General features: G+C 57.8%; 55 protein-coding genes and 1 tRNA gene (2 of these 56 running past the window's edge). 23 read left to right on the top strand and 33 right to left on the bottom strand.

Features of this window, described 5'->3' with window-relative positions; genetic code table 11:
• Positions 1–815: the 5' portion of an XrtA/PEP-CTERM system TPR-repeat protein PrsT gene (gene prsT / locus GBEM_RS08870; RefSeq protein WP_012530201.1), read on the bottom strand. 1,834 nt of this gene lie to the left of the window's left edge; the window shows 815 of its 2,649 coding nt (coding positions 1–815); it begins with the start codon at positions 813–815; the stop codon falls past the left edge of the window.
• 720 nt (positions 816–1,535) lie between these two features.
• On the opposite strand from prsT, the gene GBEM_RS08865 reads away from it, so the two are divergent.
• On the top strand, positions 1,536–2,234 hold the full coding sequence (locus GBEM_RS08865) for a PEP-CTERM sorting domain-containing protein (RefSeq protein WP_012530200.1): 699 nt from the start codon (positions 1,536–1,538) through the stop codon (positions 2,232–2,234).
• A 203-nt stretch (positions 2,235–2,437) separates the two neighbouring features.
• Positions 2,438–3,151: a CAAX prenyl protease-related protein gene (locus tag GBEM_RS08860; protein WP_012530199.1), complete on the top strand. Its 714-nt coding sequence runs from the start codon at positions 2,438–2,440 to the stop codon at positions 3,149–3,151.
• A gap of 337 nt (positions 3,152–3,488) precedes the next feature.
• Here the strand turns inward: GBEM_RS08860 and GBEM_RS22085 are convergent, their stop codons facing one another.
• From GBEM_RS22085 to GBEM_RS08845, 4 genes are all read right to left on the bottom strand, one after another.
• Complete coding sequence (locus tag GBEM_RS22085; RefSeq protein ID WP_012530198.1) at positions 3,489–3,698, bottom strand: GSU3473 family protein; 210 nt, start codon at positions 3,696–3,698, stop codon at positions 3,489–3,491.
• Between the two features lie 137 nt (positions 3,699–3,835).
• Positions 3,836–4,111, bottom strand: coding sequence for a hypothetical protein (locus GBEM_RS08855; protein WP_012530197.1), 276 nt, complete (start codon positions 4,109–4,111; stop codon positions 3,836–3,838).
• A 62-nt stretch (positions 4,112–4,173) separates the two neighbouring features.
• Positions 4,174–4,992 carry a flagellin N-terminal helical domain-containing protein gene (locus GBEM_RS08850; RefSeq protein WP_012530196.1) on the bottom strand — a complete coding sequence of 273 codons (819 nt, stop codon included), beginning with the start codon at positions 4,990–4,992 and terminating at the stop codon, positions 4,174–4,176.
• A gap of 282 nt (positions 4,993–5,274) precedes the next feature.
• Positions 5,275–7,212 carry a M1 family metallopeptidase gene (locus GBEM_RS08845; RefSeq protein WP_226373946.1) on the bottom strand — a complete coding sequence of 646 codons (1,938 nt, stop codon included), beginning with the start codon at positions 7,210–7,212 and terminating at the stop codon, positions 5,275–5,277.
• 320 nt (positions 7,213–7,532) lie between these two features.
• Here GBEM_RS08845 and GBEM_RS08840 point away from each other — a divergent pair, with 320 nt between their 5' ends.
• The gene (locus tag GBEM_RS08840; protein WP_012530194.1) at positions 7,533–8,321 is read left to right on the top strand and encodes a ChaN family lipoprotein; all 789 of its coding nucleotides are present in this window, start codon (positions 7,533–7,535) and stop codon (positions 8,319–8,321) included.
• Between the two features lie 125 nt (positions 8,322–8,446).
• Here GBEM_RS08840 and GBEM_RS08835 read toward each other — a convergent pair whose 3' ends face one another.
• Positions 8,447–9,568 carry a porin gene (locus GBEM_RS08835; RefSeq protein ID WP_226373945.1) on the bottom strand — a complete coding sequence of 374 codons (1,122 nt, stop codon included), beginning with the start codon at positions 9,566–9,568 and terminating at the stop codon, positions 8,447–8,449.
• Positions 9,569–10,009: 441 nt separating this feature from the next.
• Between GBEM_RS08835 and lexA the strand changes: the two genes are divergently transcribed.
• The 3 genes from lexA to dinB are packed head-to-tail and all read left to right on the top strand — an operon-like array spanning position 10,010 to position 12,107.
• Positions 10,010–10,615, top strand: a complete 606-nt coding sequence (gene lexA, locus GBEM_RS08830; RefSeq protein ID WP_012530192.1) for a transcriptional repressor LexA — start codon at positions 10,010–10,012, stop codon at positions 10,613–10,615.
• A 4-nt stretch (positions 10,616–10,619) separates the two neighbouring features.
• Entirely contained in the window at positions 10,620–10,856 is a 237-nt protein-coding gene (locus GBEM_RS08825) for a hypothetical protein (RefSeq protein ID WP_012530191.1), read from the top strand.
• Positions 10,857–10,877: 21 nt separating this feature from the next.
• The gene (gene dinB, locus GBEM_RS08820) at positions 10,878–12,107 is read left to right on the top strand and encodes a DNA polymerase IV (protein WP_012530190.1); all 1,230 of its coding nucleotides are present in this window, start codon (positions 10,878–10,880) and stop codon (positions 12,105–12,107) included.
• A 6-nt stretch (positions 12,108–12,113) separates the two neighbouring features.
• Here the strand turns inward: dinB and GBEM_RS08815 are convergent, their stop codons facing one another.
• Positions 12,114–13,484 carry a putative sensor domain DACNV-containing protein gene (locus GBEM_RS08815; protein WP_012530189.1) on the bottom strand — a complete coding sequence of 457 codons (1,371 nt, stop codon included), beginning with the start codon at positions 13,482–13,484 and terminating at the stop codon, positions 12,114–12,116.
• A 27-nt stretch (positions 13,485–13,511) separates the two neighbouring features.
• A complete protein-coding gene (locus GBEM_RS08810) occupies positions 13,512–14,798 on the bottom strand; it encodes a nucleotide sugar dehydrogenase (RefSeq protein WP_012530188.1) in 1,287 nt (428 codons plus the stop codon).
• A gap of 306 nt (positions 14,799–15,104) precedes the next feature.
• Here GBEM_RS08810 and mutS point away from each other — a divergent pair, with 306 nt between their 5' ends.
• The gene (gene mutS / locus GBEM_RS08805; RefSeq protein ID WP_012530187.1) at positions 15,105–17,618 is read left to right on the top strand and encodes a DNA mismatch repair protein MutS; all 2,514 of its coding nucleotides are present in this window, start codon (positions 15,105–15,107) and stop codon (positions 17,616–17,618) included.
• A gap of 3 nt (positions 17,619–17,621) precedes the next feature.
• Entirely contained in the window at positions 17,622–18,881 is a 1,260-nt protein-coding gene (locus tag GBEM_RS08800) for an N-acetylmuramoyl-L-alanine amidase (RefSeq protein ID WP_012530186.1), read from the top strand.
• Positions 18,882–18,979: 98 nt separating this feature from the next.
• On the opposite strand, the gene GBEM_RS08795 is transcribed toward GBEM_RS08800, so the two are convergent.
• Positions 18,980–21,064 (bottom strand): DUF3426 domain-containing protein, encoded by a 2,085-nt coding sequence (locus tag GBEM_RS08795; RefSeq protein WP_012530185.1) that lies wholly within the window; start codon positions 21,062–21,064, stop codon positions 18,980–18,982.
• A 249-nt stretch (positions 21,065–21,313) separates the two neighbouring features.
• Here GBEM_RS08795 and GBEM_RS08790 point away from each other — a divergent pair, with 249 nt between their 5' ends.
• The 5 genes from GBEM_RS08790 (at position 21,314) to GBEM_RS21205 (ending at position 24,225) form a co-directional block, all read left to right on the top strand.
• Positions 21,314–22,009 carry a DUF1573 domain-containing protein gene (locus tag GBEM_RS08790; protein ID WP_012530184.1) on the top strand — a complete coding sequence of 232 codons (696 nt, stop codon included), beginning with the start codon at positions 21,314–21,316 and terminating at the stop codon, positions 22,007–22,009.
• A 68-nt stretch (positions 22,010–22,077) separates the two neighbouring features.
• Positions 22,078–22,154 (top strand) — tRNA-Arg (locus GBEM_RS08785).
• A gap of 75 nt (positions 22,155–22,229) precedes the next feature.
• The gene (locus GBEM_RS08780) at positions 22,230–23,534 is read left to right on the top strand and encodes a site-specific integrase (RefSeq protein WP_012530183.1); all 1,305 of its coding nucleotides are present in this window, start codon (positions 22,230–22,232) and stop codon (positions 23,532–23,534) included.
• Between the two features lie 15 nt (positions 23,535–23,549).
• The gene (locus tag GBEM_RS21210) at positions 23,550–23,750 is read left to right on the top strand and encodes a hypothetical protein (RefSeq protein ID WP_012530182.1); all 201 of its coding nucleotides are present in this window, start codon (positions 23,550–23,552) and stop codon (positions 23,748–23,750) included.
• Between the two features lie 154 nt (positions 23,751–23,904).
• Positions 23,905–24,225, top strand: a complete 321-nt coding sequence (locus GBEM_RS21205) for a hypothetical protein (RefSeq protein WP_012530181.1) — start codon at positions 23,905–23,907, stop codon at positions 24,223–24,225.
• A gap of 64 nt (positions 24,226–24,289) precedes the next feature.
• Here GBEM_RS21205 and GBEM_RS08775 read toward each other — a convergent pair whose 3' ends face one another.
• From GBEM_RS08775 to GBEM_RS08740, 8 genes are all read right to left on the bottom strand, one after another.
• Positions 24,290–24,688: a hypothetical protein gene (locus GBEM_RS08775; RefSeq protein ID WP_012530180.1), complete on the bottom strand. Its 399-nt coding sequence runs from the start codon at positions 24,686–24,688 to the stop codon at positions 24,290–24,292.
• Between the two features lie 90 nt (positions 24,689–24,778).
• A complete protein-coding gene (locus GBEM_RS08770) occupies positions 24,779–26,485 on the bottom strand; it encodes a hypothetical protein (RefSeq protein WP_012530179.1) in 1,707 nt (568 codons plus the stop codon).
• Between the two features lie 298 nt (positions 26,486–26,783).
• Entirely contained in the window at positions 26,784–28,568 is a 1,785-nt protein-coding gene (locus GBEM_RS08765) for a hypothetical protein (RefSeq protein ID WP_012530178.1), read from the bottom strand.
• Between the two features lies 1 nt (position 28,569).
• Positions 28,570–28,818, bottom strand: a complete 249-nt coding sequence (locus tag GBEM_RS08760) for a hypothetical protein (protein ID WP_012530177.1) — start codon at positions 28,816–28,818, stop codon at positions 28,570–28,572.
• 301 nt (positions 28,819–29,119) lie between these two features.
• Positions 29,120–29,467, bottom strand: a complete 348-nt coding sequence (locus GBEM_RS08755; protein ID WP_012530176.1) for an antA/AntB antirepressor family protein — start codon at positions 29,465–29,467, stop codon at positions 29,120–29,122.
• A gap of 9 nt (positions 29,468–29,476) precedes the next feature.
• Complete coding sequence (locus GBEM_RS20675; protein ID WP_012530175.1) at positions 29,477–29,626, bottom strand: Thoeris anti-defense Tad2 family protein; 150 nt, start codon at positions 29,624–29,626, stop codon at positions 29,477–29,479.
• A 51-nt stretch (positions 29,627–29,677) separates the two neighbouring features.
• Positions 29,678–30,364: a recombinase family protein gene (locus GBEM_RS08750; RefSeq protein WP_012530174.1), complete on the bottom strand. Its 687-nt coding sequence runs from the start codon at positions 30,362–30,364 to the stop codon at positions 29,678–29,680.
• 319 nt (positions 30,365–30,683) lie between these two features.
• Positions 30,684–30,902 carry a hypothetical protein gene (locus GBEM_RS08740; RefSeq protein ID WP_012530173.1) on the bottom strand — a complete coding sequence of 73 codons (219 nt, stop codon included), beginning with the start codon at positions 30,900–30,902 and terminating at the stop codon, positions 30,684–30,686.
• 224 nt (positions 30,903–31,126) lie between these two features.
• Between GBEM_RS08740 and GBEM_RS08735 the strand changes: the two genes are divergently transcribed.
• Positions 31,127–31,777 carry a hypothetical protein gene (locus GBEM_RS08735; protein ID WP_012530172.1) on the top strand — a complete coding sequence of 217 codons (651 nt, stop codon included), beginning with the start codon at positions 31,127–31,129 and terminating at the stop codon, positions 31,775–31,777.
• A gap of 529 nt (positions 31,778–32,306) precedes the next feature.
• On the opposite strand, the gene GBEM_RS08730 is transcribed toward GBEM_RS08735, so the two are convergent.
• The 3 genes from GBEM_RS08730 to cysT are packed head-to-tail and all read right to left on the bottom strand — an operon-like array spanning position 32,307 to position 35,117.
• A complete protein-coding gene (locus GBEM_RS08730; RefSeq protein WP_012530171.1) occupies positions 32,307–33,374 on the bottom strand; it encodes a sulfate/molybdate ABC transporter ATP-binding protein in 1,068 nt (355 codons plus the stop codon).
• Between the two features lie 4 nt (positions 33,375–33,378).
• Positions 33,379–34,260: a sulfate ABC transporter permease subunit CysW gene (cysW, locus tag GBEM_RS08725; RefSeq protein ID WP_012530170.1), complete on the bottom strand. Its 882-nt coding sequence runs from the start codon at positions 34,258–34,260 to the stop codon at positions 33,379–33,381.
• 26 nt (positions 34,261–34,286) lie between these two features.
• Positions 34,287–35,117 carry a sulfate ABC transporter permease subunit CysT gene (gene cysT / locus GBEM_RS08720; RefSeq protein ID WP_012530169.1) on the bottom strand — a complete coding sequence of 277 codons (831 nt, stop codon included), beginning with the start codon at positions 35,115–35,117 and terminating at the stop codon, positions 34,287–34,289.
• A 629-nt stretch (positions 35,118–35,746) separates the two neighbouring features.
• Here cysT and cooS point away from each other — a divergent pair.
• The 4 genes from cooS to GBEM_RS08700 are packed head-to-tail and all read left to right on the top strand — an operon-like array spanning position 35,747 to position 40,276.
• Positions 35,747–37,747 carry an anaerobic carbon-monoxide dehydrogenase catalytic subunit gene (gene cooS, locus GBEM_RS08715; protein WP_012530168.1) on the top strand — a complete coding sequence of 667 codons (2,001 nt, stop codon included), beginning with the start codon at positions 35,747–35,749 and terminating at the stop codon, positions 37,745–37,747.
• 14 nt (positions 37,748–37,761) lie between these two features.
• Entirely contained in the window at positions 37,762–38,721 is a 960-nt protein-coding gene (locus GBEM_RS08710; protein ID WP_012530167.1) for an ABC transporter substrate-binding protein, read from the top strand.
• Positions 38,722–38,747: 26 nt separating this feature from the next.
• Positions 38,748–39,482 (top strand): ABC transporter permease, encoded by a 735-nt coding sequence (locus GBEM_RS08705; protein WP_226373944.1) that lies wholly within the window; start codon positions 38,748–38,750, stop codon positions 39,480–39,482.
• A complete protein-coding gene (locus tag GBEM_RS08700) occupies positions 39,479–40,276 on the top strand; it encodes an ABC transporter ATP-binding protein (RefSeq protein ID WP_012530165.1) in 798 nt (265 codons plus the stop codon). Before GBEM_RS08705 ends, GBEM_RS08700 begins: the two co-directional genes overlap by 4 nt.
• Positions 40,277–40,426: 150 nt before the next feature.
• Here GBEM_RS08700 and GBEM_RS08695 read toward each other — a convergent pair whose 3' ends face one another.
• The 10 genes from GBEM_RS08695 to GBEM_RS08655 all read right to left on the bottom strand — a co-directional run bounded on the left by GBEM_RS08695 (position 40,427) and on the right by GBEM_RS08655 (position 49,285).
• Complete coding sequence (locus tag GBEM_RS08695) at positions 40,427–40,891, bottom strand: GNAT family N-acetyltransferase (RefSeq protein ID WP_012530164.1); 465 nt, start codon at positions 40,889–40,891, stop codon at positions 40,427–40,429.
• 92 nt (positions 40,892–40,983) lie between these two features.
• The gene (locus GBEM_RS08690; protein WP_012530163.1) at positions 40,984–41,808 is read right to left on the bottom strand and encodes a nucleotide-binding protein; all 825 of its coding nucleotides are present in this window, start codon (positions 41,806–41,808) and stop codon (positions 40,984–40,986) included.
• Positions 41,809–41,821: 13 nt separating this feature from the next.
• A complete protein-coding gene (locus GBEM_RS08685; RefSeq protein ID WP_012530162.1) occupies positions 41,822–42,709 on the bottom strand; it encodes an ABC transporter permease in 888 nt (295 codons plus the stop codon).
• 9 nt (positions 42,710–42,718) lie between these two features.
• A complete protein-coding gene (locus tag GBEM_RS08680) occupies positions 42,719–43,516 on the bottom strand; it encodes an ABC transporter ATP-binding protein (RefSeq protein ID WP_012530161.1) in 798 nt (265 codons plus the stop codon).
• Positions 43,517–43,518: 2 nt separating this feature from the next.
• On the bottom strand, positions 43,519–44,520 hold the full coding sequence (locus GBEM_RS08675; RefSeq protein WP_012530160.1) for an ABC transporter substrate-binding protein: 1,002 nt from the start codon (positions 44,518–44,520) through the stop codon (positions 43,519–43,521).
• A 20-nt stretch (positions 44,521–44,540) separates the two neighbouring features.
• A complete protein-coding gene (locus GBEM_RS08670; RefSeq protein ID WP_012530159.1) occupies positions 44,541–45,806 on the bottom strand; it encodes a radical SAM protein in 1,266 nt (421 codons plus the stop codon).
• Between the two features lie 256 nt (positions 45,807–46,062).
• Complete coding sequence (locus GBEM_RS08665; RefSeq protein ID WP_012530158.1) at positions 46,063–46,545, bottom strand: hypothetical protein; 483 nt, start codon at positions 46,543–46,545, stop codon at positions 46,063–46,065.
• A gap of 25 nt (positions 46,546–46,570) precedes the next feature.
• Positions 46,571–47,779, bottom strand: a complete 1,209-nt coding sequence (gene metK, locus GBEM_RS08660; RefSeq protein ID WP_012530157.1) for a methionine adenosyltransferase — start codon at positions 47,777–47,779, stop codon at positions 46,571–46,573.
• A gap of 320 nt (positions 47,780–48,099) precedes the next feature.
• Positions 48,100–48,255 carry a YezD family protein gene (locus tag GBEM_RS20670; protein ID WP_012530156.1) on the bottom strand — a complete coding sequence of 52 codons (156 nt, stop codon included), beginning with the start codon at positions 48,253–48,255 and terminating at the stop codon, positions 48,100–48,102.
• A gap of 40 nt (positions 48,256–48,295) precedes the next feature.
• Positions 48,296–49,285 (bottom strand): sulfate ABC transporter substrate-binding protein, encoded by a 990-nt coding sequence (locus GBEM_RS08655; protein WP_012530155.1) that lies wholly within the window; start codon positions 49,283–49,285, stop codon positions 48,296–48,298.
• Between the two features lie 995 nt (positions 49,286–50,280).
• Here GBEM_RS08655 and pstC point away from each other — a divergent pair.
• The 5 genes from pstC to pstS all read left to right on the top strand — a co-directional run bounded on the left by pstC (position 50,281) and on the right by pstS (position 55,074).
• On the top strand, positions 50,281–51,291 hold the full coding sequence (gene pstC / locus GBEM_RS08645) for a phosphate ABC transporter permease subunit PstC (protein WP_012530152.1): 1,011 nt from the start codon (positions 50,281–50,283) through the stop codon (positions 51,289–51,291).
• A complete protein-coding gene (pstA, locus tag GBEM_RS21030) occupies positions 51,288–52,130 on the top strand; it encodes a phosphate ABC transporter permease PstA (protein ID WP_012530151.1) in 843 nt (280 codons plus the stop codon). The genes pstC and pstA overlap by 4 nt, the downstream gene beginning before the upstream one ends.
• A gap of 42 nt (positions 52,131–52,172) precedes the next feature.
• Positions 52,173–52,931, top strand: coding sequence for a phosphate ABC transporter ATP-binding protein PstB (pstB, locus tag GBEM_RS21025; RefSeq protein WP_012530150.1), 759 nt, complete (start codon positions 52,173–52,175; stop codon positions 52,929–52,931).
• 193 nt (positions 52,932–53,124) lie between these two features.
• A complete protein-coding gene (gene phoU / locus GBEM_RS08630; RefSeq protein WP_012530149.1) occupies positions 53,125–53,796 on the top strand; it encodes a phosphate signaling complex protein PhoU in 672 nt (223 codons plus the stop codon).
• A 225-nt stretch (positions 53,797–54,021) separates the two neighbouring features.
• On the top strand, positions 54,022–55,074 hold the full coding sequence (gene pstS / locus GBEM_RS08625) for a phosphate ABC transporter substrate-binding protein PstS (RefSeq protein WP_012530148.1): 1,053 nt from the start codon (positions 54,022–54,024) through the stop codon (positions 55,072–55,074).
• 65 nt (positions 55,075–55,139) lie between these two features.
• Here the strand turns inward: pstS and GBEM_RS08620 are convergent, their stop codons facing one another.
• From GBEM_RS08620 to GBEM_RS08610, 3 genes are all read right to left on the bottom strand, one after another.
• Positions 55,140–55,445, bottom strand: a complete 306-nt coding sequence (locus GBEM_RS08620; protein WP_012530147.1) for a DUF167 domain-containing protein — start codon at positions 55,443–55,445, stop codon at positions 55,140–55,142.
• A gap of 82 nt (positions 55,446–55,527) precedes the next feature.
• Entirely contained in the window at positions 55,528–56,019 is a 492-nt protein-coding gene (locus GBEM_RS08615; RefSeq protein WP_012530146.1) for a GDYXXLXY domain-containing protein, read from the bottom strand.
• Positions 56,012–56,141: the 3' portion of a DUF4401 domain-containing protein gene (locus GBEM_RS08610; RefSeq protein WP_012530145.1), read on the bottom strand. It continues 944 nt past the right edge of the window; 130 of the gene's 1,074 nt are visible here — the last part of the coding sequence; its start codon lies off the right edge, out of view; it ends in the stop codon at positions 56,012–56,014. Before GBEM_RS08610 ends, GBEM_RS08615 begins: the two co-directional genes overlap by 8 nt.

Here is a 56,141-nt window from a genome sequence, read left to right as displayed (position 1 = left end):
AAGGCGGCCAGCCCTTTAAGACGGTAACCATCACCTTTTTTTGGGAAGGCCTTGATCATTTGGTCGGCTCTTTGATCGGCCTTGTCCACTTCACCCCTTTCCAAATACAGCAGCCCTAGTTTATACAGAGCAAGAACCTGATTCTGATCCAGTTGCAATATTTTTTGATACAGAACGGCAGCCTTATCGCCGTGGCCCGAATTGTTCTCTATGGCTGCCAGCATATAGAGCGCCTTGAAATTTTTCTGTTCCGCCAGGATCACTTCATTGAGCAGAGCCTTGGCCCTCTCAGTATCACCTGTGGCCATATCTAACGACGCAAGCTCCAGCTTTGTGGCGCTGCGGGAAGGATCGACTTTGAGAGCCTGAGTAAAGTATTCACGCGCTTCCTGGTGCTTTTTACTGACAAGACAGGAAATCCCCGCAGCCTCGAGACCATCAACCGCCCCTGGATGTTTTGCGAGGTATTGCGTGGCATAGCTGAAACCTTGGGCACCTTTCCCACTAGCATTATTCAGCTTAGCCAGTTCCAGCAGTACCTCGTCCCTAGTCGGATTCTGGGTCAGGACTTTGGTGAATTCCTTTTCCGCCTGCTCGTTCTTTCCAAGGGCCGCATATGCCTTGGCTAACTGGAAACGTGCCTCCAGATAATTCCCATCCTTTTCCAGCGCGTTCTTGAAGAAGACGACGGCAGCGCCAGGATTAGAAGCCTCCAACTGTTGCTTTCCCTCGTTATAGAGAGACTCTTTCGTCTTACTGCTGCATCCAGCACAGGTGAGCAGGATGACCAACACGAGACAAAACTTCTTCATCATAACCGCACCTCGAAGATAGCCGAAAGTTGAGAGCATCTGCTAGAGAAAGAAGATTAAAGGTTGCTGTCGGATTTCTTAACAGAAGGGGCTCTAATTATCAAGTGAATTTTTTGACTATAGCAGGTGGAGTACCCCATTTTAACGACCACGAAACAGAGGGTTGCCAAGGACGACTCAATACAAAAAACACGGCCCTCATATTGAGAAGCAGTAGATTACAATGCAGAAGAAAAGCAACAGAGTCTATAAAATAAATAATTAACAACTGTAAATATAATTTTCACGTCAATCTTTATGAGATTAATCTTGCATAGAAGTCGTTTCAGTAAGCATCTCGCGTGCCAGCAAAGTTGTCAAAGTAGACCTCCGGTTGTTACCCTTTTGAATGCTCCTACTGTCACATGAGTAGAAGTGTAAGCCTCTGCAATAGAATATCCTTGTTAGTACGAGCTCTTTGCTGATTCCCCCGGCTTTTCCTTCTCATGTAGAAACCGTCTAAACAACTGAACACTAATGTCACAAGCTACCCCCATTGAGCCTGCACCAGAGCCGGAGTTTAGTTCGTCCCCTGACACTGTCGGTTTTCTTTACACCCCTTCCACATGAAGCAGTTACAAACGTGTATTTATAACGCCTGAAAGCTTTGGCACCGCAGTTGCATCAGCATCGCACACTACGATTCGGATAATGGAGCAACTTGTGGATAAAGGAGACCATAATATGAAACGCATGGCTGCAATGTTGGCAGGTATGATGCTGATCTTAGGCATCGGAACAACGGCACAAGCCCTCACTTTAACAGTTACAAGTGGAACAGAGTCCAAGACGATCACAGATGGACAAGTCGGCGACATGAGTGGCATAACTGGTAAGATTAGCTTTATGGACATGGTAGTAGGCAACTACCTAGTAACGGTCGAGTCCGCACAGGGATTTAGCCATCCATATGCCTCTTGGCCGCAAGCCCTTCACCTAAATGCTGTGTTCACATCTTCCACCCTCGGAGGGTCACTCACTTTCACGTTGACTGACTCTGGGTTATCTTTACCGAGCCTGAGGACAGACTTATCGCCCAACGCTCTCGTGAAGTATGGGATTGGTGGGTCCATCAAGGCTGGAGACCAAATTACCAACACAGTAACTTACAGTACCGATGGCACTAGCACGCAACAACTCCCGGAACTCTCCTTAATTAACTCAGGGATGTCCTTCCAAGCGGAGGACAGTGCGCTCTTGGATTTAGTCAACCCCTTCACCCTTAGCGAGGTTGTGACTATCGATTTCGGACGTAATCGGGGGACGTCTAGCTTCGATGCCGGAGTAGACATCATCCCCACTCCGGAACCTGCGACCATGGTACTTTTTGGGGCTGGCTTACTTAGCCTTGCTATCTATTGTAAACGCCGGAAAAACGTATAGATGCCAGGCAGTCATGAGAATTGGCGGCACTTCCAAGTGCCGCCTTTTTTTCGTACAACACGTGCAAAAAGTGACGCTGGCACAGCATGTCAAGAAACCCGACACATTGCGTCAACTGTAAAAGATCCCGACACATTTACTTTCTTCCGAAGCCGCCTCTGCTTTATAGCTGAAGATCTTAGATTGTGGCAATAGGGGCTATCATGACCGATCCCGTGTATTTTCCATGGCTTAATATGGCCATCTATCGACGCACTGTCCCCTTCGCCATGTTCATGGCATTCGTTGCATTAGAGGAAACCTTCCGGTATGCCATACAGCAGCACTGGCTGGATCAACCTATCACTGCGTTGTACTACCTCTATCCGATAAAGACTGTTGCAGTAGCTTTGCTGCTATACAAGCAATCACCATTTTACCATGAAATACGCATCCAGGATCTTGGACAACTGTGGCGTACTGTTTCTGTCGCCCTAATCGGTCTTTTGACATTCGCAATTTGGGTTTCAGCAGATTGGGTCGTCACACTCGCGTCCCCTCTTAGCGGCTTCAATCCGATGCTGCTGCCAGACGAAGTGGTAAGGGTATTAATGACTGCCTTTCGGGTTGTCGGTGCCGTCCTCGTTGTGCCTATCATGGAGGAAGTATTCTGGAGATCCTTTCTGCTGCGCTATCTTGTGGATACGGACTTCGAATCGATCCCGATTGGCTCCTTCACCTGGAGTTCTTTCCTCATCTCTACAGTTTTGTTCGGCTTGGAACACCATCTTATCGTAGCCGGTATGATAGCCAGCGTCTTTTATAGCCTCATAGTGTACAAGACCAAAAGCATTGCGCAATGCATTCTGGCACACGCCATTACCAACTTTGCCCTCGCCTGCTTTGTGCTTTTCACCGGCAAATGGCACTTCTGGTAAATGAAACTACCTTTCAAACTCAGTCACAACCACCCGTTATTGCCACTCGCGCTGTGCTACCCCAATCCACCTCAGAAAATCTGGTGACGTGTGTTTGATGCCATCGCCTGTGCTGTCCGAGAAATTACTCCGCCACCCCTAAGTCAATAGCGCAGACGATCGGGCAGTCACAACATAAACCAATGACATAGTCACCCTTTAGCACTGATAAAAGTAGGGCACGGAGCAAAGATGATACAAATGACAGCATCTGGTGGAGAATCTGCAAGATGTGAAACATGTAAGAGAAGTCGACACGCCTGCTTCAAAGCTGTAAAAAGATCCGACAGCGAGCATACTATTTGGCGCTACACTCACCAAATATTCGTCTCTCAGGACCACTATACGTGTTACGCTGCTTAGGAGAACGGATGGGATCTACGCCAACGGTGACCCAACCTGTAGAGCGAAGAAATCTTGCGACAACTCCAGCCTCTATCAGACTGTCAAGCATATAGTCATTCACGTAATCGTAACGGTTGTTTGTCCAATTCACTTGAACAAGCATGCGCCCCTCCTCGACCCGCCAGGCTAACCATTCCAGATAGACGCAGGGCATACTGCAATTTTCAGGCCCTCTAACTATGGCGACGGGTTCAGTGATAGGAATGTTGAACATCAACAATCAAGCTAATTTTACGATTGTCAAAACTGCCTGAACACCACTTGTGCTGCCTTCGATGAGGTGGCAAGGGCTGTCTGGCGCCGCAATACACTGCAGGCAAGCTTCATGATATTTACCCCCTCCTGACTCAGGTCGACAACATATAAGCCGGCATTGCTTTGCTTCATTTCCACTGAAGCAAGCATCACGTCAGTTAAGAGCATAGTCTGTTGCGAAATGACTGCCCCGCCGTTTTCCCAGCCTGTCCCTCGGCGTGCAACATGCTCCTCGCGTGACCTGTATTTTGCGCTCTTCATATCTGCTCCAGATCAAAGGCGACAGGCGGAACGGCCAAGGAAAGCCGTTCCGCACAGTTAAACTAAAACAACTTTAGTATTGACTGAGCAGCCTGCGATGACAGGCTCAGTGACGTCGTCCCTAATGTCTGCCGCGTCTGCAGCATCAGCATGTTGGCGCCTTCTTCGTTCATATCTGCCAAGGTCAGATTGTCGGCCCCTGTTTGCAGAGTATTGATCATTTGGTCGGTGAAGCTCTGACGCGTAGTGATGATATTCAGGTTTGCAGCCAAGGTTTGGGTGTTGCTCCTCAGAGTGGATATAGCTGTATCCATGAGCGCCATATCCGTTGTAATGTTCGAGTTGGCTTGCCAGGTACCACTCGCTGCAGTAAGGCTCAGACCGATGGAGTTTCCCAAGAACCCTATTACATTGAGCTTGGAGGTGGCATCTTCATTGAAATTAACTGTCAACGTATTGATACTACTCAACAAGTTGAGACCGCGATAACCAGAATCAGAGGATATGTTATCAATCTGGGAGCGGATGGTGTCATATTGTGAAGCAAGCTTAGCACGAGTGATCGTATCACTAGTAGAAAGGGCAGACTGCGCAACACCTTTGGCGGCGTTGATCAGTCCGGTGATAGCGGTGAGGCCTGCGTTGGTCGCGTTCACAGTCTGCACCGCCTCAGACATGCCATCTTTTCGGTCAGATAGGTCGCTTGCGCGCTGTGTAGCATTCTTGGCTGCAAAGTAGTTGGTCGGATTATCCAGTGCGCTATTCACCTGTTTTCCCGAGGACACCCTCTGCTGTGTTCTATTAAGGAGTTGGCTGGTGTTCTGCAAATAGAGAAGGTTCGTTCGCATCCCGGCGGTCAAGGAAATATCACTTACTGTCATGGCGTTGCTCCTTTCTAGGCGACCCGGCGTTCTGCCGGTGGTTTTCGAACCGGAGTTTTGCTTGCATGCAGGAACATTCTGCAGAGTGGCCATCTCTACAGAACCACTTCCCTCGCGATTCTGTAACCTTATCGGAGACGCAGCCTATAACTTAAATAAATTTAATTTGTATTTATAAATCTTCAACCAAGGGAATGTGGTAGGGATGAAAGAACAGCCCCCTCCGCGAGAAGGAGGCGATTGGATCTACAGAAAGAACAGCGATCAAAAGCCTGGAGAGCTTCAATTTAAGAAATCTATCAAGCGCCCTTCTCCGGCTGCTATGCCGGTTCCCTTGATTCTGATTGAACCAGCAGAAAAGATCAGAACACCGTATTTGCCATAATGCGTTATTTTTGCAGCGTACTTTTCAGCTGCGGCCCTAGATTCCGGTTGAAACAACGCGATAACCCCTCTCCCAGGGGGATTATGTTTGAGGACCACGAAAAGTAGGCTATCGTCGCCTGCGGCTGCAATGGTTGACTTATAGGCTGTATTTAACTGCTGCGGAATTTGCAGCAGAGAAAGGTTTTGCGGCATCCCGCAAAAAACCAGATCGTCGGATTGAGCTTGGGCCGGATCCAAGGCTGACTCGATCAGCACACGCGCGTCAGCTTGGGAAAGGGAATCAAGCATGGCTTTAAATAACTCTGGCGGTGCCTTGCAATTCTTAGTAATGACACCGACAAGTGAGGTAGACCCTTTGATGCTGTTTACAGTAGCCGGGATTTCTGAAGGAGAAATAATTCGGAAGATGGAAGCTTCAGGATCAAGCAGGAGCCGTTGCGGCGGTACAGGCGTGGATATGGCGAAGCGAACACTATTTTGATCGCGCACCGGTACCACGCTCTCAATCACTCCACTCTCGGTCTCTAGAGTTAGTGGCAACCGTACATCGAATGGAGGGGAGGACTGATAGACCGTACCGGTCACCAACCATCCATCCCCCTGGCGTTTCTTCTCCACCTGCGACAAGGAAAAACGCGGGCCGCCAGGACGAGACAACCACTCTCCCAGCCAAGGAGAGAGGTCACGGCCAGCGCTACGCGAGAATGCCGCAGCAAGATCGTTCCATGAAGCCGAACCATACACGCGATCACGAGCTATTGCCCGCAGGGCATTGAAGAACGCGTCATCCCCTATCTGGGAACGGATCATGTGAAAAAGCATTGCACCCTTTCCGTACCCTATGGCACGCGAGGCAGGATCACTACGGCTGACAAAACTGGTGAGTGGAAAGTCGTTTTCAGCAGTTACCAGCGAGGCATAGTCTATCAGGAGCTGTTTGCGGTATTCCAGCGCCTCGGCTGGTGAGCGGCGTTCCATAAGCAGGTAATCGGCTAGATAGGTAACGAGCCCTTCGCACCAGTTCCCCTGGCTCAGATCGACGTCTATCCCATTACCCCACCAAGAATGGACGATCTCATGGGGAAGACTGGTGTCGGCGATGAAGGGAAGCCTAATTACTGTTCCGCCAAGAAGCGTAAAAGATGGGAAACCATAACCGGTCGGAAAGAAGTTTTCTACAATTGCGAATTTTTCAAAGGGGTAAGGACCGAAGAGCCCCTGGTAAAAAGACAGGTACTTGGCAGCCGCGTCCAAGTACCGAGGCGCCAAATTGGCATTGTCCCGGTAAAGATAACTGTAAAGCGTGACACCCGCCGCCTGCCTCTCCTCAATCAGGTACGGCCCGGCACTCACCGATGGCACCCCAACCGGCCGCGACTCCTGCCACACAGACTTCGTCACTCCCGCAGATGTTTCTCTGAGTATCCTGGCCCCGTTAGTGATGCCCTCGATCCCCGCCGGGGCGGTTATGCTGATTTTGCGACACAAAGGCACCTGTGACGGGACTGGGTACCAGTGGGAGCCGCCACCAAGAAAAGTCCCCTCAGCTGTGATCGCAGCGCTGACGCCGTAACTTGGATCCTCACCTGCCGCCGGATTCCGGGAGACAGGGTCGTTGAATTCGGCCCGATACGAGACGGTTATGGTAACGTTTTCGCCTTGAGGCAGTTCAAGGACCAGTGTCCCCCTAGCGAAGGAAAAAGGAATCTCTTTGCCCGCAGCCCGAGCGGACTCGACCTGCGCAGTCTCAGCCAGCCGTATCAAGACCCTCTCCGCACCATGCTCAAATACGATGCTGCTCTGCCCCACCACCAGGTGACGTTCAGGCTCCAACGAAATAGAAACCTCCTGCGCCTCCACCCGTGGACCTAGTTCGGCACCACCGGCACCCCCTCCCCCCGCGACGGCCAAAAGAAGCACCGTACTGCATATTAACAGGAATTTCACAACGTCCCTCCGCACTCACGCAGCTTCCAGGCAGTAAAAAGCTTCCTGCGTACCGCCGTCATTTCTAATTTTTCTCTAACAGCTATTGTTGTAATCTGCAGCTTCTATTTCCTGTTGTCACACGCCCCAGCGGAGATTGCAGATGCTCATCATGCTTCGTACGCCGTTACTATTGCTGTTATGCCTCTTTGGGTCTGTCCAAGCCCATGCAGTCCATCACGCGTGTAAGCGATCACGAGATAGTCACCTTCCAACAGTTGACGGCAAAGGCCAAAGCAGCCGACCTAGTGCTGATTGGCGAGGTCCACGACAAGCCGGCTGCCCATGAACTGCAACTATCGATCATTCGCTCACTCCAAGACCATAAACAACGGATGGCTATCGGACTGGAAGTGATGCAGTCCAATAGCCAGCAGCAACTCGACAACTGGGTCAGCGGCAAAATGACCGAGGAGCAGTTCCAGCCTGTCTTCGCGCAGAACTGGACCTACGACTGGCGCCTTTACCGCGAAATTTTCTTGTTTGCCCGGGACAACAAGATCCCTTTGGTCGCCTTGAATGTCCCCAGAGAGACAGTGATAAAAGTTTCGCGACAGGGGTACAAGGCATTAACCGAGGAGGAGAGAAAAGGGTTGTCAATCGGAACCAATGCCGATCTCAACAACACGCACACCGAGTTCCTAAAGCGGACGTTCCAGCCGCTTTTCGAAAGTGTATCCAACGGGCGCGTGTTCCAGTACTTCTGCGAGGCTCAGACCTTGCGCAACAGCGGAATGGCGATGACCGTGGCGCACTACGTGAAACAACAACCGAAGACGAAAATGGTGCTGCTCACGGGGATCTGGCACGCCGTCAAAAACGCCATCCCTGAGCAGTTGGACCGAAGCGGCAACAAGATGAGCAGTGTAGTGATTATGCCTGAAATCCAGGAGTTCAGCGGCGGAAAGGCAACTACCGACGTAATAGATTATCTTGTCCAACTACCGACTCCGTAACAGGAGGAAAGTTTCGCCCTCTATACCTGCCGAAATCAAAACTGTGGGCATTCATGCCGTCGCAACATCCCGTACGGTAGGAGTGCCCAAAGTTTCCGTCCCTTTTTCCTCGACATGGGAAATTCTCAGAAGAGCTTGTTCCACATCACGGTGTACCCCCCTCCTGACCGGCCGTTTCGGATCACACCCGATTCCCATGTATAGGCCAGATAAAAGGACGAGTCCCACAAAAAGGCGCTATCGAGGGTGATAGTCCCCGCGCCTCCGTCTTTGCCGCGGAAGGTGACCCGATTCGCGCCTTCAACGGTTGCCCGGTCGGCCCAGATGTAGGATCCGTACAGGCTAAGGTAAAGAAAGAAGGTAAGCTCGCGGCGATAACCCGCTGAGACGGTGGCATATGAGGTTACCGGGATGTTATCGTAAATGATGCCGGTGTAGTGAGGACGGACCACGTCGTCGGCCTCGCTCGGGAAAGAGGCTCCGTTGAGACGGAAGGCGTTGAACCTGTCTCCGTTATTGTTGAAGGTGTGACCGGCATAGGCACAATAAATTAGGCGGTCGCGCTCCGACCTTCCCGGTATCCCCGCAGCCCCGGCAAGATAGCCTGAAAGCTGCAGGTAATCACGGTTTCCACCCCGCGCCGCGGTAGCCGACTGCTCGCTCCACTTGTATCGATGCATCAAATCCAGATCCCCCCCTGCGGCAAACCCTTGGTGCGGCAGTTCCAGCAGGTTGCGGCGCATGGTGTCATAGTGCACGCGAGCCCTGGCGCCATAGAGCATGGTGTCGTTGGGTACCGAGAGATTAGCAGCGGTATCCTTACCGGTGTCGGCATAGAAGTACCCGACCCGTCCCAATAGCTGCAACCGAAGGTCGTTATCCACCTCCCGAGGGTACACTGGGATACGCCATCCCGCCCCCACCGACCCGAGAAGGGTGCCCCAGTAAAGGGAGGTGCCCTTCATCTCCTGGCCTCCAAGGACCTCGCTTTGTTGCACCGGCAGGGTGTAGTTCTCAAAGTGGGTAACCAGTTCAACACTCCCCAGGTTCCGGTCGTACTCCAGTTCATTCACGAAGAGGCTGACGGTGTAACGGGCACGATATTCGTCCTTGATACGCCGGTGGTAGAAAACAGCCACAGGGAGCGCAGTGGTCCCCCCCTGTTGCGGGGTGAGCAACGACGCACCGAGCGTAATGGAGGTCATGTCGCTGCGATCGAGGGGGGGGATAGTGACCTTTTCACCCATGAAATCGATTTGGCCTGGCTCTCCTGCCAGCGGAGTGTGGTAAATCGAGGAGGTATCCGCCGCACGGGCGTAAGACGCCAAACCAGCAAACAGGGCGAGGGAAAATAACAGCGCCGTGCCCCCCCTCACCAGGGACGCCCCCCGCGATAGAAAAGTTCTAAAATAGCTGCTGTTTTGCCGTCGGGTGAGGCCACCGTGTCTGCTCATATTCTCCATTTCAAGTACCGGTGGTGCCACTTTCATTACGCTTTCTACTTTACACATGTCATTCCCTCCACTTGTGGCTCAACTCCCAAAACGGAAACAGGCTACACTATAATAGATAAACGTTCTTGCTCAAGAAAAACTAACAAAACTTGCTAAAAAAGGATGATTTCCATCTTGACAGGGCATGGTTGTCATTTGGTAAGGTTGCCATAAGAAAACCAACGGAGGATCGTCATGGAACAGCTAACGGCACGACAGACGGAGGTGCTTCAGATCATCACCCGGCATCTGGAGACGTGCGGCTACCCCCCTACCCTGCGTGAGATTGCTGCGCAGCTTGGCATTTCGGGGACACTGGGAGTAATGAAGCATCTGGAAGCCCTGGAGAAGAAAGGATACCTGCGCCGGCAGGAGGGGAGTACCAGGGGGATTACGCTGTGCAACCAAAGCCAGGCGGCCAGCCTCCCCATAGTGGGAGTGGTGCGCGCGGGCCTGCTGCACCCGGCCATACAAGACATCGAGGGGCACTTCGCCATCGACCGCTCTCAACTCGCTTCGGGTGGCGCTTTCTTCTTGCGGGTCAAAGGGGACTCGATGGTCCACGCCCATATTGTGGAGGGGGACCTAGCGCTGGTGCGTCCCCAACCCCACGCCTCGAATCGGGATATCGTGGTGGCCATGGTGGATGGGGAGGCCACGCTGAAAAGGTTCTACCGCGAAGCGGACCGCATCAGACTACAACCCGAGAACCCGAACTACGAGCCGATCATAATCGAGAAGGGGGAGCAGGAGGTGTCTATAGTGGGGAAAGTTGTTGGCATCTACCGGCAAATGGAGTAGTTTGATGCCGCCCGTTGCCGAAAATGTCAGAGTCGCCGCCATCTTCACCCCTGGAACACAAATCAAGCCGGTATGGTTCGAATGGCGTTGCCGCAAGCATGCCATTACCGCAACTTCCTATTTCTGGAAGGACTCCTTCGGCGCCGTCACCAGGCTGCACTTCGCGGTAAGCGATGGCAGCAATCTCTTTGAGCTCATGTTCGACACCTCCGATCAGAGTTGGACCCTGATATCAGTCTAGGAGCAGTAGCCGGGACGAGAATTGGAAGCCAATCGCATCATCCTTCACATCGACATGAACGCCTTCTTCGCCTCGGTGGAACAGCAGTCGAACCCAGCGCTGGCCGGCAAGCCCGTTGCCGTCATCGGTGCGGCCAAGCGAACCATCATCACCACCTGTTCCTACGAAGCACGCGCTTTCGGAGTCAAGACCGGAATGAACAGCTGGGAGGCCCGCCAGAAATGCCCCCAGCTTATTTTCGTTGTCGGCAACAACCGCAAATACAGCTACACCTCAAAACAGATCATCGCCATCATGCGTGAGTACACCCCGCAGGTAGAGGTTTTCTCCATCGACGAAGCCTTCCTCGACGTCACCGGGAGTCTATCGCTCTTCGGCTCGGCCAAAAAGATCGCCTATCTCATCAAGCAGCAGATCAGGGAACGGTTCGGCCTTACCTGCTCGGTCGGGATAGCTCCCAACAAACTCTTAGCCAAACTTGCCTCCGACATGCAAAAGCCTGACGGACTGACCGTCGTCGATCCGGAAAAAGTGGCCCAGGTAATGGAACGGCTACCGATCCAGGCGTTGTGCGGCATAGGGGCCAAGATGCAGCAACACTTGGCGAAATTCGGCATCAAAACCTGCGGCGAACTCGGGAGATTTCCGGTTGAGACGCTGAAGAAGCATTTTGGCATAACCGGGGAAAAACTGCATTTCATGGGACTCGGGGTGGACGACTCGCCGGTGGTCCCTGAAGACGAGGCCGAGGAGGTGAAAAGCGTCGGCCACAGCACCACCTTGGACCGTGACATCACGGGGCGAAGCGAGATTCTGCTCCACCTGCTTCAGCTTTCGGAGATGGTGGGAAGGCGCGCCAGGAAATACCAGGTAACCGGCCGGACCGTCACCCTCACCGTCCGCTATGCCGATTTCACCACCTTCTCCAAACAGCAAAGCCGCGGAGACTACACCAACAACAGCGAGGAAATATATCAAACGGCGGTAAAGATCCTGGATAACTTGGACCTGACGCAACCGGTCCGGCTCCTGGGGATAAAAATCGCCAACCTCAGACACCATACCGAACAGTTGCCGCTTTTTGCCGAGGAACGAAAAAAGGCGCTCGTCGCGAGCGCCATGGATAATGTGAACAACAAGTTCGGTGATTTCGCCGTCACCTTTGGGAGTTTACTCGGTAAAGAAAAGGGGGCGAAGGTGATCTCGCCCGCGTGGAGGCCGGAGGGGGTCAGGAACGTCGATGCCGATTGACGCCCTCTAAAACCCCGGCACCCCGGTAGGCACCTGGTCCCAGTAGGTGACCATGCCGTTATGCCACTTCACTATCTGTACGCTCTCATCCTGCGAGATGACTATAGCTATCGCCTGGTGCAGCCTCTGACACAGACGGTAGGCCGCCCGGTGCCGGGTCCCTACCGCCTCGCTCAAAACCGGCTCTGACTGCTCCCCTTCGGTATCAAGTGCATGGGCCACCATTCCCACGCTGTCCAGGTCCCCCGAGATTACCCCGCCGAAACCTAACAGTTCCTGCCGTTTGGTTATCACCACTGCTCCATCGACTGCGGAAAGCGCTGCAATGAAATGGGCGACGTCGAAAATGGCCTCGTCCAGAAGCGCTATATTCTCGTTCTTGCTGTTTACATATTCCTGCCACCCCACCTGCTTGCCCGGAGAATCAGGATCGCCGTAGATCTCGGCCAGAGTGTTCATGATGCGTAGCGTCAGACTCAGGAAGCGCTGCCTGGAATCGTACTCCAGGAACTGGTACTTGATGGTCAGGTAAGGGTTGTCCTCCTGGATCTCTTCTGCCATCTCGGCAGGAAGATACACCAGCAAGCCGCCATGGTTCGAGTTCCTGATCACGCTGATAATGCGCCGTATGGCCTGTTGCCCGATACTGCTGCCCAATTGCGGGTCCAACTCGGCCCAGACGCGGTCTGTGCTGGCACGGGCGGCCTGGTGCAAAGCCCAGGTCTCCGCATTGAGAGCGCCAAGGCTCGTGTTGAGCCATTTCGAATTAAAGACGTCGAGCGTCGGGCAGTTGATCTGTCCACCGTTCAGCGAGGCGATGATGTTGTCTCCGATGCAGACCGAGATCTGACCGGGTCCGGTAACGTACACAACCAGGCTCAACGGCATGGGAGGCGAAGTCTTCCTCCCGCCGTAGACCGCATGCATCCAGCGGGTTCCGGAATGCAGCAATCCCCAGATCTGCGCCCCTTGCGCCGGTTCGACAAAGATGCCGATCAGGGTCCGGTAGAAATCGGCCGCAGGGGCCAAGCGGTGCAATTCATACTCGTTAAAAGGACGAGTTCTGGAAAAAATGAGTCGATGCATCCCTGTGGGTGGCCCTTCATGGGCGGCGAACAAGTAAGAATCCCTGATGATCAGGCGAAACATGACCGGTCGCTCTTCTTCCCGCAACAGGCTTGCCTGATAGCAGGTAGAGATCACCTGCTCCAGGATCCCCCGGTCGGGAAGCTGGAACTCCCCACTCTCCCCGCAGCAAAGGCGGGCGACAAATGCTTCATCCTCCCAGCGTTCGAAGATGAAGGAGACCAGGTCCCTCGGGTAACTGTGTCCGAACTGCGACGGGGTACGCGTAAGTGATTCCTTGATCTTTGACATGCTCCTCTCCCCTGCCTCGGCCGACGACTACAGGCACCAGACCCGAATCCCCGCGGCAGACATGGCCCGACTGTTGTAAATACCCTTTACGTCTATGAGCACCGGGTTCTCTACCATAAGGCTCGCGAACTTGGCGGCCCCCCAGGCGCGGTAGGAGTCGTGGGCGACCGCGGCGATAACAGCAACCGCAGGATGGAGTTTTCCGGGCTCCTTGAGTGTTACCCCGTAGGCCTGCTGCGCCTCAACCGGGTCTGCTATCGGGTCGCATACCTGCACCTTCAACCCATAGTCACTGAGCTCGGTCAAAATATCCACGACCTTCGAGTTGCGCAGGTCGGGGCAATTCTCCTTGAAGGTCAGTCCCAGCACCGTCACATACGAGCCAAGCACGTGGTGCCCCGCCCTGATGATCTCCTTTACCGCCCGTTGCGCGATGAATTTGCCCATGCCGTCGTTTATGCGCCGCCCGGCCAGGATAACCTGGGGGATGTACCCGATCTTCTCAGCCTGGTAGGTGAGATAGTATGGGTCGACGCCGATGCAGTGGCCGCCTACCAGCCCCGGCTTGAAGTTCAGGAAGTTCCATTTGCTTCCCGCCGCAGCCAGCACCTCGCTGGTGTCGATCCCCAAACGGTCGAAAATCAGCGCCAGCTCGTTCATGAGGGCGATGTTCAGGTCGCGCTGCGTGTTCTCGATGACCTTGGCGGCCTCGGCTACCTTGATGGATGGTGCACGGTGCACCCCCGGCTTGACCACCGAGGAATATACCGCGGCCACCTGTTCCAAGGTGTGCTGATCCTGACCGGAGACGACCTTGAGGATGCTGGTGAAGGTATGCTCCTTGTCGCCAGGATTGATCCGCTCCGGGCTGTAACCGACGGTGAAGTCTACAGGACTCTTCAGCCCCGATACCGACTCCAGGATGGGGAGGCAGACCTCCTCGGTGACGCCCGGATAGACCGTAGACTCGTAGACCACGATGTCACCCTTTTTGAGCGCCCTCCCCACCGTTTCCGATGCGCTGCGGAGCAGGGAGAGGTCCGGCTGGTTGGCGGGATCGACAGGTGTCGGCACCGCCACCACGTGAAAATCCGCCCGCGCCAGCTCATCGATATTATCGGTGAAGCAGATGTCGGCGCCGACCAAGTCCTCTGAGGAAACTTCCCCCGTACGGTCCCATCCTGAACGCAACTCCTCGATCCTCTTCGCGCTGATGTCAAACCCTATGGTTCGCTGCACCCTGCCGAAGGCGACCGCCACCGGGAGCCCAACGTACCCAAGCCCTACCACCGAAATCTTACGATTGTGCGTCATGCTGCACCTCCCTATCCGGCACATGCTTCGATGTGCCCACTGCGGCCAGGCGGCCTCGTGCTCGATACACCCGCCATGTCCGATATCCCGATTTGCCGCTTGCGGCGCATACTCCTCGTCGACGGCAGCATCAAATATTAACTTAATTTAAATGTTTTGCCGCAAAGCTCCCAAATCCGGCCGCCCCTCTCCTCCAGACCTGGAGCAACCGGCAAAAAGGTCCACCGCGGCGGCGGGCGGTGCTTTACATGGTGCGGCTATTTTGTTAAGATGGCCGCCGTTTTATCCTCCTACAAAGGTTCCCAAATGTCTGAAATGACGCCCATGATGCGGCAATTCCTTGAGATCAAGGCCGAACACCCCGACGCCATCCTCTTCTTCAGATGCGGCGATTTCTACGAGATGTTCCTGGACGACGCGGTCAAAGCCTCCCGCATCCTCGGCATCACCCTCACCTCGCGCAACAAGAACGCAGACGGCTCCGAGGTCCCTCTTTGCGGCGTCCCCTACCACTCCTGCGCCCCCTACATAGCGAAACTCGTCGAGGCAGGGGAGAAGGTCGCCATCTGCGAGCAGGCCGAGGACCCTAAGCAGGCCAAGGGAATCGTCAAGCGCGAGGTGGTGAAGGTGATCACCCCCGGGCTCGTGATCGAAGACGCCTCGCTCTCCCCCAAGGAAAACAATTACCTGCTGGCGCTTTGCTGTGACGGCGAATGCTACGGGCTCTCCTACCTCGACCTCTCCACCGGAGAATTCAGGGTAACCGAGCTGGATGGGCTCCAAGCCGCCCTGGCCGAACTGACCTGCATAGGCCCCCGCGAAATCATCCTCCCGGTCAGCTTCCGTGAGGAACCGAAGCGGAAAGAAGTCGCCCACGTCATCGTGGACCGCAGCATCACCTATTTCGAGGAATGGGTCTACGACCCGGACTACTGCAAGCGACTGGTAGCGAACCAGTTCAAGGGAGCGACTGCCGAGTCGCTTGGATGCGACCGCCTCCCCATCGCCCTTCTCGCCGCAGGCGCCGTACTGCACTACCTGGTGGACACCCAAAAGGGGCATGCCCCCCATGTAACCGGCATCACTCCGTACAACGAAAACGAGCACCTCCTCCTCGACGAATCGACCAGGAGGAATCTGGAACTCACCGCAACCCTCTCGGAAGGAAAGCGCAAGGGGTCGCTGCTGGGGCTTATGGACCGCACCGTCACCGCCATGGGCGGCCGCAAGCTCAAGCAGTGGATCAACTACCCGCTCATGGATCTGAAGAAGATCTGGCTGAGGCAGGACGCGATCCAGGAACTGATGGAGGCGCCCGGCACCCGCGAAGCGATGAAGTCGCTCCTGGCCGGGGTCTACGACCTCGAACGCCTGAACGGCCGCATCAGCCTGGCCTCCGCCTCCGCCAAGGATCTCTCCGCCCTCAGGTCGTCGCTCAGCCGCCTTCCCGCCATCAAGGAGCAGGTAGCGGCCTGCGGCGCCGGGCTCCTCAAGGAGCTTAACGCCGGCATCGACCCGCTCGACGAGCTTTGCGACCTGATCTCCAGGGCCATCGTGGACGACCCTCCTTTTGTATTGCGCGACGGCGGCATCATCGCGGACGGCTACAACCAGGAACTCGACGAATTGCGGGCCATCAGCCGCGAGGGGAAGGGGTTCATCGCCAGACTGGAGGCACAGGAGAAGGGGCGGACCGGGATCTCGTCGCTCAAGATCCGCTACAACAAGGTCTTCGGCTACTACATCGAAGTGACCAAGGCCAACGTCTCGGCCATCCCCGACGACTACATCAGAAGACAGACCCTCGCCAACGCCGAGAGGTACATCACCCCCGAACTCAAGGAGTACGAGGAGAAGGTGCTCGGGGCCGAGGACCGGATCAAGGATCTGGAATTCTCGCTGTTCCAGGAAGTCCGCGAAGCAGCCGCGGCTCAAGGGGAGAGAATCGCCCGCACCGCCGACCGCCTCGCCTGCCTGGACGTCCTGGCAAGCCTCTCCGAACTCGCCCACGACAAGGGGTACTGCCGACCCGAAGTGCACGAGGGAAGCGAACTCAGCATCACCGAGGGAAGGCACCCCGTCATCGATGACATGCACTCCTCGGAGCGCTTCGTTCCCAACGACACGCTGCTGGACAACGGGGAGAACCAGCTCATCATCATCACCGGGCCGAATATGGCCGGTAAGTCGACCTTCATGCGCCAGGTGGCCCTCATCTCGCTGATGGCCCAGATGGGGAGCTTCGTCCCCGCGGACAAGGCGCTCATTCCGCTGGTGGACCGCATCTTCACCAGGGTGGGCGCATCCGATAACCTTGCCCGCGGCACCTCCACCTTCGACGGCGTCTCCATCGCCTGGGCGGTGGCGGAATTCCTGCACGACAACAAGATGCACGCGGCCAAGACCCTCTTCGCCACCCACTACCATGAACTGACCGAACTCGCGGTCACCCGCCCCGGCATCAAGAACTTCAACATAGCCGTCAGGGAATGGAACGAACGCATCATCTTCTTGAGGAAGATCGTTCCCGGTGGCGCCTCGCACTCCTACGGCATCCAGGTGGCACGCTTGGCCGGTCTCCCCCAGGCGGTGATCGAAAGGGCCAAGGAGATCTTGGTCAACCTGGAAAAGGGGGAGTACGGCGAAGGAGGTGTACCGCGCCTGGCGCGCGGCAAGAAGGTCCCTCCCCCGTCCCCGCAGCTCTCGCTCTTCGGCGCGGGCGACGACCAGATCAGGGAGAGGCTCAAGGAAGTAGAAGTGGCGCTTCTTACACCCCTGGAAGCGCTGAACCTCGTGGACGAACTAAAGAGGATGATCTAGAAGATGGACAGAAGGGACTTCGTAAAATACCTGGGACTTTCGCTCCCCTACTACCAATGGCTATCCTGCCGGATGCTCGCGGCACAGGGGTCGCTGCTGCTCACCCCCTTTCTCTCGGCGCAGGCCGGCGCCGCCACCGCTCAAGGGTTGGTCCCGGTCACCGAACTGAAACACTGGTCCACCCCCGACTACACCCGCATCGCCATCACCGCAGGGAGCGAGATCCCCTTCGAGCACCACAAGCTCCCGAACCGCCTCTACCTGGACCTGCACGGCGCCAAGCTGAACCCGGGGGTCAAGGACCTGAGCATCGGGGACGGCCTGCTGAAAAGCGTGAGGATCGCTCAGTTTCAGGCGGCGACCGTCCGTGTGGTGCTCGATCTGGACAGCATCAAGGACTACAAGGTCTTCACCTTCTCCGACCCGTTCCGTATCATCGTCGACGTGAAGGGCGACCGCCGGCAGGAGATCTCCGCGTCCAAGGAAGTTATCGAAACCGCTCCCCCCGAGCCGAAGCCGACGGAGAATGCGAAGCTGGCTGAGAAGCCTAAGTCCGCCGGCAAGTTCAAGCCCGGCAGGATCAGGAGGATCGTCATCGATCCGGGCCACGGAGGGCACGACCCCGGCGCCGTCAGCCCCTCGGGGACCCGCGAAAAGGACATCGTGCTCCAGATCGGCCTCAAACTGGCGCAAAAGGTGCGGGAGGAACTGGGGATCGATGCGGTGATGACCAGGTCGACCGACGTCTTCATTGAGTTGCAGGAGAGAACGGCCATGGCCAACAAGGTGGGAGCCGACCTCTTCGTCTCCGTCCATGCCAACGCGTCCCTTAGCCGCGCCGCCAACGGCATCGAGACCTATTACCTCAACCTGGCCAAGACCGAGAAAGCAGCCCAGCTCGCGGCCAAGGAAAACGGCACCTCGCTGGAAAAGGTAAGCATGCTGCAGGCGGTCCTATTCGACCTGATGGCTAACTACAAGCTGAACGACTCCGCGCATCTGGCCGACGAGGTGCAAAAGGCGCTTTTCAAAAAGGCGCAGACGGGTTACGCAACAGTGAAAAACCTGGGGGTGAAACAGGGGCCCTTCTACGTGCTGGTCGGGGCCACGATGCCGAGCATCCTGGTGGAAACAGCATTCCTCAGCAACGACCGCGACGAGCAAAAGCTCAAGGATCCCCAATACCAAGAGCTGACAGCCGACGGAATCCTCTCCGGCATCAAGGGGTACATCGCCTCGCTCAACAAGGTCCACGCCGGGTAAAGCATCGCCAGGATAACCTGGGTGCGCAGCAACACTGCAGACGCAAAAAGGCCGGCATCAAGCCGGCCTTTTTGCGTTTCAGGAAACTGGAGCTGTCGTTACTGGCCGGCGGCTACAGTCGAGCCCACCACCTCGACTCCGAAATCAGCCGCTTCCTTGGGAACGTTGGCGATGGCCACAACGAAGCCGATAGGCTGCCCAGGCTTTACGCCGAGGTTGGAAAGGGAATCGCCGAACTGGTTGTTCATGATCGACTCAAGCTTCTCCAAGGGAAGTGTCGTCAGTTGCTCCTTCGAGAGCCTGTTGCCGCAGTACGCGGTTTTCTGCATCAGCACCTTGCCGCTTTTGTCGTAAAGGCTCACCCGTACCTGAATGGAGGCGCGGGACTTGCGGAAGGAGTTCACGGCTTCGCCGGTCACCACGAACAGTTCCCCGGCCTGGGGGTTCTGGTGGAAGGAGGCCAGCGGATTCCTGATGGTGATGCGCCCTTCCTCCGGGACCTCCATCCCAAACCACTTTGCCACGAAACCGATTCCCATCTTGTCCAGTTTCTGAAGCGCGGCCGGACCGCTTTGCAGCACGTAAAGCCCTGCAGCGCTCAAGGCCAGCACCACGATGACCGAGATGGCCACGATAGCGATGGTGAATACGGACCGCCCTTTGCGGCGGGAAATTATAGAGAGAGGAGGAAGTTCGTCCTCCGCAAACTCCCCGGGTGCTACATCGGGGGGCTGTTCGCCGAAGTGGAAGTCGAGCGGCGAAGCAGCAGCCTTTGGGGGCTGCGCCGAGACCGGAGCGGCGGGAGCAGCAGGTGCAGCATCCTTGGCCTTACCGGCCGCGGCTAGTCCGGCGGCACCGGCCAGGGCGGCTCCCGCCAAGGCAGCGCCGACTACCGGGCCGGCTGCCGGCTTGGAAGCGGGCTCGGGCTCAGCTTCTTCACCGAAGGAGAGTTCGCCGAAGCTGAATTCTTCATCCGGTTCTGCAGGGGAAGGCTGTCCAGGCGCGACCGGTTCGGCGGCTGCAGTCTCCTTGGGACCGGCAGCTTCTTCTTCGAAGGAAAACTCGCCGAAATCCATGGTGGCGGCAGCAACTGCCGGCTTTTCCTCGGCGGGGGCAGCTTCCTCTTCAAATGAGAATTCACCGAAACCGGCACCGGCACCGGCGGCAGAGGCCGGTGCCTCGGGCTGCGGCGTACCGGCTTCCTCTTCAAAGGAGAACTCGCCAAAATCATGCGACGGCCCAGCAGGCTCCGCTGTCTCTTCTTTAGCGGCGCTGGGTGTTTCATCGAAGGACAACTCGCCAAAATCGAGCGATTGCGCCGCTGCAGGCACCGCCGGCTCGGGGGTGCCTGCCCCCTCTTCGAAAGAGAATTCCCCGAAATCCAACGAATCCGCCGCAGCAGGAGCCTGCGGTTCTTCCTTGGTGGCAGGGGCCGACTCGTCGAAGGAGAACTCCCCGAACTCGAAGGCATCCGCTGCCGCGGGTGCCGGGCTCTCCTCCTTGACCAGCGGCGTCTCCTCGTCAAAGGAAAACTCGCCGAAATCAAAGGCATCTGCCGCGGCTGGCACCGCTTGCTCTTCTTTTGCAGGCACAGGCGCTTGATCTAAGCTCACCTCGCCGAAATCTATTTCATCGCCGGCAGGCTGCTCTTTTGGGGGAGCGGCTACGGTTTCCTCATTGAAATCAAAGTCCCCGAAGTCCCCGAATTCTGCATCGGGTGCCGCCGGCGCAGGGGGTTCTGCAGCAGCAGGGGCAGTATCGAAACTGAGATCGCCAAAATCAAGGTCGTCACCCGGGGCAGTTGCAGCCTTTTCGGGCAGAGCCGTATCTTGCGTCGGAGCTGGCGATAACGCCTCGTCCGCGTCAGCAGAAAAGTCAAAATCGCCCAAGCCAAAGCCATCGGATTCTTCAGGCTGCTGCGGTTTGACACCGGCCTCAACTGTAGCCATATCGTTTGCAACTTTTTCTGCTGCAGGAGCCGGCGCCTCAGTAGCAGCAGCGGCAGCGGCAGGAGCACCCAGCCCCGAGAGCAGGGCGTCGAACTCCGACTCCTCCTGCTTTTGCTCGGCACCTGCCACAAAAACATGGCGGCACTTGGAGCAACGGACCTTCACTCCACCCGGCTTCAGTTTGGAGTCGTCCAGGCGGAACTTGGTGTTGCATTGATCACATTGGAGAATCATTCAGCCCCTCCGATTCATTTTGAAAAAGATCCGGCGTGATACTGCTGACTGGATGAGAGGTCCTGTCACGCCGACGATGAAGTGTAGCCGGTCGAGTTAAATAAAAGCTGGCGGTACGCTCCATTAATTTTCTCCCGATTTCCTATATCAGATGGATTTTGCAGTGTCAATTCATTCTGGCCCACTACGTCCCTTTGTGGTATAAATACCTCGAAATACTCAATCAACTCATTTAAAAGAGGTACTGACATGAGAAATCGCCTCGTTAAGATATCACTCATACCGAGCCTGGTTCTGGTTGCCAATGTTGCCTGGGCAGCCCCTGAACTTTCTGTGGAACAGGGAACGTACAAATTCGGCACCGTCACTCAAGGCAAGAAGGTACAGCATAGCTTCAAGATCAGAAACAGCGGCGACGCTCCGCTGCAGATAAAGAAGATTGAAGTATCCTGCGGTTGCACCGCGGCCAAACCCTCTACTTCCACCATTCAGCCGGGAAAGAGTGCGCAAATCGACGTCGTCTTCGACTCTACCGAGTTCGGGGGGAAGGTCCTGAAGAGCGTAACCATGCTCACCAATGCCAGCAAGACCCCCTCCTACACCTTCAACATGGAAGGAACAGTCTCCGAAGAACTTCAGGTAACCCCGCGGCAGTTGAGCCTCGGATCAGTGACGCCCGGTGTTGCCAAACTGGTCACCATCAATGTCACCAATAACGGCAGCAACAGCATCAGGCTCATCGCTGTCAACGTGAATTCCAACACGCTGCAGATAAAGTCGACCATCGGGAAGAGTGAGTTGAAACCGGGAGAAACAGGCTCGGTGAATCTAAGCATACTGGGAAAGTCGGAATCGAAGATACTGAGCGGCTACGTGCACATAGTGACCAGCAGCGCCAAGAAGAAGGAGATCACCGTTCCCGTTTATGGCACCTTGGCGAAATAAGCAGTCATCTTTTTTTCACTTAGGCCTTGAGTTGCTACAGGAAATGGTGTAATAGATAGTTCTTTGCCGGGCGGGTAGCTCAGTTGGATAGAGTACTGGCCTCCGAAGCCAGGGGTCATGGGTTCGAATCCCATCTCGCCCACCAACTTTTGTAAATCAGATAGTTGGCCATTCAAGCACACCGTGTACCCTCTTTTGCCACACAGAGGAGCGAGAGCTGATGGCCAACTATTTGCGTTTAAGGAACCAAAACTACTACCTCCGTATCAGAATCCCTGCTGACCTCCCTGGTATTTCCACATCTGCAGAAATCCTAAAGTCACTACGCACCAGAGACCTTAAATCAGCCCGACTCTCTGCAGCTTCCTTGCTTCCTCAGTTCCTCGGAGTCTTCACCCTTACCCGTTGTGGCTTCATCACCCCTATTCAAGCCTCAGAACGCCTATGCTCACTCCTCGGAAGCAAGAAGGAGATATCCAGCACCATCCCAGCACAGGCAGAGAGTAACCTTGTAGAGCCCAAGATTGCAGCTCCACCGCCCTCCCCCTCCATCGCCAGCATCATTCAAGAGTATGTCAACGACAACAAGTCAGCATGGACAGGTAAGACTCTGCTGGAGTATGGGAGCTACTGGCGGCTGCTCCAGGATGTCCTTGAGGTTGACACCGTGGCAGAGGTCACCCGCGAAGAGGTTAGGAAACTGAGGGATACCCTGTGCCGACTCCCAGCCAATCTCTACAAGAAACACCCAGGCAAGACCATCAAGGAAGTTCTAGCCCTGGAGGGCATCACGCCGATGAGCACCACCACAGTCAACAAGCTCCTTACCCTGTTCGGCAGTCTCATGATTCATTGTGTCAAGGAGGGATACAGGAGGGATAACCCTACAGAGGGGCTGAAGGTCAAACAGAAGAAGAGAGCTGATGAGGAGAGGAAAGCATACACCAGAGAGGACTTGAAGAAGATGGTCGCTGCTCTCCCCTCCCCTTCTGCCAAGCCTGAGCGGTACTGGGTGCCTTTGATCGGCATGTACTCAGGGATGAGGCTGGGGGAAATCTGCGGTCTTCATGTCTCGGATGTGAGACAGGTTGACGGTGTCTGGGTCTTCGATGTCAACGAGGAAGCCGATAAGAGACTTAAGACGGAGGCAAGCAAGCGCCTTGTGCCGATCCACCCGAAGCTGATTGGCCTGGGACTACTCCGATATGTCGAGACGATGAAGGAAAGGAAGTCTGTGAGGATGTGGCCGAAGTTGGTCAGAAGGGACAGTGATGGGTACTGTGCTGCGGTCGGGAACTGGTTCGGCAGGTTCAACCGGAAGCATGTCACAGAAGACCCTCTCAAGAGTTTCCACTCCCTGAGACACGCCTTTGCCGACACCCTGAAACAGTTGGGGGTCCAGGAAAACCTTATCGCTGAACTGATGGGACACGCAAACGACAGCATCACAACAGGGAGGTATGGCAAGAGGTATCAGCCTAAGGTTTTACTTGAGGCATTGTCAACGATGTGTTACCAACCCTGAATCAGGAGGTCACTAATGATTAAGGCTGTCTCAATATTCCTGCTGTCGATTACGTTGTTTGGGTGTGACCAACAAAGTCCGGTAGGTCGTTTTGTCCCATTTGGCTACAACAATGCGGCGTTATTGGATACCTCTACAGGAACCATTTACCATTTTGAAGGAGACGGCCCGGCGCGTAAGTGGGTGTTGGCAACTCCTGGACTAAGTCAAAGGTAATGAGATGACGGAGCCACCACACCAGACCCTCCGTTGCCGGAGTCGAAGAGTATGGTCAACTATGCCCATTCAATTAAAGTCAATGAGATTGACTTCCCATGAGACTTATGTATAGTTGCATCTAATTAATTCAATCTTCCAAATAGGGGGCATCATGAAATCGCTTGTCGCACTACTGCTGCTTTTAGTCGCTACTTCTGCCTTTGCTGACCAGTATGTAAATGGCTACACTAGAAAAGACGGAACTTATGTCAACGGCTATACCCGGTCATCGCCCGACTCCTCTTACAACAATAACTACAACGTCCGAGGTAACACCAATCCATACACTGGTAGCGAAGGGACAGCTTCCCCAACCTACAACGATAGAAGCCCCAGCTACAATACGAGAACCTACGGTGATCCTGGCTACACAAACAGTGGAAGCGGAAACTCGACCGGCAGGAGCAATACTCGCAGCATATACGGATATTGAGGACTTGGAGTGCCTGAGGATGGAGAGGTCTTCAGGCACCCCCCCTTTTTACCAAGTCAATCACCTAGAATGGCAACGAATCATCCACTACGATTTCACCTGTCCTCCTGTCTCGCGTCGGCCCCACCTGAATGAAGCCTGTTGCTGTTATCGTCCTGACCACACCCTCACTCACGGGCTTCTGCTTCGCCACGACTGCTTCGCTTGAGACCTCCTTGGCGTCCTCTCCTGATGCCCTTGGTGTCTTGGGCTTGACTCCCCCATCGAGCACCTTGCAGACCTCCTGTAGGCTCTCTTCCATGTTGGCTATCCACCAGGACGCCTCCCCCTGCTGATGCAGCATCGACTCCACAGCCTTGAACCTGCTGGAGTCCTCTCCTTGCCAAACCTTGAGCCGCTTGCGCCGTATGATCTGAGCCCAATTTATCTGCTTCACAGAACCTGTGAGTGCTGCGAGTTCCATTGAACGTCTCCTTGATGATGTGATGATGAAAGATGAGAAGGAGCCGCTACAGACACCTGGAGCTTGATGCTGTAGCGGCTCTTTGCCGTTCTATCGCCTGTTGGCTGCTCTGTAGGCCCAGGGCTTAACCTTGGCCATGATCCTGTCGAACTCCTTCTTGTTGATGGCTCCAGTGCCGTACATCACCTTAGCCCTCTTGCCTTCGTCCTGGGCTTCCTGGGCAGTCTTGAACCCACCGTCTGCACCATCGGCAGGGAAAGCCTTCATGACTTCCATCTTGGCTTGGACCGGGGACTTCTTCTGGCTGTAGACGAGGTCGTTGTAGTAGTCCTGGACAGCCCCCCAGCGTTCTGCAGAGTCCACATCTGGTTTACCTTCCTCATCAAGCTTGTAGTACAGGGTGTACAGCGTCTGGTGCTGCTGGGTGTAACTCTGGGCGAACAGCTGCTGCTCATTATTCCTGCCTTCAGCTGCGAGGTTCTCCATGTGCGCCTTGTTCCTCTCGATGAGCCCCATCATCTGCTGTGCGGTGTCAGGACGAATCCTCTCACCAGCCAGCTCCTCGTACACCTTCTTGCTCGACACCTTACCCATAAGGACGTTGTAGTAAAGCGCATTGACATCCGTGGGGTTCTCGATGATGTGGGTGCCACCCTGGATGGTGGTGTTCAGCATGTTCTCGATCTGCTTCAGGCCTTCCCTACTGATGTACTTCAGGTCTGCAGCTTCCTTGAGGATTGGATAGAAGGTGTTGAGGTCCCTGCTGTGCCCTGTCGAGAGGATAGCTGCCATGATGCCAGAGGAGTTCTCCTCCTGGTCCTTCAGGAGCTTCCGTTCCATCTGGTTCTCTTCCTCTTCAGCCACCTTGTGGAGGTAGGCTTCAGTATCATCTACAGCGTTCCTGTTCAGCGTCTTCCCAGTGTCCGGATCGATTGCCTTGTACCAGGAGTTGCCGTCCTTGTCGGAAGTCCTAAGAGCATCAAAGACCACCATGTTAAACTCCTGCCTTTCGTGCAGAGGGAGTTGAGTGTCCATCATGTTGGCTTTAGCCGCACCCACCAGGGCATTGGTGACCACCGAGCCTATCCTATTGGCAGGAACTAGGTTGGTATCGACACCGTGCCTGAGGTTGGCCAGAAGGTTCCTGACCACTGCAGGATCATGAATCCCCTCACGGAAGGCATCCTGTACCGTAGTCAATGCGATGTCATTGAGGTTCTGCTCATGGGTGTTGATGGCTTTCTTGTTGAAGGCTGCTTGGTAGCCAGCAGTAGCTTTGGCTTCAGTGGCATGGTACAGCTCCGAGGCTCCCGCCATGGTGAAGGGGTCTTTGGTCTCCTCATCAGCGAATGCCGCCTCGTAGTGCTGCTGGTAGTTCTCCTTGATGGCAGCTTGAGGGTCCGGAGAGTCGATGAAGTAGTTGTTGTCGTGGAGGTCTTGAAGGTGCTGACCACTGACTTTCGACATCTTGGCTTCCCCGTTGGTCATCCTCCAGGTTTCGGAGTAGCCAGAGCCCTGGTTGAGGAAGCTATCGGGTTTACTGTAGGTGCCGTTCTTGGCGTCCATCTTGGCCTTGGCTACGTTCTCAGGCTTGTTCGCCTCCTGGACATCACCGTAAGCCTTCAGTGTAGGGTTGATGGCAGAGAGTGCCTTGATGACATCCTGCCCCATGAGCCCCTGCTGTACGAACGGGTCGGTAGCTTTGGCCACCACCTCCAGCTTGGCGTCAGTCTGGTAGGGATATTTGTTGCTGGTGGGGGTGCGACTGGAGAGTTTCTGAAGTGCTGAATAGGGCATAGTGGCTCCTTGTGTATGGAAGTCTGATGAGCTTCGCATCGACTCCTTCTGTTTGGTTGACCTCTGGATGATGAGGCTTAGTTGTTGGCTGTAAGGAAGATGAAACTGGAGGGGGACTACATGAGGCTAATGGTGAGCTTCAGCGACACTCTGTTACAGAGCTGGGCTGAAGGAGGTCATTACTGGAACTGCAGTATTGCTGTAGTAGCTTGTACTCTCCGACCAGGAGGAAAGGAAACTGAGGTCAAAACAGTGAAGGTACTCAAAGGCTATTACTATTATCGGAGTTTGAGCACTTTTACTGCATCCTGAAGGGATTCATTTCAAAGAAGTACCTGCTGTTTTCATGGAGGATGATTACACCGTGGTCGTTGCACAGGGCCATGAACCTGGAGTCGGTCAAGTAGTCGCGCTTGAAGTTGGAAACTGACTTGATACCTGCTGATGTCCTAACTGCTGATGCCTTGATCCTCTCCACACCAGCTCCCAGGCAGTCGAGTATGTATCCCAGTACCTGAAGCTTGATCTCCTTGAAGGCTACTGGTGCATTCTCCCATGGCTCCACTGAGCACCCAGGGAAGATGTCGGGGAGTTGCTCCTCAACCTTCATCCCTCTGGCTGAGATGATCCAGCATCGTGAAGGAGGACATTGGTTGCCTATAGCCTTCCTCACAGCCCCACGGCAGATGCACTGCAGTAGGTGGTGAGCAGTCTCCCCTTTCCTGAATGCCTGGAACACTTCCTCCGACAGTTGCCCGTCTGAGGTCGTAAGAGTGGCTGCTGCTCTTGCTCCAGCCTCATAGTCTGCTGGTCGGTAGTAGAGCTGACTGGTGATGACCACGTTGGGAATATCCACATAGTCGTTGGTTGCAAGGTGCATCCCCCAGGTGAGGAACTGCAGCCTGGAGTAGTCGGCTGACGGCAGCTCCCGCTTGAGAGCCCCTGACATCTTTGTCCTGTTCTCCTTCGTTACGACGATGAGAAAGGCTTCCCGTGTACGAGCAGCCACAACCTTGGCGACCTCCTTGGCGACCTCCTCGACACCTTCAATCCTGTACGACTGTTTGCCCGTTCGTCTGTGCCATACGAAGACCTTCAGGTTATCGTATCGCTTGCAAGAGGTCACTGGAGTCAGCCGCTCTACGTCCCCGCGATAGGTCTCCTGGAGTCTGTAAGTCTCTCTGATTCTGACTGATGCATCCGTTACGAGGCAAGGCTTGAAGTCCTCAGGTAAGCTCTGGACGCAATCGAGAGCGACTCTCCCGACGCCATCGACCCTGACGGTAACAACCCTCCCAGACAGCAAAGCCAATGTTTCTGCTGTGTCTCTCATGGTGCTGTCACGCCACCTGAAGTTGTACCCCAACTCCAGGCCACCAAGGTCGGGAACGCTCAAGATGGCCTTGTCGGAACAGTTCCCCAGGCTGAGGGCGAACTCCTGGACCCTGAGGGAAAGCCCAACATCAACCCTGCTGATGGTGTGTACCAACTCCAGAATCTGCGAGGCACACAGGGTGAGAGACCTCCCCACCGTCATGGATTCATCCCAGATGCGGACAACTCTGGGTGCGCCCTGGTAGTAGAACCTCGACACCCCACCAAAGGCTCTACCTCTCCGTGTCCTCTTGATGATCTGCTGTTTGGTGGTCAGGAGCACGACTGCCGAATCCAGGCTATCGACTCCAACACCCATGTCATTCAGGCGGATTCCCCTTGACGTTGACCCACTGACCAGGACACCGTAGACATCTTCAGGCATCGCACTACTACGGATGAACTGCTCTATCTCGTCCAATCGATCAAAGCAAATGATGACACCCCTGTCCCCGTACTGCGTCCGTCGCTTCAGATAGACGTGGAGCCATGCCTTGATGGCTGAGGTCTTGCCTACTCCAGGATCGAGAGATGACAGGTAATATTTTTCATCTAGGTCTCCACTGAGCATCCTGGTAAGGGTGTCCTGGAGGTTGTATAGCCCTTGGTACATCTCCGACGATGGCTGATGATCCTTCTCCTTGAAGAATGCCTTCACTTCATTGTATGCAAGGAAGGTCAAAGTGTTGGGCGGTACTGTGCGCTCCATGCTACTGCACCCCCTTGGCTGCTCTCTTGGTCTCAATCACTTCCTGGTCCATCCCGACACTGGACGCCTCAAGGGCTTCTAGCTTCTCCAGGTAGGCCCGAACTGCCCTCCTCACGATGACGCTGTTGGAGAAGTCGTTGCCGTGGTTCCGGTGGACTCGGAGACAGCCGCCGAGGGCTGCATAGGTGATCCTGTCGAGGTTGAGGTGGTAATGCTGTCCAGAGTTCTTTTGGGTCTGCTGTTGTCTCATTTGTGCGGCTCCTTTGGCTTGAGATTCGTTGGTGTTGTTGAAGGGCTATGTTGCAAACGACACTGATAGGCAGGGATGAAGGTGAAACATTGGAGGGAGAGCTGGTTCTTACTTCAAAGGTAGGGGTTATCTCCAGCTACCTGGAACAACAGGGATTTGTGGAGGGGCATGCGGATCAAGCGAGGCGTTTTCCATCCAATGGGCAGGGTTATTTCGTACTAGCTGAAATCGTTGATGAAATGGTGAGGGGAGGGAATCCTCTGGGGGAGACAATGCGCGGCTGTTGTATCTATGCGGGGGGTTATCTCAAAATACGTATGATTTCGGTGAGCTGCAGTTGTGCGCGGTAGCGTTTCTCCACCTCGATGAAGTACTTCCTGAGGGCTTGGCCCTGTGTGCTTTGGGACATCATGCAGATGTTCTTGGCGGCATCCAGGGAGAGAAGGTATTCCACTGTGGGTCTGCCACCTTTGGGGTTTTTGGGAGATTCCCCAATAACGTAATCCACGCCGTCAACCAGCATGGCCCTTCTGATCTGGTCCTTGATCCAGTGGGCGAACATCTCTTTGGAGTCCAGCCTTCCGTGGAGTTCCCTCGCGTCTACCGAGGGTGTGGTTTCGTCGTTGAGTTCGATGCTCTGGATGTTCATTGGGTCTCCTTAGTTAGGAAGTACGATGCGCCAATCTTCAGCCAGCACATCGGTCTGAGATGCCAGCCACGGTACGAGCTTGTCATCAGCTGTCTTCATGTAGATGTACGGAAGAGACATCTTGCTACCTGCGTCCGGAACCTGGAGGCCTAGCCACATGCCCTTGCCGTTCTTGTACCAAAGCGAAGAGTTATCTCCAGGTACTCGGAATCATGGCAGTGTTGACCTGTCCAGGATGACCTTCACGGCAGAGGCTGTCCACGCACCACTCTTTCCGCTTGCGGTCAGGACGCTGGAACAGTTCAATACGTCTGCAATCCCCCTGAGGCTCTGACCCTGCGCTTTGTGCTCCAGGATTAGCGGCAGAACCTCAGCAGTGAACCGACTGGCTTTCTCTTGCCTCTTCTCCAGGCTCTGAGCGATACCTTTAGCTCTCCCCTCTGGGGTTGCATTTTCTGGCTTGCCGAGCTTGACTCCTCTGGTCTTCGCAGCCTTGAGTGCCGCCTTGGTCCTTTCGGAAATCATCTCCCGTTCCTTCTCTGCCAGTGCCGCCATGATCCGTACCATAAACTTGTTGGCATCGGGCATGTCACAGGCGATGAACTCGATATCACTCTTCATCAGCGTACCGAGGAAGTCAGGGTCGCGGCTCAACCTATCCAGCTTGGCGATGACCAGAGCAGCTCCTGTCCTCTTGCATGCCTTGAGAGCTTCCTGCAGCTGTGGCCTGTCAGAGGTCTTCCCCGACTCCACCTCCACATACTCCTGCAGCAACTCCCAGGTTCCACCGTTGAGGTAGCTGGTGATACTTGCCCTCTGCGCTTCTATCCCTAGTCCAGCCTTCCCCTGCTTGTCGGTTGACACCCTGAGGTATGAAATGAGCTTCCCTGTAGCCATGCTGTGGACCTCCGTACGTTTTGCTTGAATGGACGTTCGACCAAAACATACACGATAGACAGAGGATGTCAAGAGATACTGCATGGTGATGGGTGATAGGCTGCAGGTGATGGAAGAAGTAGGGAGAGGACAGAAGTTGAGAGCCACCCAGAAAACACCAAGCTCCGTATTTGCCCTGCAGAGGGACTTTAGCTGCAGCCCCTGGCCCTACTATGACCTTGCACGCTGGGATTCGCTACGGGATGAGCCACAGTTGCCTGTGGTCACGATGGTGGGAAGAGAAGAGGCCATTAGGTGACCTCTCCTCCTGAGTCAATCTCTATGTGGTCTTCTTCGCGGCAGAGAGCACAATGTCTGCTAGCTTCCCAGTGAGGCTGTCAATCTGGTTCCTGAGGTCGAGGATGGCTTCCTGGTCTGCAGCTTGGATGTCCTCCCACTCAAGGTACAGTTCCCCCTGTTCCAGCTTCTTGTCCTTCAGCCAAACGAAAGACCCCTCTGCCACCTCTACCTTGTCGCTACCATCGAGCTTCACTACCATAGGTGCATCCTCCTGGATTCATCAGTATGCATTGCAGTGTAGAAGGTAGTATCATGGGCGGCAGAAGCCAGTCAAGGTTATATTGCTTTAAAATCAATTACTTACACTACGGTTCTGAAAGGACTTACGGATACAGAAGACGCTGCAGATGCGGAATTAAAGACGCCATCCCAGAAGCTGCAGGAGTCCGCGCACATGGAGCGAAGGCGGGGCTATGGGGGTAATTGGACGCGAAGACGGTAGAGAATACCCTTACAAACTTTTGTATTATTTTTTCATGTAGATTTGTGGTATCAGATGGAAAGGCAGAACCTATCAACGAGCAAAGGCCAGGAACAACCATGAACTCCAAAGACATTACTGATGTGGTTACTGCGGTTGCTGCCTTCGTAGCGATGGCTCTGGGTATGTATAACTTCGTCATCGAGAGAGCTAAGAGGAAGGTTCAGGTTCAGGTTCAACCTAAAGCAATAATGCGTAGAGTAAAGAACCCTGTCACTGGAATTGAGGGCGTGTTGGCATCATCTACCGAATTCAACACAGACCACCTTGACGAGTACTTTGCTATTGAAGCAGTAAACCTCAGCACCTTTCCTGTCGTTATAGACACTATCGGATTCCAGGTCGCTGGTCAAAGCACCCGAATGACAATAATACAACCGCTAGTTATTGATGGGGGGAAGTGGCCGAGGCGACTTGAGCCGAGAGAATCTGTGACGGCTTACGGGCAACTCCGGTATATACTGAGTGAACCTGGAGCAGCTAAGATCAAGTACGCCTTTGCTGAAACTTCTTGTGGAGTGTTGTGCAAAGGGACATCAGGTGCATTGAAGGGGCTGACTGACTTTGCGAGGCAAGCCCAACTACGCGCATGAGGTTCCGCTGAAGATGCAAATATGTGCAGCGGTGGGAACGGATGAACTTGTCGTCTGCGTCCCGGCGTGCTAAGGTTCCATCTCAAGATTTCCCCAAAATTGCCACACAGAATGTCTGGAGAAGAGGCACATCAAGGTCGCCACAAGTGGCTTAAACTATCTATTCAAAAAAGTTAAACGGGCGTAGTTCCTCAGGAATCTAGAGTTGTTCCTCCGTGGTACTGGGGACAATGGGTTCATGAGCAGAGCGAATAATAGAATCCCATCTCGCCCACCAACTTTTGTTTAAAAAAACCGTTGCGATTCTGCTGAGTCTTTTCGAGAGACTTACAGAGGCAACGGTTTTTTTGTTTGTCACTGTTCCTACTTCGGAAGATGTCGTAGAACTATTTAGGCACCGCTTCAGTGGCGGGCTGATAAAGGACTGCGACGTAATGACGGCGGCAATAGTGGCTTACCCGCCTTAAGCCAGCTCCTTGCCTAACAGCTTCTGGTCCTGCGCCAGGAGCCAGGGGTGCTGGAAGCGGGGCTATATCTGGTAATCGTCCACGAATACCCGCATCTTGCGGGGGCGGGCGAAGACTAGGTCGCCTACCTTCAGCCCGAGCTTGTCCGCCTCGTCGCGCGGCAGGTCTACCTCGATGGTCCGGTCTCCGTCCGGCAAAGAAAGGTCGACCCGGACCAGCGGCCCCACCGAGAGGAGGTAGCACACCTCGGCCTTGAGCGCGCCTTCGCTCGAATCCCTTTCGATGGCGATGTCGTGCGAACGGACGTAGCCCACGGCAGGGGCGTCGTTAGCCGACGCGTTTTCCGGAGAAGAAAGCTTGATCCCCCCCATCTGTGCAGTACCCTCGTGCACCCTCCCCTTAAAGAGATTGACGTTGCCAAGGAAGTCGTAAACGAACGGGGTGGCCGGGTGGTCGTAGACCTCCGACGGTGTCCCCTGCTGCTCGATCTTCCCCTGGTTCATGACCACGATCCGGTCGGCGACCTCAAGCGCCTCCTCCTGGTCATGGGTCACGAAGACGCTGGTGACGTGGATCTCATCGTGCAGGCGCCTAAGCCACCGGCGCAGCTCCACCCTGACCTTGGCATCGAGCGCGCCGAACGGCTCGTCGAGGAGCAGCACCTGCGGCTCCACGGCAAGTGCCCGGGCCAGCGCCACGCGCTGCCGCTGCCCCCCCGAGAGCTGGCCCGGGTAGCGGTCGGCGAGCTGCTCCAGCTGGATCAGCTTCAGCAGGGAGTAGACCTTGTCCCTTATCTCCTGCGTCCCCGGGCGCTCCTTTTTGGGCTTCACAGTGAGGCCGAAAGCGATGTTGTCGAACACCGTCATGTGCCTGAAAAGGGCGTAGTGCTGAAAAACGAAGCCGACCTGCCGGTCCTTCACCTGGCGGTTGGTGGCCTCCACCCCGTCGAACAGGATCCTGCCGCTGTCCGGTGTTTCCAGCCCTGCGATGATCCGCAGAAGGGAGGTCTTCCCCGACCCGGAGGGGCCTAAAAGCGCCACCAGTTCCCCGGAGGGGACCTTAAGGCTCACGTTGCTCAGTGCGCTAAAGCTGCCGAATGTCTTGCTGACCGCCTCGATATCGATGCTCATGGGACTACCTTTCTTTTTCCGAGACCGTTACGGTCTGTTGCATTTTCCACTCGGCCGCAGTCTTTACGGCTAGGGTCACCAGCGCCAGCAGCGCAAGGAGCGAGGCGACGGCAAAGGCCGCCGCGTAACTGTATTCGTTGTAGAGGATCTCCACCTGGAGGGGGATGGTATTGGTCGAGCCGCGCACATGCCCCGACACGACCGAGACGGCGCCGAATTCCCCCATCGCCCTCGCGTTGCAGAGGATGACGCCGTAGAGGATGCCCCACTTGATGTTGGGGAAGGTGACCCGGAAAAAGGTCTGCAGCCCGCTAGCCCCAAGCGTCAGCGCCGCCTCTTCCTCCTCGCGCCCCTGCGCCTCCATGAGAGGGATCAGTTCACGCGCGACGAACGGGAAGGTGACGAAGACGGTGGCGAGGACAATCCCCGGGACCGCGAAGATAATCTTGATGTTGTGGTCCTGCAGCCAGGGGCCGAGCCACCCTTGCAGCCCGAAGATGAGCACATAGATGAGACCCGAGACCACCGGGGAAACCGAGAACGGCAGGTCTATCAGCGTGATCAGGAAGCTCTTGCCGCGGAAGTTGAACTTGGCGATGGCCCAGGAAGCGACGATCCCGAAGAAGAGGTTCAGAGGGACGCAGACCGCGGCCGTAGTCAGGGTGAGGCGGATGGCCGACAGCGTATCCGGTTCCTTGAGCGCTTCGAAGTAGGCCTCCCACCCCTTTTCCAGCGCCTGCACGAAGACCGCCGCCAAAGGGAGCAGCAGGAAGAGAGCCAGGAATATAAGCGCCACCGTCACCAGCAGGTAGCGCACCCACGCGGGTTCCGAGGTGCTCCCCCCTCCTCTTTGTTTTTCCTTTTTCGATACCCTGCCTACCTGCATCTTCCGTCCCTCCCGAGGCTACGCCCCTAATCCGCGAAACGCCTGCTCCACTTCTGCAAAAGATTGATGCAAAGAAGCATCAGAAACGACACCACGAGCATTACGGTCGCGATGGCGGTAGCGCCCGCGTAATCGTACTGCTCCAGCTTGGTGATGATGAGCAGCGGCGTTATCTCGGAGACCATCGGCATGTTCCCCGCGATGAAGATGATGGAGCCGTACTCCCCCACTGCCCGGGCGAACGCCAGTGCGAACCCGGTCAGTATGGCCGGAAGCATGGTCGGCAGCAGCACCCTGCGGAAGGTCTGCCAGCGGCCGGCTCCCAGACAGGAGGCGGCTTCCTCGATTTCGTGGTCCAGCTCTTCCAGGACCGGCTGCACCGTGCGGACCACGAAAGGAAGGCCGATGAAGATCATGGCGATGATGATGCCCAGAGGAGTGAAGGCGATCTTGATCCCGCGCGGCTCCAGGTAGCGCCCGAGCCAGCCGTTCGAGGAATAGATGCTTGCCAGGGTGATGCCTGCTACCGCCGTGGGGAGGGCGAAGGGAAGATCGACCAGCGCGTCGATGAGCTTCTTGCCGGGGAAGCGGTAGCGCACCAGCACCCAGGCGACCAGAACGCCGAAGAAGCCGTTGACGACAGCAGCGGCGAGCGAAGCCCCGAAGGTGACGCGGTAGGAAGCAAGCACCCGAGGCGCGCTCACGGCAGTGACGAAGTCGTCCCAGGAAAGGGTCGAGGTCTTGAAGAAGAGTGCGGAAAGGGGGATGAGGACGATGAGGCTCAGGTAGAAGACGGTATACCCGAGTGCCGGGGTGAAACCGGGTAGTACGTTATTTTTCCCGCTTGACCAGGACATGTCCCCTCCTCCGTTCTTTGCAGCTAAAGCCGATGGTCGAAATGGTTACCCCATCGAATTAGTGGACAAAACCTACCACCACCGCAGTCCTTTTGTCAAGAATAAAAAATCACCTTATTGGTAGAGTAAATCGTTTGGAATTTTACCGCGGCGAGATGTGAAATACATACAGGGGACTGGCTCCGCAAGGTGCCTGTCCCCCTGCCATTGGTATAGCCCAGGCAAATCCCCCCTGCCCCCCCTTCGCAAAGGTTCATCCGGGATTTCCGTGGAGAAGAGTCCCCCCCTCCCACATGGGGAGGGGGAACCAAGAGCGGCTTTCCCCGGTATTTTCCGATGAACCTTCGCAAAGGGGGGAACGTTAGTTCTTCTGCAGCGCTTGGTGGGCACATATATCCCTAGTTCCCCGTGCCTCCCGATAAGCCTTCTCGTGGGAGGAAGATCGGTGGCCGGCAGTCTCTTAGACCTGCTGCAAACGAGCAAAGCTTATAAATTTTGTCGCGTTCAAATAGAAACATTCTACCAGCAACACAGGCTACAAAATTTTCCAATTTTCTTGACAAATACAGGGTGGTACTGGTAAAGACAGCCAACATCGATTACATCAACTTTAACCATAGCGAGCACACATGACCAAGAAGAACACCTTCCCCAGCAAAGCAGACGTCATCGCATCGACCCCGGACCCGGCAGTTCGGGAGATGCTGCGCCATATGGAGGCGGCCGGGATCGAGACGCCATTCGACCGGTTCGATGCCCAGAAGCCGCATTGCGGATTCGGCCTGAACGGGACCTGTTGCAAGAACTGCCATATGGGCCCCTGCCGCATCACCCCCAAGAGCCCCAAGGGTGTCTGCGGCGCCGACGCGCACCTCATCGTCGCCCGCAACATGCTCCGCTGGACCGCAGCCGGCGTCGCCGCACATGGCGCACGCGGCCGTGAAGTTATGCTGGCGCTGAAGGGCGCTGCCGACGGCTCCCTCGACCTGCCGATCCTCGGTCCCGAGAAGGTGATCGCCACGGCGAAGTCGTTCGGCATCCACGACGAGGCAAAGAGCATCGAGGAGATGGCGGGTGAAATAGCCATGATCCTTTTGGAGGACCTCTGCCGCACCATCCCCGGCCCGCATAAGACCCTGGAAGCGATGGCCCCGGCCGAGCGCATCCAGGTCTGGAAGGACCTGGACATTCTCCCGATCGGCGCCTACCACGAGGTCTTCGAGGCGCTGCACCGCACCGGCACCGGCACCGACGGCGACTGGCGCAACGTGGCGGACCAGATACTGCGCTGCGGCCTCGCCTTTGCCTGGAGCAGCGTGGTCGGCTCGGCCATCGCCATGGACTGCCTCTACGGCCTCCCCAAAAGAAGCCGCGTGAGCACCAACCTGGGCGCCATCACCCTGGACAGCGTCAACATCGCGGTTCACGGCCACTCGCCCGTGCTGGTGGCTGCCATCGTCAAGGCTGCGCGCGGCGAAACGTTGCTCTCCGAGGCACGTGCCGCCGGCGCCGGCACTATCAAGCTCTACGGCATCTGCTGCTCCGGACACTCGGCTCTGGCAAAGTTCGGCGACATAACGCCCTTGGCCAACGCGGCAGGCGCGGAACTGACCCTGGCCACTGGCGCCCTGGATCTCTGGGTAGCCGACGTGCAGGACGTCTTCCCGGGAATCATGGACGTCGCCGCCTGCTTCCACACCCGGGTGGTCACCACCAGCGACTCCGCCAGGCTTCCGGGCGCAGAGCACATCGCCTTCGACCACCACCACTCGAACCTCGACCAGGCGGACATTCTTGCCGAGCGCATCGTCCGCCGCGGCATACAGGCCTACGGCGAGCGCCAGGCCGGCAAAGTGTTCGTCCCCAAGGCCCGCATGGATGCCGAGGTCGGCTTCTCTGTCGAGAACATCCTGGCGACCTTCGGCGGCGCCGAGCCGTTGCTGGAGCACCTGAAAAGCGGCCGCATCCGCGGCGTGGTGAACCTGGTGGGGTGCAACAACCCGAAGGTGGTGTACGAAGAGGCCATCGTCAGGGTGGCCGAGGAACTGATCGCCCACGACGTGCTGGCGCTCACCAACGGCTGCGCCGCTTTCGCCCTTTTGAAGATGGGGTTCTGCCTCCCCGAAGGGCTGGAAGGAAGCGGACCGGGGCTCAACGCGGCACTCGCGCCTCTCAACCTCCCGCCGGTGTGGCACATGGGTGAATGCCTCGACAACGCAAGGGCCTCCGCCTTTTTCCGGACCATCTCCGCGGCTTCCGGTGAATCGCTCCCCCGGCTGCCGCTCGCAGTTTCCAGTCCCGAGTGGTCCAACGAGAAAGGTGTCGGGGCGGCCTTAAGCTTCCGCTTGTTGGGGCTCAACTCCTATCACTGCATCACGCCGCCGGTCGCAGGCTCCGACCGGGTCTCCGATTTCTTCTATCAGGACACCAGGGAGACACTCGGCTCAGTAATGGTGGTTGACCAGGACCCGGTCCAGTTGGCCCAGCGCATAGTGGCAGACTTCGACCAGCGGCGGGAGGCCCTGGGTTGGCAGAGCGCAGCCCCTGCGGCCAACGGGCGCCTCTCCGCGCTGCAGGAAGAAAAGGCACACCAATTCGCCCACGATCATGGGCACACGCACAGTCACTAGGAGGGAGAGTAGACATGAACAGACGCGAATTTATCAAGACGACAGGCCTCGCGCTGGCCGCGGCGGCAGTACCGGGTTTTGCCTTTGCGGGAGGCGCCAAGGTGAACATCAAGGTAGGCTACCTCCCCATCACCGACCACCTGTTGATGATCGCCAGCGAGCGGGAACAGTTCAAGAGCGTCGGCATCCAGCCGGTCAAGTTCTCCTCGTGGCCCGAGATCTCCGAGGCCCTCAAGGTGGGCGCCATCGATGCGGCCTTCCTGCTGACCCCCATCGGGCTGACCCTGCGCCAGAAAGGGGTGCCGGTCAAGGTAGTGCTCCTGGGGCATCGTAACGGCAGCGCCATCACCGTGAAAAACAGCAGCGAGATCAACCGCATCGAGGACCTGAAGGGAAAAACCATCGCCGTTCCCAGCCCGTTTTCCACCCATAACCTTCTGCTGCGCAAAGTGCTGACCGAGAGGCACCTCGACCCGAACAAGGATCTGAAGATCATCGACATGGCGCCCCCCGAGATGGTGAACGCCCTGGCGACCGGACGCATCGAAGGTTATATCGTCGCCGAACCGTTCGGCGCCCAGGCAGAGGCCCAGAAGGTCGGCAAGGTGCTCATGCTCTCCAAGGACATCTGGCACGACCACATCTGCTGCGTACTCAACGTGCGCGAGAGCGTGATAGCGAAGTACCCCGAAGCGGTCCAGGAGATGGTAGCCGGCTTCCTGCGCACCGCCTCCTTCATCGAGACCAGCCCGGTGCTGGCGGCGAAGGGTTCGACGAAGGTACTCGGGCAGAGGCCGGAGATCGTCGAGAGGGTGCTCACCTCCCCCCGCGACCGTCTGAGCTTCCAGAACCTCGTTCCCAACAAGAAGGATTTCGCGGCGACCCAGGACTACATGATCAAGTTCGGCGTCGCCAAGCAGAAGACCGACCTCGCCGGCTACCTTGACGACCGCTTCGCACGGAAGGCGGTGTAACAGTGCGATCCTGGCTGGAAAATTACGTGGTACCGCTGCTTACCGTGGTGGCGTTCGTCCTTATCTGGCAGATCGCGGCAAGGCGCTACCCGCCGGAACAATTCCCCGCTCCTTCCGACGTTGTCCTCGCGATAAAGGAACTCTCCGATAACGGCGTCCTCTGGACCAACATCGGGATCAGCCTCGCGCGTTTCGCCGCCGCCTATCTCATGGCTGTCGTGGCCGGCATCCCGCTCGGGCTCTTCCTGGGGCGCTTCACCCGCTGTCACCGGGCCATAGACCCGCTGATTCAGGTGCTGCGTCCCATCTCCCCCATCGCCTGGTTTCCCCTGGCGGTTCTCTGGTTCGGGATCGGCAACGCCCCGGCGGTGTTCATCATCTTCCTGGCCGCCTTCTACCCGGTGCTCCTGACCACCATCAGCGCGGTGAGGGGGGTACCTGCGGTTTACCTGAAGGTCTCCACCAACTTCGGCGCCGGCGCTTTCCTGACCTTCGTGCGGGTCATCGTCCCCGCGGCGTTTCCCGGGATCATGGTGGGGCTGCACATTGCGGTCGGCACCGGCTGGATCCACCTGGTGGCCGGCGAGATGCTGGGGGCCCAGTCGGGCCTGGGGTTCATGATCGTGGACGCCCGCAATTTCCTGAGGACCGACCAGGTGATGGCCGGCATGCTCCTCGTCGGCCTCTTGGGGCTTGCGATCTACAAGGCTATGAAAACTTTTGAGAAGGCCATAGGACGGCGCTGGGGGGTGGCTGCATGAGTGAAACGCCCGTTAGCAAAATACAGCTTCGCGACGTGGAGAAGCGGTTCAGGTCGGCCCGCGGCGATCAGCAGATAGCCCTGAGCCGGCTCGATCTAGACATCAAGGCAGGTGAGTTCGTTTGCCTGGTGGGACCCAGCGGCTGCGGCAAGACCACGCTCATCAACCTGATGGCGGGGTTCGAGAAGCCGACTTCGGGATCGGTGCTGATCGACGGGGAGCCGGTAACCGCGCCCAACCCGGACCACATCATGATCTTCCAGGATTACGGCCTCTACCCCTGGCGCACAGTGCTCGGCAACGTGCTTTTCGGATTGCAGGCCCGGAGAGTGCCCGCCGCTCAGGCGCGGGAAAAGGCGCTGGCGGCCCTGGAGATGGTCGGCCTGTCCCAGTCCATCGACAAGCACCCGCACGAGCTTTCCGGCGGGATGAAGCAGCGCGCCTCCATCGCCCGGGCACTAGCTGTAGAGCCGAGCGTCCTCTTCATGGACGAGCCGTTCGCGGCGCTCGACGCCTTCACCCGGCTGCACCTGCAGGACGAGCTGCTCAGGATCTGGACCGAGAAAAAACCGACCGTCGTCTTCGTCACCCACGACCTCGACGAGGCGATTGCGCTAGGCCAGCGCGTGGTGCTGATGGCACCGCAGCCGGGGCGGATCCAGAAGGTCCTCGAAGTAAACCTGCCGCACCCGAGGGAGAGGACCGATCAGGAATTCGCCACTTTCAGGAAGCGGCTCTTCACCGAGTTCCACCTGGTGCACCAGCAGGCCGCCGCGGTCGAGTATCAGATTTAAATCTGGCACTCCGCTTATCTCCCCTCGCCCTCTGGGCCTTCGCCCACCGTAGGCTACGGTCCACAGGTGGGAGGGGCGGGGGTGAGGGTGGCATCTCCCTCACCCTGTCCCTCCCCCAGAGGGGGAGGGGACCCTAGGTTCCCTCAATTTTCATGTTGCCGCCCGCCCCTTCTTCTCCATGAAAACCACCGCCACGCTCCCCGGCACTTCCTTCCGCTCGTAAACCCGATAGCCGAGCCGCTCGTAGAGGCGGATGTTTGCGACGCTCTTCTCACCTGTAAAAAGCTGGTAGCAAACGGCGTCCGCGAACTTCTCCTCGATTGCCGCCAGAAGTAGCGTTCCGAGTCCCCTCCCCTGCAGGTCGGGGCGCACCATGAGCCTCCCGACAAGGCACCGCCCATTGCTTATCCGGCCGTTGACTGAGCCTACGATCCGCCCCTCTTGCACCGCCTTCAGTATCGTGTTGCGGCCAAAGCTCTGCACCAGTTCTTCCAGGGTCTGGGTCAAGGGAGGAATGGAGAGGTCTCCGTAAAGCTCCCCCTCGCTCAGGTAGGCGGCCTTCTGCAGCGCGAGGATCTCGGCCGCGTCTTCGGGTGTTGCCGGTTCGATATTCATTGGTGTCTCGCGTGGAATGGATTATGAGAATTTGCCAAGGAGGTACTTTGATAACTGCAGGAAGTCAACGGTTTTAATCATAAGCATCCGGGCTAGATTCCGAGTCCATCCTTAACCACCCCCGTCTCCAACTCGGTGATTATGTCCCCCCATTTCTGCGCCCAGTTGGACAGCGCGTCACTACTAAGCGGTTTCGGGCGGCGCTTCTCCCCGCTTTTCTCCAAGTCCCGGGCCAATTTCCGGTAGGCATAGGAAACGTGGGAAAAGGGGGCCGACTGCAGCAGCGTCTGGCTGTAGAAGTCGCTCACGGAGACCGTGATGGAGCGGGGAACGGTGGCCGAAATGACGGCTCCCGTCTGGCTGGCGAAGTCGGAGACTATCGCCTCGTACAGCGGCCCAGAGAGGTTGTTGGCGACCACCCCGCCGAAGCGGCACTCGGCCGAGGCCACGGTGTTGAGCCAGGCGAAGATGTCGTTCACCGCCTGCAGCGCGCACTTGTCCGCCGAGGTCACGGCCAGAAGGCGGGAGACGCCGTCGATTCCCGGCGGGAGCGTGAAGCTCCCTGCCGGCTCCCAGGCGGTGTCGTGCACCACGTACTCCGGGTCGTAGTCGGCGATGAGCGGATGGGTGAGGATCTCACCCCCGGTCGCGGCTCCGGACTCCAGCGCCGCCCCCGCTTCCAGGCAGAGCGCCCCCGCGTGCCCCAGCGCCTGGAGCGGCGCATCCTCTCCCTGCCATCCCGGCAGCGGGGTCAGCTCGTTGCCGCCGCACAGGATGCCGGTCGAACTCCAGCGGCTGTCGTATCCGATGAGGAGCACCCGCTTGCCCTTCTCCGCCAGGGCGGCGCTCAGATTGGCCGCGGTGGTCGACTTCCCCACTCCGCTCTTGCCTGCGATAACCAGATGTTCCACAGCCATGGCGCACCTCCTTTCAGTGCTTCATTCCCCAGCGTAGTACCGTCCGTCGCTCGATCCCCGCGAAGAGCAGGTTCTCGACGGCCAGCCCGATCAGGATAATGGTCAATAGCCCCGCGAAGACCGAGGCGGTCTCCAGCTGGTTCTTGTTTTCGTAGATAAACCACCCGATCCCGCCGGAGCCGGAGCTTACCCCGTAGACCAGCTCGGCGGCGATGAGCGAGCGCCAGCCGAAGGCCCAGCCGATCTTCAACCCGGTGAGGAGCTGCGGAAACGCGGCCGGGAAGAGGATGCGCCAGGCGAAGCGCCAGCCGGTGAGCCCGTAATTGCGCCCGACCATCCGGATGGTGGGGGTGATGCCGGTGAACCCCGTGTGGGCGTTCAGCGCCATGGGCCAGAGCACCGCGTGCACCAGCACGAAGACAATGCTCGCCTGCCCCAGCCCGAACCAGATCAGCGAGACCGGGAGAAGCGCGATGGGGGGGAGCGGGTTGAAGGTCGCGGTCAGTATCTCCATCAGGTCGTTGCCGAACCTGGTGCTGTAGGCCGCCACCGCGAGAAGCGCGGCGAGTGTGGCGCCGATGGCGTATCCGGTCACCAGCGTCCGTAGCGAATGCCCCACCCGCCCCAGGAGCTCCCCGTGCAGGATGCCGTTCCAAAGCGCGGCGAGCGTATCGTCCAGGGTCGGAAAGAGCAGCGGCTTGTCGAGCGTGACGGCGTAAACCTGCCAGAGCGCGAGGAGCAGGGAAAGAAGGAGCAGCTTGCGGAGCGCCGCCACGTTCCAGAGCCTCTCGGCTGGGGAGAGCGGTCGCGCCGCTTCGACCTCGACCACGACTGGGCCGGGGGCACGCTGCGCCAGGACCTGAGCTGCGGGCGCGAGAGCTATTGTGTCTGACTGTTCCATGTTCTCCCCCTAGATCGAATAGTCGCAGGCAGTCTCGAAAAGGGAGCGGTGGATCCGCTCCTGCAGCTCGGCCCCGCTTTGCACCGGCCCAAGCTCCCCCTTCCCGTCCAGGGCGAGCACCTCCTTGACCCGTCCCGGGTGGGGCGAGAGGAGGATGACGCGATGGCCCAGCCGTACCGCCTCGTCGATGGAGTGGGTGACGAAGAGCATGGCGAAGGGGCTTTCCTGCCACAACTCCAGGAGCTCGTCCTGCATCTGCTGCCGGGTAAGCGCGTCGAGTGCCGCGAACGGCTCGTCCATCAGGATCAGCTCGGGGCGGGTCGCCAGGCAGCGGGCGATGGCGACCCGCTGTTTCATCCCTCCGGAGAGGGTATGCGGGTAGGCGTCGGCGAAGCGGGAAAGCTTCACCTTGGCGATGAAGTGGAGTGCCTGCTCCTCCGCCTCGCGGCGGGGGACTCCCCTTCCCTCCTGCAGGGCGAAGGCTACGTTTTGCTTCACCGTTTTCCAGGGGAGGAGCTGGTCGAACTCCTGGAACACCATCCCCCGGTCCGGCCCGGGGCCGTGCACCTGCTTGCCGCGGAACTGCACCTCCCCCTCGACCGGCTTCAGGTAGCCGCCGACCGCCTTCAAAAGCGTCGACTTGCCGCAGCCGGAAGGGCCCAGGAGCACCAGGCGCTCGCCGGCCCAGGCATCGAAATCGACCCTCCAGGTGGCGGTCACCCGTTGCTCGCGCGTGGTGTACTGCAGGGTCACCCCGCGCACCTCCAGAAGGGGCGCCTCCGCCGATGTCCCTTTAGAGCTCGCCATGGCTAGCTCCCTTTCTTGCCGTGGATCTCGGGGAAGAAGAGGTCCTTCCACCCCTTGGGCTTTTCTTTCAGCGACCCGGTCCGGTTCATGAAATCGGCGAAGGCCGAGACCTTGAGAGGGGTCGTCGTGTAATGCACCGGCTGGCGGGAGAGTATCTCGTAGACCTCGCTGATGGGCTCCTTGGAGCCGGAGGCCTTCAAGTAGAGCTCCGCCGCCGCACGCTTGTTCTTTCCGATGTAGGCGACCGCTTCGTCCAGTGCGGCGAGCACCGCTCGGTAGGTCTTCGGGTTCTCGTCGTGGAACTTCTTGGTGGCCCAAACCAGATCGAAGGTATGCGGCCCGCCGAGTACGTCGTAGGAGTTGACCACGGTGCGCACCCTCTTGTCCTTCAGCTCCTGGAACATGAAGGGGGGGCTCGCCAGGTGCCCGGTGACCTCGGATCTGCCGGAGAGGATGGCGGCCATGGCGTCGGGGTGCTTCATGGAGACGGTGAGGCGGTCCAACCTGTCGTACTCGTTCGCTCCGAATGCCTTGGCCGCGGCCATCTGCAGCAGCACGGCCTGGATCGAGACCTTCACCGCGGGAAGCGCGATCTTGTCCTTGTCGGAGAGATCCTTCACCCCCTTCACCGACGGGTTGACGGAGTTCAGGTAGATCGGGATGGTGTCGAGGGCGGCTACCCCCCTCACCTCGCCCCGGCTCTTGCCCCAGATGGTGAGCATGGGGGCGACGCCCCCCGAGGCGTAATCTATGGAGCCGGAGAGAAGGGCGTCGTTCATCGCCGCTCCCGAGCCGAGCGTTGCGTAGCTCGCCTTCAGCTGGCCTAGCCCGGCCGCCTTCGCATGTTTTTCCACCAGCTTCTGCTGCTCCATGACGATGAGCGGCAGATAGCTCAGGCCGTACTGCTTGGCGAAACGCACCTCCTTGACTTCGGCCCGCGCGACGGATGCGGTGAAAAGGGCAAGAAGCAAGAGGAGGGCGATTGTGATGCGTGATCTCTTCATGGTGATCCTCCTTTGAATCCTTAGAAGTTGTGCAGCCGCGACAGGTCGCTGTCGGGATGGTTGCCGCAGCGGCGATAATCGTCGAAGCCGATGGGGAGCCGGTATTTCCCCCTCAACCCGTGCAGCCCGGCCGCGAGCCGCGCGTAATATTCGAGAGAGGCGTTTTTCTGGTCCCCGATCGCGGTTCCGGGGCGCGGCGACCAGACGATGTAGACCGTGCTCACCCCCTGGCTGGCCAGGTCCTCTGCCTCTTCCAGGGTCCGGGCCAGCGCCTCGTCCTCATTTTTGTAGCCTCCGGGGCTGGTCAGTTCGACGCCGGCGACAAGCCCGGTGTTCACGCGGCCGGGGCCGAAGATGTCCACCGCGCGGACCAGCCGCCGTTTCCACTCCTTGTAGCCGATCCACTCCGCCTTTCCCGGGCAGTGCCGGTTGAAGAGCTCCTCCCCCAGCACCTCGATGTCGGCGGTATAGCTCGTGAGCGGGGTCTCGCGGTACAGGCGCTCAAGCTGGCCGTCGTCGAATGCGGTCCCGATCAGCTGGCTCGGGATCTTGGGGACGCTGAAGAGCTCCCCCACCCGCTGCAGGATCTCGATGTAGTAGTCCACCTCCTCGTCGAAGGCACGCTTGCCGGCGACGTTGGAGCCTGCGGTGAGAAAGAGCGCGGCGTAGCGTCCCGGCTCCAGCAGCGCCTCCCACACCACCTCCTTCACCTCCAGCGGATCCAGGCGCGCCGGGATGCCGAGTTCCTCCTTCCCCTTCTTCATCTGGGTCACGATGTCGCAGAAGCTGCAGCCGTTGCCGTTGTTCCAGAAGGTGCAGTAGCGGTAGGGAAAGATGTTGAGCCGCTGCGGGCGCGCGCTGACCACGTTCTGCATCAGCGTCCCCGAAGAGGAGGTCTTGTCGTAGAAGTCGGGGCGGGGCCAGTAATCCACCTCCTCGACCGGTTCGCCGTCCTCGAAGAGAAAGGGTCTTCCCTCGTGGAGGTCGACCAGGTACGGGTCCAGCTCCAGCGGCGTCGGCGTGGTGATGATGGAGGAGCCGTCGCGCAGAAGGAGCGATTCGGGCCGCGCCGCTATTTTGCCGTCGCGGGCGCCGAAGATGTGGGTGCCGGTGGTGGCGTGAAGCTCCAGGTCGAGCGCGCCCAGGGCCGCCTCGCTGTAGTGCACGCCGCGCCGCTGCACGTCCGCCTTCAGGATGACCAGCGGCGGGATGTCCGGGTATTTCTCGGTAACCTCGGCGCGGCTTAGCGGCCGGTTTTCTTTTATTGCCAGATTAAGATTAGCCATGGGGGTCCTCGTCTCCGATCTATCTGCACTATCAAAATCAAGCCGTTTCCAGCTCTCCCCCTCCCTGGACGGGAGGGGGCAGGGGGGTGGGTGAACTTGCCCGCGGCGCAAAGGTGGCACCTTTAATCTCGTTCCCAAGGTCCACCTTGGGAACGCAATGCCGGTACGAAGCTCCAGCTTCCCCCGGATGCCAAGCTGGAGCTTGGCGTCGCCTTGGGTTCCCAAGTTGGAGCTTGGGAACCAGGGGAAAAGCAGTTCAGGCGGCCGTGGCTGCGGGTTTGACCAGCCGGTCCAGGTGGTCGAAGAAGGGGAACTTCGCCCTCTCTTCCGCGCTGCGGGCAGCGTAGCTGCCGTCGATCACCTCTTGCGGCTCGATGATCCAGACGGCCGCGACGTCCACGTCACCGAGGAGCGAGCGGATCTCCAGGTAGTGCTTCCTGAAGAGCGGCCCCGAGATGTGGGTCTTCACCGGTTTCCCCTTCACCTGGAAACTCCGCCCACCCGCTCCGCTCACGATGACCGAAACGCTCTTGCCGAACCAGATGCTCCGCACCAGGTTCCGGTTGCTGCGCGAGGACTCCAAAAGTTCGGTGTAGACCAACCGCCCCGCGACGTCGACGTAAAGCGACTGCTTGACGGCCAGATGCGGAACGCCGTCCTCGTCCACGGTGGCCAGCACCTTGGTCGCGGCGGGATCGTTCAGTAGCTCGATCAGGTCTCCGGGTATCGCTGTTGCCATGATGTCCCTCCTTCTGGAACCTCTATCAGTTGGTTGCCGCGCCGCGAGCCGCATCGCGCAAGGCTTGCGCCTTGTCGGTCCGCTCCCACGGAAGATCGAGATCGGGCCTCCCGAAATGGCCGTAGGCTGCGGTCTGGCGGTAGATGGGGCGCTTGAGCCCCAGCTCTTCTATGATCGCCGCCGGCCTCAGGTCGAAATGGCTGGAGATGAGCCCCGCGAGTTCCTCGTTGCGGAGGACGCCGGTCCCAAAGCTGTCGACGAAGATGGAAACCGGGCGGGCGACGCCGATGGCGTAGGCGATCTGCACCTCCACCTTCTTGGCGAGCCCGGCGGCGACCAGGTTCTTGGCGACGTAGCGGGCGGCATAGGCGCCGGAGCGGTCGACCTTGGTGGAGTCCTTCCCGGAGAAGGCTCCCCCTCCGTGGCGGGAGAAACCGCCGTAGCTGTCCACGATGATCTTCCTGCCGGTGAGCCCGGCGTCTCCGTGCGGTCCGCCGATGACGAAACGGCCGGTAGGGTTCACGAAGATGCGGGTCTTGTCGTCCAGGAGTCCTTCGGGCACGACCTTTTCGATCACCTTGGCGACAAGGTCCTCGCGGATCTGCTCGATCTCTACCTCGGGGTCGTGCTGGGCGGAGATGACCACCGTGTCGACCCGTACCGGGGTGTCCCCCCGATACTCGACCGTCACCTGTGTCTTTCCGTCCGGACGGAGATAAGGGATTTCGCCGGACTTGCGGGCCTCGGTGAGCCGGCGCGCGAGCTTGTGCGCCAGGGCGATGCTGGTGGGAAGGTACTCCGGCGTCTCGTCGGTGGCGAAGCCGAAGACCATCCCCTGGTCCCCGGCACCTACCGAGTCGAGGTAGCCGTCGTGATCGCTACCCTTGCGCTGCTCCAGCGCCACGTCGACCCCTTGGGCGATGTCGGCGGACTGCTGGTCGAGAGAGACCAGCACCGCGGCGTGCTCCGCGTCTATCCCGAATTTCGTGTCGGTGTAGCCGACCTGGGCGATGGTGTCGCGGGCGATGCGGGCGAAGTTGACGCGCGCCTGGCTGGAGACCTCGCCGAAGAGGAGCACGAGTCCGGTAGTCACGCTGGTCTCGCAAGCCACGCGGGAGTCGGGATCCTGCGCCAGCAGGGCATCGAGAACGGCATCGGAAATCTGGTCCGCCAGCTTGTCGGGATGCCCCTCGGTGACGGATTCGGAGGTGAATAAAAAGCGCTGCTCGGACATGGTCGCTTCTCCTTTTGTCTCGGCTGCCGGAAAAAAAAGAGGCCAGGCATAACCGTAGGTAAACGGTTACAGCCTGGCCTCCAGTTTGTCTGGTCAGCTCGACGGGTAACGATTTTCGATGAATTTAAAGTCCCCCCTCCCCTTGCGGGAGGGGGTTAGGGGGTGGGGGTAGACGCCACCTTTGTGCTGCTGGCAAGTTCACCCACCCCTCTGCCCCCTCCCGCCTTCGCGGACCGAAGCGCTACGGCGCGCAGGCCCGTCAAGGGAGGGGGAGAGCTGGAGACTGGTTGATTTAGTGCTGGGCTAAATCCTGATCTCGGCTAAATCCTGATCTTTTCGTTCTTGTCCAGTTGGATGACCTTGCCATCCTGTATGACGAGGGTCACCGTCCCGAAACGGATGTCTCCGAGAGCCAGACGGATCTTTTGCTCGAGATCGCTGTTCCACTTTCCAGCTTGTTCGGGTGTCGTCGCCATGCCCCCTCCAGGAACCTGCATCAACCGGGTTGTCTCCGGGCTACTTTCCGCCGGAGTAAATCTGATCGAAAACGCCGCCGTCGGCAAAGTGCGTCTTCTGGGCCTTGCGCCAGCCTCCGAAGGTGTCGTCAATGGTCACCAGCTTCACTTTTGGGAAGACCTTGGCGTACTTGGCGGCGACCTTCTTGTCGCGCGGACGGTAGTAATGTCTCGCGGCGATTTCCTGACCTTCCGGGGAGTAGAGGTATTTCAGATACTCCTCGGCGAGTTTGCGGGTCCCTTTCCTGTCGACCACCTTGTCGACCACGGTCACTGGCGGCTCGGCGAGGATGCTGAGCGAAGGAACGACGATCTCGAATTTGTCTTTGCCCAGCTCGTTGACCGCGAGGAATGCCTCGTTTTCCCAGGCGAGGAGCACATCCCCCTGGCCGCGCTGCACGAAGGTCGTGGTGGAACCGCGTGCGCCGGAATCGAGCACCGGTACATGCTTGAAGAGCTCGGCGACAAACGCCTTTGCCTTGGTTTCATTGCCACCTTTCAGCGCGTAGCCCCAGGCGGCGAGGTAGTTCCAGCGCGCACCGCCGGAGGTCTTCGGGTTGGGGGTGATCACGGAGACACCCGGCTTAACCAGGTCGTTCCAGTCCTTGATCTTTTTGGGGTTTCCCTTGCGCACCAGGAAGACGATGGTCGAAGTGTAGGGAGAGCTGTTGTTGGGGAGTCTTTTCTGCCAGTTGGCCGGGATCAGCTTCGCCTTGTCGCTGATCTCGTCGATGTCGTAGGCCAAAGCCAGGGTGACGACGTCCGCTTCCAGCCCGTCGATGACTGCCCTCGCCTGCTTCCCGGAGCCGCCGTGGGACTGCTTGAAGGTCGCTTTTTGCCCGGACTTCTTGGCAAAGGCCTTGTTGAAGTCCTGGTACAGCTCCCGGGTCGGGTCGTAGGAGACGTTGAGGAATTCCTGGGCGGCGAAGGCTGTCAGCGGCAAGGCCGCCACCAACAGTGTGAGTAATGCGGTGCGAATCTGCTGTTTCATGATGCTCCCCCTTTTAATGTTTAATCCACCGACTTGATAGACTATTGAGATAAAAAAAAGCACCTTTGTCATTCGGGATATCCACTGTCCTGCTGAGCAAAGATGCGACAGCACTTCGTCTGCTGTCTACAGTGTCGGTAGGCTACTAAACTACAGCGCGCATGTCAACAGTTTTTTGCATTACGTAAAAAATTCTACAGTAAGACAGTAGTAGTTTGACCACAAGGCGGAGGTTCCCCTTTTCCAAAGGAAGGCCGTAGTACCACTTCATCATCGCTCCTTTTGATTACCGAAAAGCCGCAGCGGCACCACGCTCCGCCCCTAAAGCACGCGGGGCTGTCTGGTCGTAGGAAGGGAAGGTTTTGTGGCATGCGGCGCAGGAAACTTCCTTCTCTTCCATTTTCACCCAAGGCGTCACGTTCTTCGTGTCACACCAATCGCAGTACCAAAGGTAACGATCTCCAACCGGCATTAACTCCATAATTTTTTCTCCTCTGTCTCTCTCTTTTTTGTGGCGAGATTAGTCTCCGGATGTTGCAGGCGTGTGGCGATCAGGTGAATTCGTGCAAACAATCGTGCGGTCTATGTCAGTGCCGAATTTCCCGAACCACCTCAGACCACGCCGCGATCAGAGCGCAAACATTTACGCCGCTGTAACACAACCACAAGATTTACCCTCTATGCTGCAGTCACTCATAAGGGAGGGAATGTCCGATGCTCAAACCGATGAAAGCCAAGCCTATAAGAGTTGAAGCAGACGCGCTCCCGGTGCTAAGCAGCAGCCACCTGTAAAGGCGTTCTCCCGACCTTTCCAGCAGGTGCCACGGGTTCAGGAAGATTTAGCCAAACTGTAACGGGCCTGTAACATTCGTGGCGCATGTTAGGGCGCATGCAATGAACGAGCAACGCGGAGACGGCGGCAACCTCCTCCGCCTGATCCGTAGCCGACGAGTTCCCCTTTAGTGGAGCGCGTCGGCCGCTCCCGGAGGCTAAGTTTGGAAACCGAATTACCAAGTTCTTGTTACACAGACGCAACGGAGACAACCGTGCAATCGGCAAGGAAAAAACACGAACCGGCACAGGCCAAGAAGCTGAACGGAGATGCCGTCTTCCGTTACCTGACCACCTGTTTCGCCTTCAGCATCATCCTCATCCTGGCGCTCATGCTTTACGAAATGACCGGCGAGAGCATGCCGGCCATCAAGGCCTTCGGCTGGAAGTTCGTGAAATCGACGGAGTGGGACGCGGTCCAGGGAATCTTCGGCGCCCTCCCCTACCTCTACGGGTCGGTGGTCTCCTCGGTCTTGGCGCTCGCCCTCGCCACCCCCTTGAGCATCGGCGCGGCCCTCTTCATCACCGAAGTAGCACCGGCGCGCGTCGGTGCCCTGGTTGCCCCCCTGGTGGAACTGTTGGCGGCGATACCCTCGGTCATCTACGGCCTCTGGGGTGTGCTGGTGATGGCGCCTTGGCTCCAGTCCACGGTCCAGCCCTTCCTCATCGAGCACTTCGGCTTCATCCCTCTCTTCCAGGGCGCCCCCTACGGCGTCAGCATGCTGGCCGCCATCTTCATCCTGATGATCATGGTGGTGCCGATCATCACCTCCATCACCCGCGAGGTGCTGCTGGCGGTGCCGCAGAGCCAGAAGGAAGCGGCGATAGCGCTCGGCGCTACCCGCTGGGAGACCATCAAGATCGCCATCCTCCCCTACGGCAAATCAGGCATCCTGGGCGCTTCGATCCTCGGCCTCGGCCGAGCCATCGGCGAGACCATGGCGGTCACCATGGTGATCGGCAACGCGCCCAACATCTCGCTGTCGCTTCTCTCCCCGGCCTACACCATGCCGAGCGTCATCGCCAACGAATTCGCCGAGACCACCTCCAAGCTGCATGCCTCGGCGCTGATGGAGATCGGCCTGATCCTCATGCTGGTCACCTTGATCGTGAACGCCCTGGCCAGGCTCTTGATCTGGAGCGTCTCTAGAAGCGCCAAGGGAGGTGCGGCATGATGCACGGCATGACCTTCCGCAAAACGAAGAACCACCTGATGAGTTTCGTGATGCTCGCCTGCACGCTGGCAGTGCTCATCCCGCTCGGGCTCATCTTCTTCCACATCGTGAAGATGGGGGTCAGCTCGCTCTCGCTCGATTTCTTCACCCACATCCCGGCACCGACCGGCGAGGCGGGGGGCGGCATGGCCAACGGCATGTTCGGCTCGGCTATCATGATCGCGGGCGCCTCCCTGATCGGCCTTCCCATCGGCATCCTGGGGGCGATATACCTCTCAGAGTTCGGAGGCTCCAAGGTCTCCACGGGGATCAGGTTCGCGGCCGACGTCCTCTCCGGCACCCCATCCATCATCACCGGGATGGTCGCCTACACGCTCCTGGTAGTGCCGATGAAAGGCTTCTCCGGCCTCGCAGGCTCGGTGGCTCTGGCGATGATCATGATCCCCATCGTGCTGCGCACTACCGAGGAGCAACTGAAGATGGTTCCGGGGTCCTTGCGGGAAGCTTCGCTCGCGCTGGGGGTCCCCTTCTGGCGCACGAGCCTCAAGGTGACCTTAAGAAGCGCCATGTCAGGCGTGCTGACCGGGATACTGCTGGCGGTGGCACGGATAGCCGGCGAGACCGCGCCGCTTCTCTTCACCGCGCTGGGGAACCAGTTCTGGAGCAAGAACGTCATGCAGCCGATGGCCGCGCTCCCCCTGCAGATCTTCAGCTTCGCCATCGCGCCCTACGAGGACTGGCATAAACTCGCCTGGGCCGGCGCCCTGGTTCTCGTCACCGTCATGTTCGCATTGAGCCTCACCGCCCGCTATTTCGGCAGGAGCAGGCACGCTAGATAAACAGGATCACTGATAAGAGTGTTTTTAGAAAAAGAGGGAACGATGAACAACAAGGTACAACTGGAACAGGTCAACATACATTTCGGCAAGAATCACGCGGTGAAAGACATCAGCATGACCTTCCCCGAGAACAGCGTCACCGCCATCATCGGACCGTCCGGCTGCGGCAAGTCGACGCTCCTTCGCTCCATGAACAGGATGCACGACCTGGTCCCCTCGGCGCGGGTCACCGGCAAGATCCTCGTGGATGACGGCGACATCTACGACAGGGGCGTCGACCCGGTCGCAATCAGGCGTCGCGTGGGGATGGTGTTCCAGAAGCCGAACCCGTTCCCGGCCATGTCCATCTACGACAACGTCATCGCCGGCTACAAGCTGAACGGCCGACTGCCGCGCGAAGAGGCCGACGAGATCGTGGAAAGCTGCCTGAAAAGGGTGGCACTGTGGGACGAGGTGAAGGACCGGCTGAAGAGTAACGCCATGATGCTCTCCGGCGGCCAGCAGCAGCGCCTATGCATCGCCCGCACCGTCGCGGTGAAGCCCGAGGTGATCCTGATGGACGAGCCAGCCTCCGCCCTCGACCCTATCTCGACGCTGAAGATCGAGGAGCTGATCGAGGAACTGAAAGAGCGCTACACCATCATCATCGTCACCCACAACATGCAGCAGGCAGCGCGCGTATCGGACTACACCGCGTTTTTGTACATGGGGGACCTGGTCGAGTGCGGCGAGACCAAGAAGATATTCACCACCCCCGAAGTGAAGCGTACCGAGGACTACATCACCGGCCGTTTCGGGTAGCGGTAGGCAGGACCTGCCCCCCCTCTCCATCTGGGAGAGCGCTGGGGTGAGGGAGACATTTATCGCCGCCGGGCAAGGTTGCAGACAACTCCCTGCCCCCTCTCCCTCTGGGAGAGGGTCGGGGTGAGGGAGACTGTTTTCAAGACCGCGGCAAGATTGCAGACAATTTTTTGAATAACGGAGAGATAGAAATATGGAGAGAGAGCACTTCAGCAAGCAGTACGACACTGAGCTGAACGAGATACGGGAAAGGCTTCTTGAGATGGGGGGCAAGGTAGAGGTGATGATCGACAACGCGATGAAGTCCCTGGTGGAGAGGGACACGGAGCTTGCCGACCGGACCATCGCCTTCGACCACGAGATCAACACGCTGGAGATGGTGATCGACGAGAAGTGCCTGGAGGTCCTGGCACGCAGGCAGCCGGCGGCGCGCGACCTGCGCTTCATCACCCTGGCGCTGAAGATCGTCACCGACCTGGAGCGGATCGGAGACCAGTGCGCCAACATCTGCAAGCGGGCGCGGGAACTGAACCAGGAGCCGTCGCTCAAGCCTTACATCGACCTGCCGCGCATGGCGCAGGCCGCGTCCATCATGGTCACCAAGGCGCTGGACGCCTTCGTCCGCGGCGATGATAACTTGGCGATCAAGGTGTGCGAGGACGACCAGTGCGTCGACGAACTGAACGAGCAGATCCAGCGGGAGCTTCTTACGTTCATGATGGGGGATCCCACGACCATCAGCCGCGCGATGAAGATCATCCATGTTTCCAAGTGCCTGGAGCGCATCGCCGATCACGCCACCAACATCGCCGAGATGGTCATCTTCATGGTCAAGGGTAAGGACATCCGTCACACCATTGCCTGAGTTTTCATTTTCAGCTCTTCCCGCCTAAAAAAGACAGGGGCCGCTCGTTCGGCCCCTGTCTTTTTCGTACCGCGACTGTCACACAGTCACATCCACCGTCACAGTTACTCAACGTCACGGGTTTTCCCGGCGCTCTTTGTCACAAAAACAGGTCAAGCCCGTAACGAAGATGACACAGTGCACTGTTATCGTGGCCACGGATTCCAACAACAAAGGAGACATGACATGTTGAGACATCTCGCGAAGACCCTGGCACTGGTTGTTGCATTATCGGTAGGCGCCGGCGCGGCATACGCCGACACAACCCTCAAGGGAGCAGGCGCTACCTTCCCCCACCCCCTCTACAGCAAATGGTTCCGGGACTACCAGGCTGAGGACCCCTCCGTAACTTTCAGCTATGAAGCCAAGGGAAGCGGACATGGGATAAAGAGGATAATAAGCGGCGAGGTCGACTTCGGCGCCACTGACAAATTCCTCACCGACCAGGAACTGAAGGGGGCGCCCGGGAAACTGCTGCATGTCCCTACTGTCATAGGCGCCGTAGCGGTGGCGTACAACATCCCCGGCATAGGCGCCGGGCTCAAACTGACACCGCAGGCCCTGGCGGGAATCTACCAAGGGAAAATCACCAAGTGGAACGCCCCTCTCCTTGCCAAGCTGAACCCGAAGCTGAGGCTTCCAGCCCAGGAGATCGTCGTCGTCCACCGCTCCGACAGCAGCGGCACCACCAGCATCTTCACCGACTACCTGAGCGCAGTGGACAAATCCTGGGCTACGTCCGTAGGCAAAGGAACCAGCGTTGCCTGGCCGGTCGGGGAAGGAGCCGAGGGAAGCAGCGCGCTGGTCAAGAAGATCGGAGAGACGCCCAACAGCATCGGGTACGTCGAGATAGCCTACGCCCTGGAAAACGACCTCAACACCGCGGCCCTCAAGAACAAAAGCGGCAAGTTCGTCAAAGCGAACGTGTTGTCCACCCGCGCAGCGGCAGTGCAGGCGATGAAAAAACAGACGGGGAAAGCACTGTCGGCTGAGCCCGATTTCCGTTTGTCACTGGTGGACCAACCGGGCAAGGAGTCCTACCCGGTCGTGGGTCTTACCTGGCTATTGGTGTACCAGGAGCAGCGGGACGCGGTACAGGGGAAAAAGCTGGTGGAGTTCCTGAGATGGCAGTTGAGAAAGGCGGAGAAGATGACCTCGACGCTACACTACACGCCGCTCCCCGACACCTGGACGAGGCAGGTTGAGCAGACAATCGACAGCATCCGTGTACCGCAGTAGATCATAAGACTTACTGAAAGTGCAGAAGGCGACGTCACAGCAGACGTCGCCTTTTTTTATTGAGTTCAAAGGGCAAGATCCTGCTGCCCGATGACCGAAGGCAACCGCTTCGGCGCCTTGATCCGCAGCTGCTTGTTGACGTTCATGCGGCCGAAGACCACCTGGATGTCGGAGACGGCCACCTCGAATTCCTCCGCCAGAAAGCGCACCATGTGGTCGGTGGCCCGCCCGGCACGGGGAACTGCGGTCACACTGATGCAGAGTTGGTGCCCCTTCGGCTTGCCGATGGCGTCGCGCTTGGCATTGGGGGTGCCCAGCACGTTGAGCACGAGCGTGTCTCCCTCCCAGTAAAAAAACGGTTTCTTCGACATTACTTCTGCCTGCCTCCCTGATCTACGTTTCCAGCTTGCGCCGGACTAATGGCGGTTACCCCAACGGCTCATCCTACCCGGCTTAACGGACTGCTCGCCCCTGCGGTCCAAGCGTTTGCAGGTCGGCCCCGCGCAGAGCGACCAGTATCGCCTCGCCGTCCGGCGCCAGTCTGAACTCTCCATATTTCGCTGCCGAATAGTAGTTCCCCTGTTTCTCCTGAAAGAAGAAGGCATTGGTGGCTAACTTGGGCTTCCCGTTGCGGATGCGGTAACGGAAAGCGACTTCACCGGCAGCCGGCTGGGCATCGCCGGCGAAGCGGCGGAAGGTCGCGACATTGCGCGCGTCCAATGCGAGGATCATCCGGCCGTCCCTCGCTCCTGGGGGGATCTTTTCGTCCGCTATCTTGTAGCGCAGAGCCATATAGTCCCCCTGCATGAGAGAGCGGGGGTCGATGGGCGCCAACTCAAGCAGCACCGTCCGGCCGCTATGGATAAGCTCTTCCCTTTGCCAAATGTTGTAATTGACCAGCACGAGCACACATGCGGCAGTAACAAAGAGGACGATATTACGCATCTTGCCGCCCTCCCTTTGCCGGAATCAATCTCAGCAGCCCCCACCTTGCCACTAAGAGAAGCGTCCCTGTCGCTGCAAGAATCATCGATTTGATAAGCAGTGTCTCGCGCATCTGATAGTAG

Origin of the sequence: Citrifermentans bemidjiense Bem, assembly GCF_000020725.1 — a bacterium.
Classification (GTDB): Bacteria; Desulfobacterota; Desulfuromonadia; order Geobacterales; family Geobacteraceae; genus Geomonas; species Geomonas bemidjiensis.
This window is presented reverse-complemented; position numbering and strand designations above follow the sequence as displayed.

What these genes read in the sequence shown, in the direction of transcription:
- GBEM_RS08665 (WP_012530158.1), bottom strand. Translation starts at nt 46,545, where the DNA reads ATGGCAACAGCGATACCCGGAGACCTGATCGAGCTACTGAACGATCCC.
- GBEM_RS08755 (WP_012530176.1), bottom strand. Translation starts at nt 29,467, where the DNA reads ATGAACATCCAGAGCATCGAACTCAACGACGAAACCACACCCTCGGTA.
- GBEM_RS08825 (WP_012530191.1), top strand. Translation starts at nt 10,620, where the DNA reads ATGCCGCCCGTTGCCGAAAATGTCAGAGTCGCCGCCATCTTCACCCCT.
- GBEM_RS08695 (WP_012530164.1), bottom strand. Translation starts at nt 40,891, where the DNA reads ATGAATATCGAACCGGCAACACCCGAAGACGCGGCCGAGATCCTCGCG.
- lexA (WP_012530192.1), top strand. Translation starts at nt 10,010, where the DNA reads ATGGAACAGCTAACGGCACGACAGACGGAGGTGCTTCAGATCATCACC.
- GBEM_RS08780 (WP_012530183.1), top strand. Translation starts at nt 22,230, where the DNA reads ATGGCCAACTATTTGCGTTTAAGGAACCAAAACTACTACCTCCGTATC.
- GBEM_RS08860 (WP_012530199.1), top strand. Translation starts at nt 2,438, where the DNA reads ATGACCGATCCCGTGTATTTTCCATGGCTTAATATGGCCATCTATCGA.
- GBEM_RS21210 (WP_012530182.1), top strand. Translation starts at nt 23,550, where the DNA reads ATGATTAAGGCTGTCTCAATATTCCTGCTGTCGATTACGTTGTTTGGG.
- GBEM_RS08750 (WP_012530174.1), bottom strand. Translation starts at nt 30,364, where the DNA reads ATGGCTACAGGGAAGCTCATTTCATACCTCAGGGTGTCAACCGACAAG.
- GBEM_RS08835 (WP_226373945.1), bottom strand. Translation starts at nt 9,568, where the DNA reads ATGGGTGAAAAGGTCACTATCCCCCCCCTCGATCGCAGCGACATGACC.
- pstS (WP_012530148.1), top strand. Translation starts at nt 54,022, where the DNA reads ATGTTGAGACATCTCGCGAAGACCCTGGCACTGGTTGTTGCATTATCG.
- pstA (WP_012530151.1), top strand. Translation starts at nt 51,288, where the DNA reads ATGATGCACGGCATGACCTTCCGCAAAACGAAGAACCACCTGATGAGT.
- phoU (WP_012530149.1), top strand. Translation starts at nt 53,125, where the DNA reads ATGGAGAGAGAGCACTTCAGCAAGCAGTACGACACTGAGCTGAACGAG.
- GBEM_RS08690 (WP_012530163.1), bottom strand. Translation starts at nt 41,808, where the DNA reads ATGGCTGTGGAACATCTGGTTATCGCAGGCAAGAGCGGAGTGGGGAAG.
- GBEM_RS08700 (WP_012530165.1), top strand. Translation starts at nt 39,479, where the DNA reads ATGAGTGAAACGCCCGTTAGCAAAATACAGCTTCGCGACGTGGAGAAG.
- mutS (WP_012530187.1), top strand. Translation starts at nt 15,105, where the DNA reads ATGTCTGAAATGACGCCCATGATGCGGCAATTCCTTGAGATCAAGGCC.
- GBEM_RS08760 (WP_012530177.1), bottom strand. Translation starts at nt 28,818, where the DNA reads ATGAGACAACAGCAGACCCAAAAGAACTCTGGACAGCATTACCACCTC.
- GBEM_RS08765 (WP_012530178.1), bottom strand. Translation starts at nt 28,568, where the DNA reads ATGGAGCGCACAGTACCGCCCAACACTTTGACCTTCCTTGCATACAAT.
- GBEM_RS08855 (WP_012530197.1), bottom strand. Translation starts at nt 4,111, where the DNA reads ATGAAGAGCGCAAAATACAGGTCACGCGAGGAGCATGTTGCACGCCGA.
- GBEM_RS08670 (WP_012530159.1), bottom strand. Translation starts at nt 45,806, where the DNA reads ATGGCTAATCTTAATCTGGCAATAAAAGAAAACCGGCCGCTAAGCCGC.
- GBEM_RS08840 (WP_012530194.1), top strand. Translation starts at nt 7,533, where the DNA reads ATGCAGTCCATCACGCGTGTAAGCGATCACGAGATAGTCACCTTCCAA.
- GBEM_RS08815 (WP_012530189.1), bottom strand. Translation starts at nt 13,484, where the DNA reads ATGTCAAAGATCAAGGAATCACTTACGCGTACCCCGTCGCAGTTCGGA.
- GBEM_RS08775 (WP_012530180.1), bottom strand. Translation starts at nt 24,688, where the DNA reads ATGGAACTCGCAGCACTCACAGGTTCTGTGAAGCAGATAAATTGGGCT.
- cysT (WP_012530169.1), bottom strand. Translation starts at nt 35,117, where the DNA reads ATGTCCTGGTCAAGCGGGAAAAATAACGTACTACCCGGTTTCACCCCG.
- metK (WP_012530157.1), bottom strand. Translation starts at nt 47,779, where the DNA reads ATGTCCGAGCAGCGCTTTTTATTCACCTCCGAATCCGTCACCGAGGGG.
- GBEM_RS08685 (WP_012530162.1), bottom strand. Translation starts at nt 42,709, where the DNA reads ATGGAACAGTCAGACACAATAGCTCTCGCGCCCGCAGCTCAGGTCCTG.
- GBEM_RS08710 (WP_012530167.1), top strand. Translation starts at nt 37,762, where the DNA reads ATGAACAGACGCGAATTTATCAAGACGACAGGCCTCGCGCTGGCCGCG.
- GBEM_RS08810 (WP_012530188.1), bottom strand. Translation starts at nt 14,798, where the DNA reads ATGACGCACAATCGTAAGATTTCGGTGGTAGGGCTTGGGTACGTTGGG.
- GBEM_RS08795 (WP_012530185.1), bottom strand. Translation starts at nt 21,064, where the DNA reads ATGATTCTCCAATGTGATCAATGCAACACCAAGTTCCGCCTGGACGAC.
- GBEM_RS21205 (WP_012530181.1), top strand. Translation starts at nt 23,905, where the DNA reads ATGAAATCGCTTGTCGCACTACTGCTGCTTTTAGTCGCTACTTCTGCC.
- cysW (WP_012530170.1), bottom strand. Translation starts at nt 34,260, where the DNA reads ATGCAGGTAGGCAGGGTATCGAAAAAGGAAAAACAAAGAGGAGGGGGG.
- GBEM_RS20670 (WP_012530156.1), bottom strand. Translation starts at nt 48,255, where the DNA reads ATGGCGACGACACCCGAACAAGCTGGAAAGTGGAACAGCGATCTCGAG.
- GBEM_RS08770 (WP_012530179.1), bottom strand. Translation starts at nt 26,485, where the DNA reads ATGCCCTATTCAGCACTTCAGAAACTCTCCAGTCGCACCCCCACCAGC.
- pstB (WP_012530150.1), top strand. Translation starts at nt 52,173, where the DNA reads ATGAACAACAAGGTACAACTGGAACAGGTCAACATACATTTCGGCAAG.
- GBEM_RS20675 (WP_012530175.1), bottom strand. Translation starts at nt 29,626, where the DNA reads ATGTGGCTAGGCCTCCAGGTTCCGGACGCAGGTAGCAAGATGTCTCTT.
- GBEM_RS08730 (WP_012530171.1), bottom strand. Translation starts at nt 33,374, where the DNA reads ATGAGCATCGATATCGAGGCGGTCAGCAAGACATTCGGCAGCTTTAGC.
- GBEM_RS08615 (WP_012530146.1), bottom strand. Translation starts at nt 56,019, where the DNA reads ATGCGTAATATCGTCCTCTTTGTTACTGCCGCATGTGTGCTCGTGCTG.
- GBEM_RS08850 (WP_012530196.1), bottom strand. Translation starts at nt 4,992, where the DNA reads ATGACAGTAAGTGATATTTCCTTGACCGCCGGGATGCGAACGAACCTT.
- GBEM_RS08675 (WP_012530160.1), bottom strand. Translation starts at nt 44,520, where the DNA reads ATGAAGAGATCACGCATCACAATCGCCCTCCTCTTGCTTCTTGCCCTT.
- GBEM_RS08680 (WP_012530161.1), bottom strand. Translation starts at nt 43,516, where the DNA reads ATGGCGAGCTCTAAAGGGACATCGGCGGAGGCGCCCCTTCTGGAGGTG.
- cooS (WP_012530168.1), top strand. Translation starts at nt 35,747, where the DNA reads ATGACCAAGAAGAACACCTTCCCCAGCAAAGCAGACGTCATCGCATCG.
- GBEM_RS08865 (WP_012530200.1), top strand. Translation starts at nt 1,536, where the DNA reads ATGAAACGCATGGCTGCAATGTTGGCAGGTATGATGCTGATCTTAGGC.
- GBEM_RS08800 (WP_012530186.1), top strand. Translation starts at nt 17,622, where the DNA reads ATGGACAGAAGGGACTTCGTAAAATACCTGGGACTTTCGCTCCCCTAC.
- GBEM_RS08790 (WP_012530184.1), top strand. Translation starts at nt 21,314, where the DNA reads ATGAGAAATCGCCTCGTTAAGATATCACTCATACCGAGCCTGGTTCTG.
- GBEM_RS22085 (WP_012530198.1), bottom strand. Translation starts at nt 3,698, where the DNA reads ATGCTTGTTCAAGTGAATTGGACAAACAACCGTTACGATTACGTGAAT.
- GBEM_RS08740 (WP_012530173.1), bottom strand. Translation starts at nt 30,902, where the DNA reads ATGGTAGTGAAGCTCGATGGTAGCGACAAGGTAGAGGTGGCAGAGGGG.
- GBEM_RS08655 (WP_012530155.1), bottom strand. Translation starts at nt 49,285, where the DNA reads ATGAAACAGCAGATTCGCACCGCATTACTCACACTGTTGGTGGCGGCC.
- GBEM_RS08620 (WP_012530147.1), bottom strand. Translation starts at nt 55,445, where the DNA reads ATGTCGAAGAAACCGTTTTTTTACTGGGAGGGAGACACGCTCGTGCTC.